At 57.8% G+C, this 57,671-nt stretch carries 52 protein-coding genes (1 of these 52 running past the window's edge); 32 read left to right on the top strand and 20 right to left on the bottom strand.

The genetic code is table 11. The annotated features are described in order from the left end of the window. Both COA55_RS08050 and COA55_RS08045 read right to left on the bottom strand, forming a co-directional pair. Positions 1 to 344: the 5' portion of an aspartyl/asparaginyl beta-hydroxylase domain-containing protein gene (locus tag COA55_RS08050; protein WP_290501382.1), read on the bottom strand. Its footprint begins 106 nt before the window's first position; only the first 344 of its 450 coding nucleotides appear in the window; it begins with the start codon at positions 342 to 344; its stop codon lies beyond the left edge, outside the window. A 138-nt stretch (positions 345 to 482) separates the two neighbouring features. Beyond that, complete coding sequence (locus COA55_RS08045) at positions 483 to 1,466, bottom strand: hypothetical protein (protein ID WP_290501381.1); 984 nt, start codon at positions 1,464 to 1,466, stop codon at positions 483 to 485. A gap of 232 nt (positions 1,467 to 1,698) precedes the next feature. Between COA55_RS08045 and rfbB the strand changes: the two genes are divergently transcribed. The 3 genes from rfbB to rffA are packed head-to-tail and all read left to right on the top strand — an operon-like array spanning position 1,699 to position 4,729. Then, positions 1,699 to 2,688, top strand: a complete 990-nt coding sequence (gene rfbB, locus COA55_RS08040) for a dTDP-glucose 4,6-dehydratase (RefSeq protein ID WP_063520652.1) — start codon at positions 1,699 to 1,701, stop codon at positions 2,686 to 2,688. After that, entirely contained in the window at positions 2,685 to 3,578 is an 894-nt protein-coding gene (gene rfbA / locus COA55_RS08035) for a glucose-1-phosphate thymidylyltransferase RfbA (protein WP_363969998.1), read from the top strand. The genes rfbB and rfbA overlap by 4 nt, the downstream gene beginning before the upstream one ends. Further along, entirely contained in the window at positions 3,575 to 4,729 is a 1,155-nt protein-coding gene (gene rffA / locus COA55_RS08030; protein ID WP_290501378.1) for a dTDP-4-amino-4,6-dideoxygalactose transaminase, read from the top strand. Before rfbA ends, rffA begins: the two co-directional genes overlap by 4 nt. Positions 4,730 to 4,756: 27 nt before the next feature. Here the strand turns inward: rffA and COA55_RS08025 are convergent, their stop codons facing one another. Together COA55_RS08025 and COA55_RS08020 are read right to left on the bottom strand one after the other, a co-directional pair. Then, entirely contained in the window at positions 4,757 to 6,289 is a 1,533-nt protein-coding gene (locus tag COA55_RS08025) for a hypothetical protein (RefSeq protein WP_290501376.1), read from the bottom strand. A 291-nt stretch (positions 6,290 to 6,580) separates the two neighbouring features. Then, entirely contained in the window at positions 6,581 to 7,399 is an 819-nt protein-coding gene (locus tag COA55_RS08020; RefSeq protein ID WP_063521704.1) for a pyruvate, water dikinase regulatory protein, read from the bottom strand. Between the two features lie 530 nt (positions 7,400 to 7,929). Here COA55_RS08020 and ppsA point away from each other — a divergent pair. Next, complete coding sequence (gene ppsA / locus COA55_RS08015) at positions 7,930 to 10,308, top strand: phosphoenolpyruvate synthase (protein WP_363969994.1); 2,379 nt, start codon at positions 7,930 to 7,932, stop codon at positions 10,306 to 10,308. 87 nt (positions 10,309 to 10,395) lie between these two features. Continuing rightward, complete coding sequence (locus COA55_RS08010; RefSeq protein WP_290501371.1) at positions 10,396 to 10,692, top strand: Rieske 2Fe-2S domain-containing protein; 297 nt, start codon at positions 10,396 to 10,398, stop codon at positions 10,690 to 10,692. Positions 10,693 to 10,842: 150 nt separating this feature from the next. Here the strand turns inward: COA55_RS08010 and COA55_RS08005 are convergent, their stop codons facing one another. After that, positions 10,843 to 11,487, bottom strand: coding sequence for a transglycosylase SLT domain-containing protein (locus tag COA55_RS08005; protein WP_231880797.1), 645 nt, complete (start codon positions 11,485 to 11,487; stop codon positions 10,843 to 10,845). Between the two features lie 301 nt (positions 11,488 to 11,788). Here COA55_RS08005 and COA55_RS08000 point away from each other — a divergent pair, with 301 nt between their 5' ends. Together COA55_RS08000 and gorA are read left to right on the top strand one after the other, a co-directional pair. Continuing rightward, a complete protein-coding gene (locus tag COA55_RS08000) occupies positions 11,789 to 13,363 on the top strand; it encodes an FMN-binding glutamate synthase family protein (protein WP_290501368.1) in 1,575 nt (524 codons plus the stop codon). An 88-nt stretch (positions 13,364 to 13,451) separates the two neighbouring features. Next, positions 13,452 to 14,816 carry a glutathione-disulfide reductase gene (gene gorA / locus COA55_RS07995; RefSeq protein ID WP_290501366.1) on the top strand — a complete coding sequence of 455 codons (1,365 nt, stop codon included), beginning with the start codon at positions 13,452 to 13,454 and terminating at the stop codon, positions 14,814 to 14,816. A gap of 125 nt (positions 14,817 to 14,941) precedes the next feature. Here gorA and COA55_RS07990 read toward each other — a convergent pair whose 3' ends face one another. Beyond that, a complete protein-coding gene (locus tag COA55_RS07990; protein ID WP_290501364.1) occupies positions 14,942 to 16,285 on the bottom strand; it encodes a cytochrome P450 in 1,344 nt (447 codons plus the stop codon). Positions 16,286 to 16,618: 333 nt separating this feature from the next. On the opposite strand from COA55_RS07990, the gene COA55_RS07985 reads away from it, so the two are divergent. The 5 genes from COA55_RS07985 (at position 16,619) to COA55_RS07965 (ending at position 20,181) form a co-directional block, all read left to right on the top strand. Beyond that, a complete protein-coding gene (locus COA55_RS07985) occupies positions 16,619 to 17,401 on the top strand; it encodes a ParA family protein (RefSeq protein WP_039925960.1) in 783 nt (260 codons plus the stop codon). Then, a complete protein-coding gene (locus tag COA55_RS07980; RefSeq protein ID WP_290501361.1) occupies positions 17,391 to 17,798 on the top strand; it encodes a DUF1232 domain-containing protein in 408 nt (135 codons plus the stop codon). Before COA55_RS07985 ends, COA55_RS07980 begins: the two co-directional genes overlap by 11 nt. Then, the gene (locus COA55_RS07975) at positions 17,791 to 18,381 is read left to right on the top strand and encodes a DUF805 domain-containing protein (protein WP_290501359.1); all 591 of its coding nucleotides are present in this window, start codon (positions 17,791 to 17,793) and stop codon (positions 18,379 to 18,381) included. The genes COA55_RS07980 and COA55_RS07975 overlap by 8 nt, the downstream gene beginning before the upstream one ends. Positions 18,382 to 18,517: 136 nt before the next feature. After that, positions 18,518 to 19,312, top strand: coding sequence for a hypothetical protein (locus COA55_RS07970; RefSeq protein WP_290501357.1), 795 nt, complete (start codon positions 18,518 to 18,520; stop codon positions 19,310 to 19,312). Positions 19,313 to 19,488: 176 nt separating this feature from the next. Next, a complete protein-coding gene (locus COA55_RS07965) occupies positions 19,489 to 20,181 on the top strand; it encodes a hypothetical protein (RefSeq protein WP_290501355.1) in 693 nt (230 codons plus the stop codon). 254 nt (positions 20,182 to 20,435) lie between these two features. On the opposite strand, the gene COA55_RS07960 is transcribed toward COA55_RS07965, so the two are convergent. Continuing rightward, positions 20,436 to 21,557 (bottom strand): alpha/beta fold hydrolase, encoded by a 1,122-nt coding sequence (locus tag COA55_RS07960; RefSeq protein ID WP_290501354.1) that lies wholly within the window; start codon positions 21,555 to 21,557, stop codon positions 20,436 to 20,438. A gap of 401 nt (positions 21,558 to 21,958) precedes the next feature. Between COA55_RS07960 and COA55_RS07955 the strand changes: the two genes are divergently transcribed. The 3 genes from COA55_RS07955 to COA55_RS07945 all read left to right on the top strand — a co-directional run bounded on the left by COA55_RS07955 (position 21,959) and on the right by COA55_RS07945 (position 24,116). Then, positions 21,959 to 22,429 carry a PaaI family thioesterase gene (locus tag COA55_RS07955; protein ID WP_363969984.1) on the top strand — a complete coding sequence of 157 codons (471 nt, stop codon included), beginning with the start codon at positions 21,959 to 21,961 and terminating at the stop codon, positions 22,427 to 22,429. Continuing rightward, positions 22,426 to 22,881 carry a PaaI family thioesterase gene (locus tag COA55_RS07950; RefSeq protein WP_290501352.1) on the top strand — a complete coding sequence of 152 codons (456 nt, stop codon included), beginning with the start codon at positions 22,426 to 22,428 and terminating at the stop codon, positions 22,879 to 22,881. The genes COA55_RS07955 and COA55_RS07950 overlap by 4 nt, the downstream gene beginning before the upstream one ends. Before the next feature lie 122 nt (positions 22,882 to 23,003). Beyond that, positions 23,004 to 24,116: a ferritin-like domain-containing protein gene (locus COA55_RS07945; protein ID WP_063521203.1), complete on the top strand. Its 1,113-nt coding sequence runs from the start codon at positions 23,004 to 23,006 to the stop codon at positions 24,114 to 24,116. On the opposite strand, the gene COA55_RS07940 is transcribed toward COA55_RS07945, so the two are convergent. Further along, positions 24,098 to 24,931, bottom strand: a complete 834-nt coding sequence (locus COA55_RS07940) for a patatin-like phospholipase family protein (RefSeq protein ID WP_290501349.1) — start codon at positions 24,929 to 24,931, stop codon at positions 24,098 to 24,100. The two genes, COA55_RS07945 and COA55_RS07940, sit on opposite strands and share 19 nt — an antisense overlap. Here COA55_RS07940 and COA55_RS07935 point away from each other — a divergent pair. Continuing rightward, positions 24,925 to 26,169, top strand: a complete 1,245-nt coding sequence (locus tag COA55_RS07935; RefSeq protein WP_290501347.1) for an MFS transporter — start codon at positions 24,925 to 24,927, stop codon at positions 26,167 to 26,169. The genes COA55_RS07940 and COA55_RS07935 overlap by 7 nt on opposite strands. Positions 26,170 to 26,174: 5 nt before the next feature. Here the strand turns inward: COA55_RS07935 and COA55_RS07930 are convergent, their stop codons facing one another. The 3 genes from COA55_RS07930 to COA55_RS07920 form a co-directional block, all read right to left on the bottom strand. Further along, positions 26,175 to 27,050, bottom strand: a complete 876-nt coding sequence (locus COA55_RS07930; protein WP_290501345.1) for a base excision DNA repair protein — start codon at positions 27,048 to 27,050, stop codon at positions 26,175 to 26,177. Continuing rightward, positions 27,047 to 28,135, bottom strand: a complete 1,089-nt coding sequence (gene ada, locus COA55_RS07925) for a bifunctional DNA-binding transcriptional regulator/O6-methylguanine-DNA methyltransferase Ada (RefSeq protein ID WP_290501343.1) — start codon at positions 28,133 to 28,135, stop codon at positions 27,047 to 27,049. Before ada ends, COA55_RS07930 begins: the two co-directional genes overlap by 4 nt. Before the next feature lie 207 nt (positions 28,136 to 28,342). Then, positions 28,343 to 29,008 carry an OmpA family protein gene (locus COA55_RS07920; RefSeq protein ID WP_290501341.1) on the bottom strand — a complete coding sequence of 222 codons (666 nt, stop codon included), beginning with the start codon at positions 29,006 to 29,008 and terminating at the stop codon, positions 28,343 to 28,345. Positions 29,009 to 29,147: 139 nt separating this feature from the next. On the opposite strand from COA55_RS07920, the gene COA55_RS07915 reads away from it, so the two are divergent. From COA55_RS07915 to COA55_RS07890, 6 genes are all read left to right on the top strand, one after another. After that, the gene (locus COA55_RS07915; RefSeq protein ID WP_290501339.1) at positions 29,148 to 29,966 is read left to right on the top strand and encodes a lysophospholipid acyltransferase family protein; all 819 of its coding nucleotides are present in this window, start codon (positions 29,148 to 29,150) and stop codon (positions 29,964 to 29,966) included. Between the two features lie 134 nt (positions 29,967 to 30,100). Next, positions 30,101 to 31,693 (top strand): FAD-binding oxidoreductase, encoded by a 1,593-nt coding sequence (locus COA55_RS07910; RefSeq protein ID WP_290501336.1) that lies wholly within the window; start codon positions 30,101 to 30,103, stop codon positions 31,691 to 31,693. 39 nt (positions 31,694 to 31,732) lie between these two features. After that, positions 31,733 to 33,292, top strand: coding sequence for a glycerol-3-phosphate dehydrogenase/oxidase (locus COA55_RS07905; protein WP_290501334.1), 1,560 nt, complete (start codon positions 31,733 to 31,735; stop codon positions 33,290 to 33,292). Further along, positions 33,292 to 34,854: an FGGY-family carbohydrate kinase gene (locus COA55_RS07900; RefSeq protein WP_290501408.1), complete on the top strand. Its 1,563-nt coding sequence runs from the start codon at positions 33,292 to 33,294 to the stop codon at positions 34,852 to 34,854. The genes COA55_RS07905 and COA55_RS07900 overlap by 1 nt, the downstream gene beginning before the upstream one ends. 61 nt (positions 34,855 to 34,915) lie before the next feature. Next, complete coding sequence (locus COA55_RS07895; protein ID WP_290501332.1) at positions 34,916 to 35,896, top strand: hypothetical protein; 981 nt, start codon at positions 34,916 to 34,918, stop codon at positions 35,894 to 35,896. Between the two features lie 4 nt (positions 35,897 to 35,900). Continuing rightward, positions 35,901 to 36,317, top strand: a complete 417-nt coding sequence (locus COA55_RS07890; RefSeq protein ID WP_290501330.1) for a MerR family transcriptional regulator — start codon at positions 35,901 to 35,903, stop codon at positions 36,315 to 36,317. A gap of 127 nt (positions 36,318 to 36,444) precedes the next feature. Here the strand turns inward: COA55_RS07890 and COA55_RS07885 are convergent, their stop codons facing one another. Then, positions 36,445 to 38,424 (bottom strand): sodium:proton antiporter, encoded by a 1,980-nt coding sequence (locus tag COA55_RS07885; RefSeq protein ID WP_290501328.1) that lies wholly within the window; start codon positions 38,422 to 38,424, stop codon positions 36,445 to 36,447. A gap of 444 nt (positions 38,425 to 38,868) precedes the next feature. Here COA55_RS07885 and COA55_RS07880 point away from each other — a divergent pair, with 444 nt between their 5' ends. After that, a complete protein-coding gene (locus COA55_RS07880; protein ID WP_063538025.1) occupies positions 38,869 to 40,050 on the top strand; it encodes a multidrug effflux MFS transporter in 1,182 nt (393 codons plus the stop codon). On the opposite strand, the gene COA55_RS07875 is transcribed toward COA55_RS07880, so the two are convergent. After that, positions 40,027 to 42,438 (bottom strand): ABC transporter permease, encoded by a 2,412-nt coding sequence (locus COA55_RS07875; RefSeq protein ID WP_290501325.1) that lies wholly within the window; start codon positions 42,436 to 42,438, stop codon positions 40,027 to 40,029. The genes COA55_RS07880 and COA55_RS07875 overlap by 24 nt on opposite strands. Beyond that, the gene (locus COA55_RS07870) at positions 42,431 to 43,108 is read right to left on the bottom strand and encodes an ABC transporter ATP-binding protein (RefSeq protein WP_290501406.1); all 678 of its coding nucleotides are present in this window, start codon (positions 43,106 to 43,108) and stop codon (positions 42,431 to 42,433) included. The genes COA55_RS07875 and COA55_RS07870 overlap by 8 nt, the downstream gene beginning before the upstream one ends. 1 nt (position 43,109) lies before the next feature. Between COA55_RS07870 and COA55_RS07865 the strand changes: the two genes are divergently transcribed. Continuing rightward, a complete protein-coding gene (locus tag COA55_RS07865) occupies positions 43,110 to 43,739 on the top strand; it encodes an arylesterase (RefSeq protein ID WP_290501323.1) in 630 nt (209 codons plus the stop codon). 20 nt (positions 43,740 to 43,759) lie between these two features. Next, positions 43,760 to 44,374 (top strand): DUF924 family protein, encoded by a 615-nt coding sequence (locus tag COA55_RS07860; protein ID WP_290501321.1) that lies wholly within the window; start codon positions 43,760 to 43,762, stop codon positions 44,372 to 44,374. Positions 44,375 to 44,400: 26 nt separating this feature from the next. Here COA55_RS07860 and COA55_RS07855 read toward each other — a convergent pair whose 3' ends face one another. The 3 genes from COA55_RS07855 to COA55_RS07845 all read right to left on the bottom strand — a co-directional run bounded on the left by COA55_RS07855 (position 44,401) and on the right by COA55_RS07845 (position 48,459). After that, positions 44,401 to 44,874 (bottom strand): DUF4442 domain-containing protein, encoded by a 474-nt coding sequence (locus COA55_RS07855; RefSeq protein WP_290501319.1) that lies wholly within the window; start codon positions 44,872 to 44,874, stop codon positions 44,401 to 44,403. Then, positions 44,867 to 47,467, bottom strand: a complete 2,601-nt coding sequence (locus COA55_RS07850) for a DUF349 domain-containing protein (RefSeq protein WP_290501317.1) — start codon at positions 47,465 to 47,467, stop codon at positions 44,867 to 44,869. Before COA55_RS07850 ends, COA55_RS07855 begins: the two co-directional genes overlap by 8 nt. Before the next feature lie 77 nt (positions 47,468 to 47,544). Further along, positions 47,545 to 48,459 (bottom strand): acyltransferase, encoded by a 915-nt coding sequence (locus tag COA55_RS07845; RefSeq protein WP_063520604.1) that lies wholly within the window; start codon positions 48,457 to 48,459, stop codon positions 47,545 to 47,547. Positions 48,460 to 48,602: 143 nt separating this feature from the next. Here COA55_RS07845 and COA55_RS07840 point away from each other — a divergent pair, with 143 nt between their 5' ends. Beyond that, entirely contained in the window at positions 48,603 to 49,703 is a 1,101-nt protein-coding gene (locus COA55_RS07840) for a hypothetical protein (RefSeq protein WP_290501314.1), read from the top strand. Positions 49,704 to 49,785: 82 nt separating this feature from the next. Here COA55_RS07840 and COA55_RS07835 read toward each other — a convergent pair whose 3' ends face one another. From COA55_RS07835 to COA55_RS07825, 3 genes are all read right to left on the bottom strand, one after another. Next, positions 49,786 to 50,448: a TIGR04211 family SH3 domain-containing protein gene (locus COA55_RS07835; RefSeq protein ID WP_290501313.1), complete on the bottom strand. Its 663-nt coding sequence runs from the start codon at positions 50,446 to 50,448 to the stop codon at positions 49,786 to 49,788. A gap of 147 nt (positions 50,449 to 50,595) precedes the next feature. Then, a complete protein-coding gene (locus COA55_RS07830) occupies positions 50,596 to 50,895 on the bottom strand; it encodes a YciI family protein (protein ID WP_290501312.1) in 300 nt (99 codons plus the stop codon). Positions 50,896 to 50,906: 11 nt separating this feature from the next. Continuing rightward, entirely contained in the window at positions 50,907 to 51,656 is a 750-nt protein-coding gene (locus COA55_RS07825) for a VC0807 family protein (protein WP_290501310.1), read from the bottom strand. A gap of 164 nt (positions 51,657 to 51,820) precedes the next feature. On the opposite strand from COA55_RS07825, the gene COA55_RS07820 reads away from it, so the two are divergent. From COA55_RS07820 to rluB, 6 genes are all read left to right on the top strand, one after another. Continuing rightward, entirely contained in the window at positions 51,821 to 52,675 is an 855-nt protein-coding gene (locus tag COA55_RS07820; protein ID WP_363970013.1) for a PHP domain-containing protein, read from the top strand. A gap of 96 nt (positions 52,676 to 52,771) precedes the next feature. Next, positions 52,772 to 53,395 (top strand): L-threonylcarbamoyladenylate synthase, encoded by a 624-nt coding sequence (locus tag COA55_RS07815; protein ID WP_063518829.1) that lies wholly within the window; start codon positions 52,772 to 52,774, stop codon positions 53,393 to 53,395. A 140-nt stretch (positions 53,396 to 53,535) separates the two neighbouring features. Further along, entirely contained in the window at positions 53,536 to 54,750 is a 1,215-nt protein-coding gene (locus tag COA55_RS07810; protein WP_197468417.1) for a tryptophan--tRNA ligase, read from the top strand. 12 nt (positions 54,751 to 54,762) lie between these two features. Then, positions 54,763 to 55,758 (top strand): ScpA family protein, encoded by a 996-nt coding sequence (locus COA55_RS07805; protein WP_290501307.1) that lies wholly within the window; start codon positions 54,763 to 54,765, stop codon positions 55,756 to 55,758. Between the two features lie 2 nt (positions 55,759 to 55,760). Then, complete coding sequence (gene scpB / locus COA55_RS07800; protein WP_290501305.1) at positions 55,761 to 56,714, top strand: SMC-Scp complex subunit ScpB; 954 nt, start codon at positions 55,761 to 55,763, stop codon at positions 56,712 to 56,714. Further along, entirely contained in the window at positions 56,707 to 57,549 is an 843-nt protein-coding gene (gene rluB, locus COA55_RS07795; protein ID WP_063518826.1) for a 23S rRNA pseudouridine(2605) synthase RluB, read from the top strand. Before scpB ends, rluB begins: the two co-directional genes overlap by 8 nt. Positions 57,550 to 57,671: the final 122 nt, after the last annotated feature.

The following is a 57,671-nucleotide window of genomic DNA, read 5'->3' as shown; positions in this document are numbered from 1 at the left end:
TTACGTAACTCTTTCTTATGACCGTTACATTGCATCTCGCAGCAACCGTTAATTAGGTCCTCCAGTAAGAGATGGTAGACAAAATGCTGCCTGGTGTGCGTGTGCTCTTTCAGAGTTGCATTAGGCCCAAGGACTGATATTGCAGCAAAAAAAACCCCGGGAACTTTATCAAGTAGAGACGTTGTTAAAGGTAAAAGATTCATCGCTTCTATTTCGGTTATAGTTTCCCCTTTTTTATAGATTACTAAGGCCGTATGATCCCCTTGGCGAACATTGTAGCCGGCTTGATCTTCGCGTAGTCCGTTCTCGAAGACCCAGTTTTTTAGATGTGTATCAATTCCCATTCCGGCATTCACGATTTCTTGTACGTACTGGCTTTCTTTGTATGCGCGCCTGAATTCGCAAGCAATTTTTTTATGCTGGCGTCTTATGGTTTGAAGAAAAGTGAATTGCGATGTAGGTATAAACATTTCGTCTTGGCGTCAGGATGGAAAAAAAAGTCTCAGGGCATATCGAGTTGAACTTGTGCCTGCATTCATTCTTTCAAGTACCCTTGTGGCCGCTCGATTGTTCAGCGATACACAGGTTTGAGCGCTCTTAAATTGGGATAATGAGCGTTCTGCCAAGCTGTAAATGATTGGATAGTAACACCCTGTTGCCTTTCGGGATGAAAGGTATATCCCGTTGCCCATTATTTGAGCGCTTATGCCCGCGTAGCTCAGATCATGTCGTTCAATCGCACCGCAGGCTTGTACACGGCAACCTTTTTCCATGACCAAGGCGATTCTTCCTCGTTCGGTATTGTTAAGGATTTTTTCAAGCCATATCTCGTAAAGCCTAGTGGTTTTGGCTTCTGGTAGCGAAATATCGCGGGAGAAGCGACTCTCGAAATATACCCCGGCCATTAGTGCCAAGCACTGCGATCTGTCGTCTTCTCTATACTCGCGAACCAATGACAAGAATTTAGGTGGCTTGATGCCTTTGAGGGATCTCCAGCGGTACTCGCGTTTGATATCCAGAATCTCCGCTCCTAGGCCGAGCAAGGCATTCAGGCATAAGTAGTCGTCGATATCCACCTCGCATGAGGTGTGCAGTATGGAGGTTTCCTGCCTCATCTTATTGATGGTGTCGCGGAGTAAATTGCTCAGGGCCGATGGGGGGCACGTCGGGGCTGCAGCCAAGCTCATTCTCGCCATGGGTAGGCCAAAGTGTTGGGTATCCCAGTCTAGAGGTTTGATAGCGCAAGCGGCGATAACGCCATTTTGGTCATTGATCGTGGAGCAAACACCATCAGCTTTGACAGTCGACATCAATTCATATCGGAACAGACGTTGGTGGTCTTCTTGGCAAAGCTGTGGATGGCCACGATAGCGGGTGTAAATGGCTAGGGGGGTTAGATCAAGCGCCTGAATCTGGTTTGCCTGATGGAACTCTGTGGTTCTAGTTGGCCGCAACGAGGCTTTCATGTTTCTTATCCTGATGCTCTTGGTGGCTCTCGATCATGGTCATATGCAGTGGTTATCATTATTAGATTTTTGATAACCCATTGTTATGTTTTGAGTGCGTATATGTCCGCTACACCTTTTGGGCTAGTCTATCCTGTTTGAATCGCGATGGCAGCAGGAGGGATCATGGATACTTCGAGGATCTTGGTAGTCTTTGCGGCAATGGAATTTCTCTAGGACGTCGGTAGTCAGAATGAAGTCTCTGCTTGTTACAGGGGGCTGTGGTTTCATCGGCAGCGCCTTTATCCGCTGGGCCTTGGCCAATACCAAGGCTACTATCGTCAATCTCGATGCTCTCACCTATGCCGCTCAGCCTCAAGCACTGGCTTGCGTGGAAGGCGATGGGGGTTATTACTTTGTCAAAGGTGACATAAACAATGCTGATTTGGTGTCGAAATTGCTGGAGGAACACCAGCCTTGTGCATTGATCAACTTTGCAGCGGAATCCCATGTGGACCGTTCCATCACAGCCCCTATGGAGTTCTCGCGCACTAATATCCAGGGCACCCTGACCTTGCTCGAAGCTTGCCGCAGCTGGCTTCAAGTGCGAGCTGGTTCGCGCCCGTTTCGTTTTCTGCAAGTATCCACTGATGAGGTGTACGGTGACTTAGGGCCTAAAGGGGCGGCAGCACAGGAAGGTGATCCCTGGCATCCCGGCTCACCCTATGCGGCGAGTAAGGCTGCAGCGGATCATCTAGTGGACGCCTGGGTGCACACCTATGGCTTTCCTGCCCTGATTTCCCATGCCAGCAATAATTATGGCCCTTGGCAGTATCCAGAGAAGCTGATCCCGCGGGTGATACAGTGCGCATTGGCAGGCGATACAATCCCGCTGTATGGAAGCGGGGAACAGGTGCGTGACTGGTTACATGTTGACGATCACGTTAAGGCATTATGGTGTTTGCTGGAGCAGGGTAAGCTGGGAGAGCACTACAATATTGGTGCAGACTGTCAGCTGACGAACCTATGTCTGGTGAATGCCATTTGTGCACATCTCGATGGCTTGAGGCCGGCTTCAGCTCCGGCTGGAGGCCATGCATCACTGATTCGTCATGTGGCAGACCGCGCCGGCCATGACTGGCGTTATGCCTTGAATAGCAGCAAGATGCAGGCTTTGGGCTGGCGCCCGCAGGTGTCGTTTGAGCAAGGGCTGCGTGATACGGTGGCATTTTATTTACCATGACAATGCAATTTAGGGAAAACCGCAAAGGGATCCTTCTGGCTGGAGGGGCAGGGTCCCGACTCCACCCTGCAACCCTTGGTGTATCCAAACATTTGCTGCCTGTCTATGACAAGCCGATGGCTTATTACCCTATGTCGGCATTGATGCTGGCTGGGATCAGGGATGTGTTGATTGTTACTACCCCGGAGGATTCCGGCAACTATCAACGACTATTCGGTGATGGCAGTCACTTGGGGATGCGCTTCGAGTACGCGCAGCAGGCTAAACCCGGTGGGATTGCGGAGGTTTTTGAGATTGCTGCTGAATTCATTGGCGATTCCCCTGTGTGTCTCGTTCTAGGTGACAATATTTTCTATGGGCAGGGCTTCACTCCGCAGTTACAGGCGGTTGCTGCTCGGCAGCGGGGGGCGACACTGTTCGCTTACCCGGTGAAAGAGCCTGAGCGATTTGGTGTTGTTTCACTGGGAGCGGCAGGCCAGGTCTTACGATTGGAGGAAAAACCGGCGGAGGCTTTCTCTAATCTGGCAGTGACTGGGCTTTATTTTTTCGATAACGATGTTTTGGATCTTGCCAAAGAAGTCCGGCCGTCCTCGCGTGGCGAGAAAGAGATTGTGGATGTGCTCAAGGCTTATCAGGCACAAGGAACTCTCCAGGCGGAAGTGCTGGGGCGGGGTTTTGTCTGGCTGGATGCGGGGACTCCTGAGTCTTTACTGGAAGCCGGGACGCTGGTTCAGGCCATCGAGCAACGTCAAGGGCTCAAGATCGCATGTCTCGAAGAAATCGCATGGTGTTCCGGTTGGATTACCTCTGAGAAGCTCGAAAAGCTTATCTGGCAACTCGGTAAGACGGAATACAGTGGATACCTTATAAGCCTGCTGCAGACAAAGTGACGAATATCGTTATGTATGTTCCTTTTAATCGCCCTTTAGTGCTTGGCTGTGAAAGCGATGCTATTGCTCAGGCGCTAGCTTACGGGGAGCTTGCAGGAGGCGGTAGGTATACCAAACGCTGTGAGGCTTGGTTGTCCCGCCATGCCAATACCAGTTCAAGCCTACTCACCCCATCGTGCACCCATGCGCTGGAGATGGCTGCTCTACTTGTTGATATCCAGCCAGGGGATGAGGTTATCATGCCGTCCTGGACTTTTGTCAGCACTGCTAATGCCTTCGTGTTACGGGGAGCTACCCCCGTTTTTGTCGATGTTCGCCTGGACACCTGTAACCTTGATGAGCGCCTCATAGAGCAGGCAATAACCCCAAAAACCAAGGGGATTGTGCCTGTTCACTATGCGGGCGTGAGCTGTGAGATGGATGCAATCATGGCTATTGCTGAGCGCTATGGTCTGTGGGTAATTGAAGACGCGGCTCAAGCGATGATGGCAACCTATAAAGAAAGGCCATTGGGCGGGATCGGGCATCTAGGCGCGTACAGCTTTCACGCGACCAAGAATTACACCAGTGGAGGGGAGGGGGGGGCTTTGCTGATTAGTCGTGCTGAGCTCACTGATCGAGCAAGCATAATCCGGGAGAAAGGCACAAACCGAGAGGCGTTTTCTCGTGGGGCAGTGGATCGTTATTGCTGGTTAGATATAGGCAGTAGCTATTTGCCGAGTGAAGTTCAGTCTGCTGCTTTGTCTGCCCAGTTAAGTCAGGCTGAGAAGGTCAACAGGCGCCGAGTAATGCTCTGGGAGCGCTATTTTCAAGAGTTAGAAGGTGTGTGCTTTCGTCATGGAATCTATCTTCCTGCCGTTCCAGAAGGCTGTCAGCACAATGGGCACCTATTTTATCTACGGTGTGATAACAAAGCTGTCCGGGATACGCTCCTAAGCCAACTTTTAGGCCTTGGCATCATGGCTCAGACTCACTATGAACCATTACACCTTTCTCCGGGAGGACGGAAATTTGGTCGGGTGAGTGGTGATCATCCGCATACGATAAAGGTCAGTAATGGGCTGCTCAGGCTGCCTCTCCACTATGCGCTAGCCGAAGCGGAGCAAGCGTACGTGATAGAGAGCCTGATCGAATTGATCAAGTGTTTTTAATCGCGTGCTGAAGCGTGTTCAGCGTTCTCATCTGTTGATTTCGTTATAAACGCGGTTACTCATCATCTTGTCCCGGTCGACCGCTTTTTGATTGAAAGGGTCAACCTTCCACAATACTGACTGAACAAAGGTTCTATGCTCGTAGAGGGCAATGAGTGCACCCAGTGATTCTGGGTCGATATTGTCGAGCGCTATGATGGTTGAAGGCGTCCCAGGGATGCGGCGGCTCGATTGTTCCCGCGTATCCTCGAACGCAAATTGTTTTGCAGTGGCGTAACAGAGTTTGTTGCAGGTTTCATGTCGGCTGTTTATTTGCCTTTGAAACTTTTCGGATGGAAGAGTTGGGGGGGCTTTACTGAGTATGAACTCACAGCAGCAGGAGTCACTGCCATTGTGGATGTACTCATGCAGACTATGTCGGGCATCCAGTCCGGATTCTCCCAGCACCATGCCGGCGGTCCTCAGCTTTTCTGATTCTGCAGATGAGGATTTTCCGCAACTTTCAAGCTCCAGCTGGCTTGCAAAGCGTGGCAGGAGGTTCAGGCGGCTGTCATAGGGGAGAAGAATTCGGTTCTGAATACTCAGGAAGTTGCGGTTCCAGACATCAACTAGTGCCATCAGAACGGGGATGTTTTCTTCTAGCCGTGCGGTTCTGAAATGATGATCTACAGTCTCGGCCCCTTTCAGCATTTTTTTGTAGAAGTTGGCCCCTTTTGTTAGCAATACAGGAAATGAAAACGCAGAGCAGCTGGAAAACCTTCCTCCGACCCAGTCCCAGACGCGTAACTGGTTTTTTTGCGGAATTCCTGCCTCGGTCATCCTGTCTGGGGAGGATGATATACCGATAAAGTGTTTGCTCAGATCTGAGCCTTGCCCGAGCCGCTCGATCAGCCAGTCACGAGCAAGTTGAAAGTTGGCATGCGTGTCCACTGTGGCGAAAGATTTTGAGGCAAAAATAAACAGTGTTTGCTCAGGAGGGAGCTCACTGAAAAGTCGATAGAGCTGCATTCCATCGAGTGTTGACGCGAAATCGACCTTAATGGAGTCGCTCTCCCGCCATAAGGCGTGATGAGTAAATTGTGCGACTGTTGATGGCCCGCCACTGGCCAGATACACAATGTTGGTTATTGATAGGCCTGTTGACCCTCTCCATTGGCCTGTATTGATATCACTGGCCAATTTCGACATCCGGGAAATTTCGAGGCGTATTTCGTCAATCTCGTTTTGAAACTGCTGGGCATCGTTGTGTTGCCGCAGTAGCCAGTGCCCTCCTGGCTTTGATGCCGAAATGGAGTCTCGACTAAACAGCTTGTGAATCTCGGCACCTACCGCCTCTAGTTCTGCCAGCTGGGCCAGTAACCCCAGGGTTTGAGAGTTCAGCCTCTGCAAGCTCATATCTAATTGTAATGGTCCGAGCTTCCAGCAAAGTGCGCTCTCGCGTTGAGAATCCGCACTATGCAGCTGCAAAAGGCTCAGGCGGCCCATCTCTTTTGCATGCTTGGCAAGAGCGCTGTAAAGGGCGTCCTTATCGGACTTCTTGTGTAATGGCTTATGCTTCACTGTAGTGTCTGTAGCAAGGACGAAGGAAGTTAGTCTACCGTTGCGGGGGGGGATTTGCCTATAAGGTCTCCGATTCCCCTGTTGTTGGGCGCCTAATTAATAGGCAGAGTGGGCAAGGGAGCGGAAGCTAGCTATAGTTCTTGTTGTCTCTGGGCTTCATGCCCACGCGCCGAGGGGGGGGGCATGAAGCAGGGGCGGCAAGGTGGGTTCGAGCAAGGCTGCATGAAGGCTATTCCCCGGTCTGGATTCGCTGTGGGAGTTCGCTTGCAAGCAAGCTCCTACGGCTGCACATCACTGCAGCCGCCGCTTCAACCCCTTCATCGCCAACACCCGCGTACTGATTTCCTCAATAGATAGCTCTGTCGCGTCCAGATACGGGATGTTGTGCTTGTTGTACATGGCTTCCAGGGCCCGTAATTCCATGTCGCATTGGCGCGGGGACGCGTATTTACTGCCGGCTTTGCGTTCGCTGCGAATGGCGCTGAGGCGGTCGGCGTCGATGGTGAGTCCGAAGAGTTTGTGTTTGTGCTCCATCAGGGCCTTGGGCAGGCGCAGGTCGTCGAAGTCGTCTTCGGTGAGCGGGTAGTTGGCGGTGAATAGCCCGAACTGCAATGCCAGGTAGAGGCAGGTGGGGGTCTTGCCGGAGCGGGAGACGCCAATGAGGATAATATCGGCCTGGTCGTAGTGCCGGGTGCGGGCGCCATCATCGTTATCCAGCGCAAAATGCACAGCGTTGATACGGATTCGATAGGATTCGGCGTCGCGGATGGCGTGGCTCTGGTTGATTTTGTGATTGGAGCGTACCCCAAGCTCGTCTTCCAGCGGACGAAGAAAAGCGCCGAACAGGTCGAGAATCAGGGCGTCACAGCTATGCAGGATGGCGCGATGGTCGGTGTTGACCAGTGTCGAGAAGACTACCGGCTTGGCGCCATCCTCCTCTGCGGCCTTGTTAATGCGGGCCACGGCTTCACGGGTTTGCTCATCGGATTGCACGAAAGGCAGGGTGATCTGCACAAATTCGATATCCCCGAACTGGCTCAGCATGCTGTGACCAAGGGTTTCTGCGGTAATCCCGGTGCCATCAGAAAGGTAGAAAGCGCTTCGTTTCATTGGGTCTGCCCGTTTTTTTTGCGGTAGGAGCGGGGCTTGAGCCGCGAACAGTCTTGGCGGGGTGGGGCTCCAACCATTCGCGGCTCAAGCGCCGCTCCTACGGGTAAGTCATTGTTTTGAATGGAGCCAGTCTAGACGCTGTATCGCTGTGCGACCAGTGCTATCTGCATGGATTGGCCGATCTGTCAGAGGGTTTGTGGCGCCATGCGTTGTCCGTACAAGACGCAGGCATTACACTGCGCCCGATAAATCTTGGCTGGCATTAATACCTCTTTAATTTCAATTAGATAGCGATAATTCGCGGCGCGTGGTGCGAGGGCGGGTGGTGTGTTACCGAAAGTGATACCCAAATACCGGCCAAATCTGAAAGAGGGGGCAGGCAAACTGTTTCGGTTTTGAGTAGAATGTCGGCTCGATTTGATCCGGCACCTTGTGCAGCGCACTTATTATGGCGCTATTTATGGCGCTTTCGGCACAAGGTGTGCCGACCTGCTTTGGCCAACAAACCAACCGGTAATACGTAAAAGGAGATGACCTTGGCGGAATATGTAGTCTGGTTTCAGGACCTGGGTAAAGATGACGTTGAGCACGTAGGTGGCAAGAACGCATCCCTGGGTGAAATGATCAGCAATCTGTCGGCAGCGGGTGTCTCCGTTCCCGGCGGCTTTGCTACTACCGCTGAAGCCTTCCGTGAATTCCTTGAGCACAACAATCTGACCCAGAAAATCAACGAAGCGCTGTCTGCGCTGGACGTTGAAGATGTAGTCGCGCTGGCCAAGACCGGTGAAGAGATTCGTCGATGGGTGGTTGAGGCTCCGTTCCAGCCCGCGCTGGACAAGGCTATCCGTGATGCGTATGCCCAGATTGGCGAAGGCAACGCAGACCTGCCGGTGGCGGTGCGTTCTTCAGCGACGGCAGAAGATCTGCCCGATGCGTCTTTCGCTGGCCAGCAGGAAACCTTCCTGAATATTCGTGGCGTGGACAGCGTCATGATCGCGGTCAAAGAAGTGTTCGCTTCCCTGTTTAACGACCGCGCCATCAGTTACCGCGTCCACCAGGGCTTTGACCACAAGCTGGTCGCCCTGTCTGCCGGTGTGCAGCGCATGGTGCGCTCCGAGACGGGCGCTGCGGGCGTGATGTTCTCCATGGATACCGAATCCGGCTTCAAGGACGTGGTATTCATCACCGCTTCCTATGGTTTGGGCGAGATGGTCGTGCAGGGTGCGGTTAACCCGGATGAGTTCTACGTCCACAAGAAAACCCTGCTGAACAAGAAGCCTGCTGTACTGCGCCGCAATCTGGGCAGCAAGATGCAGAAAATGATCTACGGCGCTGAAGGTAGCGCGGGCAAGTCCGTTGAAATCGTGGACGTGGACAAAGATGAACGCATCCGCTATTGCCTGACTGACGCACAGGTCGAGAATCTGTCCCGCCAGGCGATTGAAATTGAAAAGCACTACGGCATGCCCATGGATATCGAATGGGCGCTGGATGGCGACGATGGCAAGCTGTACATCGTTCAGGCCCGTCCGGAAACCGTGAAAAGCCGTTCCGACGTGAACGTGATGGAACGCTACTTGCTCAAGCAAACCGGCAAAGTACTGGTGGAAGGGCGTTCCATCGGCCAGCGGATTGGCGCCGGTAAAGTACGCATTGTGACCAATATCAAGGAAATGGATAAGGTCCAGCCCGGCGATGTACTGGTGACGGACATGACCGACCCGGATTGGGAGCCGGTGATGAAGCGTGCCGCGGCCATTATTACCAACCGTGGCGGTCGTACCTGTCACGCGGCCATTATTGCCCGTGAACTGGGTGTGCCGGCCATCGTGGGTTGTGGCGATGCCACTGAACTGCTCAAGGATGGTCAGGAAGTCACGGCCTCTTGCGCAGAAGGCGATACCGGCAAGATCTACGAAGGTCAGCTGGAGTTTGATATTCAGCGCAATTCCATCGAGTCCATGCCCAAGCTGCCGTTCAAGATCATGATGAACGTGGGCAACCCGGACCGGGCCTTTGATTTCGCCGGCCTGCCAAATCAGGGCGTGGGCCTGGCCCGCCTGGAGTTCATCATCAACCGTATGATCGGTGTGCACCCCAAGGCACTGCTGAACTACGATTCCATGCCCCAGGACGTCAAGCAGAACGTGGACAAGCGGACAGCCGGTTATGGCGACCCGGTGGACTTCTACGTGGAGAAGCTGGTCGAAGGCGTTTCTACCCTGGCGGCAGCGTTCCACCCGGAAAAAGTGATTGTGCGTTTGTCGGATTTCAAGTCCAACGAATACGCCAACCTGATCGGCGGTAAGCTGTATGAGCCTGAGGAAGAGAACCCGATGCTGGGCTTCCGTGGTGCCAGCCGTTACATCAGCGAAAATTTCCGCGACTGTTTCGAGCTCGAATGCCGCGCCATGAAGAAAGTCCGTGACGAAATGGGCTTTACCAACGTGGAACTCATGGTGCCGTTCGTTCGCACCGTGGGCGAAGCGGAGCAGGTGATTGAGCTGCTCGCGAAGAATGGTCTCAAGCGCGGCGAAAATGGCCTGCGTGTGATCATGATGTGCGAGCTGCCGACCAACGCCTTGCTGGCGGATGAGTTCCTGCAGCACTTCGATGGCTTCTCCATCGGCTCCAACGACCTGACTCAGCTGACGCTGGGCCTGGATCGCGATTCCGGCATCGTCAGCCACCTGTTTGATGAGCGTGACCCGGCGGTGAAAAAGCTGCTGAAGATGGCCATCGATGCCTGTAATGAACAGGGCAAGTACATCGGGATCTGTGGGCAGGGCCCGTCGGATCACCCGGACCTGGCCAAGTGGCTGATGGAGCAGGGCATCTCTTCCGTTTCCCTTAACCCGGATTCGGTGCTGGATACCTGGTTCTATCTGGCGGAGAAGCACGGCAACTAATGTCTGCTTGACCGATCCGCTGCTTCGCAGCACAGTAAAAAGCCCGCTTCTGCGGGCTTTTTACGTTACGGAAACCGGTGAGGGCACATGTTTCATCGACTTATCCGCATCATGGATCTTTACGACGGTCTGCGGCTGCCTGTTACGGTGGGGCGCAAGGAGTTGCTGCTGATCCATGAAGACGGTCGCACCTGGCTGATGCAGCGCCGCTGCCCCCACGCGGACTTTCCGCTCGATCGCTGTACCGTGATGAATGAGCAATTGCGTTGCCCGGGGCATGGGCTGACGTTTTCGCTGCGCAGCGGTAAATGCCAGACATCAAGCTATCAGCTCGAGCAGTTTCGGATTGGTTACGACGGGCAGTGGCTGGGTGTGGAAATTTGATGAACGTTGGGTTTGTTGTCTGATTACGCCTTTCAGGTTAATCAGACCTACCCGATAACCTGGGAGCGCCGAGTCTTGTAGGTTGCATTAGCCTGAAAGGCGTAATCCAACACTGGTGTTGACGGGCCCTGAGTAAAGGGGCGGGACGGCTTACCGTGACGCGAACACCGTTTCTTCCTCTCCAAGTTCGGCCACGAACTGGTGTGCATAGCGCTGGCGCAGTTGCTTCACTTTCTTCACGTAAGCCTGGGTCTCCTTGAAAGGCGGAATGCCGCCATAGCGGCGAACATTGCCTTCACCGGCATTGTAGGCGGCCAGAATATGGTCGAGATCGGAGAATTTGTTTTTCAGGTAGGCGATGAACTGGGTGCCGCCGGTAATATTAGCGCGGGGATCAAAGGGGTTGCTGACTTTCAGGTAGGCCGCAGTTTCGGGCATCAGCTGCATAAGCCCCTGGGCGCCAACCCGGGAAATAGCGTTGTGGTTGAACAGGGACTCGGCGTGGATAACGGCTTTGACTAGCGCCGGGTCCACACGGAAGCGGGTGGCTGCCTGGGTAATGATGGTGTCGTACTGGTCACGCTGGGCGTTGGAAAGGGCGCGCGGGGTGTAGCTCCAGCCCTTGCGAACGGAGAGCAGGGTATATTGTTGCCCCACCTGTTCCTGAGCCTGGTCGGTGAACAGGATGGTGCCATCCGCAGAGCGGTATTTGTAGATATTGTCTGCCTGTGCCGTCGCACTGAAGCCCAGCATGCAGCCAGCTGCAAAGACCCCGGACAGCCAGGATTTAGTCAATAAAACCCGCATTGAACCCCGTACCCCTTTTCTGGTGCCTCAAGGCGCTTGTTGGGCACCCCGAACACCGTTAGTTTGTTGTTCTTCCGTCGATCTGGCTTATTGCCAAGCGTTACCCCCATGATAACGCCATTCTTTTTTCTTTCTGGCCAGCACCAGACGAATTGACCACACTGGCCGCCAAGCGTAACAAAATCGACGGACGAACATCATACTATTGCGCCGGGGGTGGCCCAAGTGCGCTGGCGCACATTTCCGCTTTAAGCCACCCGATGGTGAATACTGCAAGCGAGGAGAGCGAATGTTTCCCGAGTATCTGGAGCCCTGGTTGAACAGCACCATTGCCTGGCTGGAGCTGGGTTTTCTGCTGCTGGTATTGCTGCTAACGCTGGTCGCTGTCGGGTTATGGCTACAGGACCGTTTTTTTCAGAAGCGTCACGCTATTCGCCGTAATTACCCGCTAATCGGCCGGTTTCGCTACTTTTTCGAGACTCTTGGTGAGTTTTTCCGCCAGTATTTCTTTGCCATGGACCGCGAAGAGCTGCCCTTCAATCGGGCACAGCGTGCCTGGGTTTACCGTGCGGCAAAGGATCTCAGCAATACCATGGCGTTTGGCTCTACAAAGCAGATTGGCGCCGGGCGCGTCATTTTCATGAATTGTCCGTACCCGACACTGGAAAAAGACGCAGCCAAGACCTTGCCGCTGATGATTGGCCCATACTGTGAGCAGCCCTATGCGGCCCACAGTTTCTTCAATGTGTCGGGTATGAGCTTTGGTGCATTGTCCCGTCCAGCGGTGCAGGCGCTGTCCCAGGGCGCGGCCATTGCCAATTGCTGGATGAACACCGGTGAAGGGGGATTGTCTCCCTACCACCTGGAAGGGGGCTGTGATGTGGTCTTTCAGGTGGGCACCGCCCGTTACGGTGTGCGCGATGCGGAAGGCAACCTGAACGACGAGCGCCTGGCGGCAATCGCGGCGCGGCCACAAGTGAAAATGATCGAAATCAAACTCAGCCAGGGCGCCAAACCTGGCAAGGGCGGTATTCTGCCCGCCGCCAAAGTGACTCAGGAAATTGCTGACATTCGCGGCATTCCGGCGGGCCAGGCATCTATTAGCCCCAACGGCCAGCCGGATGTACATAGTGCGGATGATTTGCTGGACCTGATCGCCCATGTACGTGAGGTGAGCGGCAAGCCCACTGGTATCAAGTGTGTGCTCGGTGCCTGGGCGTGGGTGGAGGACCTGTTTCTGGCCATTCATGCGCGCGGCCTGGAATCAGCGCCGGACTTCATCACTATCGATAGCGGTGATGGCGGCACCGGAGCGGCGCCCATGTCACTGATGGATGATGTGGGCTTGTATCTGGCGGAATCCCTGCCTTTGCTGGTGGATCTGCGTGATGGCTACGGCCTCACAGACCGTATCCGCATTATTGCGTCAGGCAAGCTGATCACCCCGAGCATGGTGGCTTGGGCAATAGCAGTGGGGGCGGATTTCTGCGTGTCGGCCCGGGGCTATATGTTCGCCCTGGGGTGTATTCAGGCGCTGCAGTGCAACCGCAATACCTGCCCCACCGGCGTCACCACGCATAATCCGCGATTGCAGCGGGGGCTGGTGCCGGCGGAAAAATCCCGGCGCGTGGCGCACTTCCACAACAACCTGGTGAAGGAAGTGGAAACCATTGCCCATTCCTGCGGTGTGGCTGAACCACGCCAATTACGCCGCTACCATGCACGCATGCTGAGCAGTAATGGTGAGTCTGTCCCGCTTGACCGGTTGTGGCCGCAGGTAGAGCCCGGCATCTATCTGCGTGAAGGGCGGCCCAGTGAGAAACAGCCTTTTGTGCGCTGGCAGGGCATTGGAACTGGCCCGTAATGGCGGGCACCTATAAGCGCTATCGAATGGCTGCGTTTGTGCTAATCGCTGCAGCCTTCACAATGAACAAAACACAGAGGAGTTTTCAGTGACCACGGAATTTGATCTTGTTGTAATTGGTGCCGGTTCTGGCGGGGTGCGCGCCGCGCGCATGGCTGCTTCCCATGGCGCCAGCGTTGCGATTATCGAAGAACGCTTTTTCGGTGGCACCTGTGTGAATGTGGGCTGCGTGCCCAAGAAGCTGTTTTCGTACGGCAGCCATTTCCCCCAGGAATTCGCGCTGGCTGAAGATTATGGCTACACCGTGACAGGCTGGGAGTTTGACTGGCCCACACTGCGTGATAACAAAAGCCGGGAAATCAGCCGGTTGAACGGTATTTACCAGCGGATTCTGAATCAGGCCGGGGTGACGATTTTTGAAGGTCACGGGCAGGTATTGGGTGGCGGCAAGGTCTCTGTGGGTGAAATCGTGTTGACGGCCCGGCATATTCTGGTGGCAGTGGGTGGCAAGCCCTTTGTGCCGGAGCTTCCCGGTCGTGAGCATGTGCGCATTTCCGATGATTTGTTCTATCTGGACACCCTTCCCAGGCGTGTTGCCGTGGTGGGTGGTGGTTACATCGCCACAGAGTTTGCGGGCATCCTGCACGGCCTGGGCTGTGAGGTGACGCAGGTCTACCGTGGTGATCTGTTTCTGCGCGGGTTCGACCAGGACATTCGTGAGTTTATCGCCGAGCAGATGACGGAGCAGGGCGTAACACTGAAATTCAATGCGGACGTTGCCAGTATTGAGGCGATCAACGGCGAAAAACACGTTACCTATCAAGGCGGCGAGCAGGCGGTATTTGATGAAGTGTTCTACGCCACCGGGCGCATCCCCAAGCTGGATGGTTTGTTTGCTGAGGGTGCTGCGCCGGCCATGACCGAGGGCGGTGCTATCAAGGTGGATGATGGCTTTGCTACCAGCGTTGACGGTCTCTATGCGCTTGGCGATGTGATTGATCGGGTGCAATTAACACCGGTGGCACTGGCGGAGGGCATGTGGCTGGCGGCGAAACTCTATGGGGAGCACAAGCCTGAAGCCGCCATGGATTACCACAACATTGCCACTGCCGTATTCAGCCACCCCAATATTGGCACGGTGGGCCTGACGGAAGAACAGGCGTTGGCCCGCGTGCCGGCGGTGCGGGTATATAAAAGTGCGTTCCGGCCCATGCGTTATACCCTGGGGGACAAGCAGGAGCGTTCACTGATCAAGCTGATTGTGGACGATGCCTCCGACAAGGTGCTGGGCCTGCATATGGCCGGTGAAGACTCAGCCGAGATTACGCAGGGGTTTGCGGTGGCTATCAAGATGGGCGCCACCAAGGCCGACTTTGATGCCACCGTGGGGATTCATCCAACCGCGGCGGAAGAACTGGTAACCCTGCGCCAGGGGGTATTGATCACCGCTTGATGGCAATCGGTATTGAGTGACGAGTATCGAGTTACGAGAAGCGAAGTTCACAAAAAACGGTCATTTCAGCGAGATTGTTTTCTGCTTTCGCAACTCGCAACTCGCAACTCGCAACTCCATGCTCATCAGAGTTTTGCCAGTTTCACCGGCAAACCATCGGCGGGCACCGGCAGGCTGCTGGTGTCCACCGGCATTTCGTAGTCCTCCGGCACCGACCATCGATAGTTGAGCAAAACCTGGTGTAGAACCGCTTTCACTTGCAGGTCGGCAAAGTGCAGGCCGATGCACTTGTGGGCACCACCGCCAAAAGGCATCCAGGCATAGGGATGCACCTTGTCTTCGCGCCGTTCGGCACTGAACCGTTCCGGGTCGAAGCGCTCCGGGTCTGGCCAGTACTCCTCCATATAATGGGTGAAGTAGGGCACCACGTTGATAAAGCTGCCGGCGGGTATAAAGAAACCCTCATATTCCACATCTTTGACTGTTTTGCGGGGGAGGGAAGGTACCGGTGAGCACAACCGCAAGGCTTCCTTCATGGCCATGCCGATACCTTCCAGCCTGGGCAGATCGTCATATTCCAGATCCCGCTTGTTCAGGGCGCGACTTTCTTCGCGTAGCCGCTCCTGCCACTCGGGATTCTTGGCGAGATAATAAAAGAGGGTGGAGAGAGTGATCGTGGTGGTGTCGTGGGCGGCCATCATCAGGAAGATCATATGGTTGATCACGTCATCGTCGCTGAACCGGTCGCCGTCTTCAGTGCTGGCATGACAGAGCGCGCTGAACAGGTCCGATTCCTGGCTGGCGCGCTTGGCAGGTAATTCGTTGCGGAAAAACGCTTCCAGAACCCGTCGCCCCTTGAGCCCTTTGGACCAGCGCAAACCCGGTACGCTGGTACGTATGATGGCCGTGCCGGCGCGAACGGTATCCACGAAAGCCTTGTTGATAGAATCTGCCTCCGGCCCCAGCTCATAGCCCATGAATACATCCGTGGCCAGATCCAGAGTGAGCTGCTTTACCTCCTCAAGTACCTTGAATTGATCAATACGCTCCCAATCTGCGATCCCGCTGGCGATGTGTGGCCCCATGCGGTCGAGATAGCCTTTCAGCACGTCCTTGTTAAAGGCTTGCTGCATGATCTTGCGATGCCAGCGATGCTCTTCGAAATCCAGCAACATGATACCGCGATGGAAAAAGCGGCCGATAAAATAATCCCAGCCATCATGATTGGAAAACAGGTCGCCGCGGTTGAGCATGACGAACTGGTTGGCGTCGGGGCCGAGCATCTGGATCATGCGCAAGCCAAATACGCTGCTCCAGGATACCGGGCCATAGGTGTCATAGCGTTTACGCATTAATCCAATCGGGTCGCGCATGAAAGCCAGGGTGTGGCCGATAAGGGGCAATCCCGCATCACCAGGGATGGCCTTGAGGGAGCTTGTCCGTGGCGGGGCGCAGAATGGCTGAGACATATAAAGCACCTGAAAAATAGCTGTGAACGGCGCAGGTGAAGCGCCGAAATGAAACATTGTGTTTACTTTTAGCTCGCTTGCTGGCGCTCAGCAAGGGGAAGTAAATAGATTTCGCGTCCACGTTTAATTTGGGTGTTTTTTAATCGAATCGTAACGTGCGTCTGATCGGCCACGCTTTGCCGATTTCGCTCAGCGGTTATTCACCAGGTTATCCACAGTTTCTGTGGACAGTCTGAGTAGCAGTTTATGCCCGTCACTTTGGCACTGTGAGTGGCTTTGCAGGCTGTGTATGATTCGGCAACGCCAATACTTGCTGTTTAAGGAGAACAAGGAATGCGTAGAGTGGTGTTCAATCAGAAAGGGGGCGTGGGGAAGTCCAGTATCACAGTCAATCTGGCGGCTATCAGCGCGTCGGAAGGCAAGCGCACCCTGGTTGTCGATCTGGATCCACAGTGCAACGCCAGCCAGTATTTGCTGGGCATGCCGGCGTACAGTAACGGGCACGGGCCAAAACCCAACATCGGCACTTTTTTTGCTCAGACCCTGTCGTTTCGGCTGAAAGAAAAAGATCCGCGTGACTATGTGCATGCCACCCCGTTTGAGAACCTGTTTGTGTTGCCGTCCGATGGCGAGCTGGGGGAAATCGAGCATATGCTTGAGTCCAAGCACAAGATCTACAAACTGCGTGGTTTGCTGAAGGCGCTGGCGAAAGACTTTGACGAGATTTTTGTGGATACCCCACCGGCGTATAACTTCTACACCTTGTCATCGTTGATTGCGGCAGACCGGGTGCTGATCCCGTTTGATTGCGATGCGTTTTCCCGCAAGGCGTTGTACACACTGCTGGAAAATATTCAGGAAGCCCGGGAAGACCACAATGATGACCTGCAGGTGGAAGGCATTGTGGTGAATCAATACCAGCCTCGAGCGCGGTTGCCGCAGGAGTTGGTGGCGTCTCTCGAAGAAGAGGGGTTGCCGATTCTTGCCAACAAACTCTCCAGCAGTGTAGTGATGCGTGAATCCCACGAAAAAGCGACGCCACTGGTCAATATGCAGCCACGGCACAAGCTCACCGATGAGTACCGTGCGCTGTTCAGGGAAATCAGTGCCGGTTAATCCGTTCCGGGTCGAGGCCCGGCGTCGGGCGGGGCGGATCCTTCGTTCTGCCACGGCCACCCGCTGGCTGGTCCAGGCGGTTTTTAATCGCTCGGACCGGTTCAAGGCTCGGCTGGGAGATGCCTTTGCCGACCTGATCTTGCTGGCGTCATTGCTACGGGATTGGGTAACCGGGCGATACCGAACGGTTCCCTGGGGTACCTTGCTAACGATCACTGGCGCGCTGGTTTATTTTTTGATGCCGCTGGATGCTATCCCTGACCCGATTGTGGCGTTGGGTCTGCTGGATGATATTGCAGTGATATCGCGCACACTTAAGCTGACCCGCACGGATCTGGACCGCTACCAACAGTGGCGCAATGTGCAGGGTGAGGTCGGGGGAGAAAACAATGAATGACGGCTACGGGGCTGAATCACTCAAGCCTGGTTATCAGGGTAAGGGCATGATTGTTTATGAGCCTCTCTCCGTGCTCAGCCTGCGGCAACGGCTTGGTCGCCTGCGGTTTGCGTGTTACCAGTTTGGCGCTGCGCTGCTGTCGGGCTTGCTGATGGTCCTTTTCCTGTTGTTGTCCGCCGAACTGTTGCCGCAGTGGGTGGGTTGGGGCGTCGTTGCAGTGGTGTCGCTGGCGTTGCTGGTTTACCAAATTGGACTTCTGGTGCGTCGTTTGCACGATATGGAAAAAAGTGGCTGGTGGGTCATCCTGGCGTTTGTGCCGTTGGTCAATTTGCCATTCCAGCTTTATCTCTATCTTGGTGATGGCAGCAGCATGATGAACCGTTTCGGAACGCCGAACCCTCCGGTTAGCACCGTGGTTATGCTGGTGGGCGGTTTGTGTTGGTTTATCAATGTGTTAGTGCTTTTATCCATGATGGTCTTGTTGGTGTTGGGTTGGTTTCTGCCCGACCTTCTGGCGCCTTATCTCGCCCAGCTTCCTCAGGGGTGGGCGCAGCCGGTACAGCAGGCGCTTAACGCTCGATAACTATTAGTCGCAGGCTCCTATTTTTGCTACCTTTTATGCTATTGTCTTGTGATCCAGGTCCGGGGAGAGCGGACTTGGCGATATAAATAAAGCCATAACCAGTAACAACAATAATAGCGATTATTAGGGAGTAGCTATGAGAAAGCGTCTTCTGGGGTGTCTCATTGCGATGGTGTTGCTGCCAATGCAGGGATTTGCGTCAATCAGCAATGCGGAACTCGAAGATTTTGAACTGGCGTTGTGGAAAGTCCGCGCTGATTTCCACATGTTGACCGTCATGGTCGGCAGCAAAACCTATATTTCCAATCTTGATGAGGCTATTGACCAGGCTCAGTCCGGGATTGATTCGTTACGCCGTGATGCAGAAGGTAGCGAGGAGCGCTCTCTGGTTGCTGACCTTGAAAAGAGCTGGGGTATTTTCAAAGCTGCTGCAGAAAGCAACACCATGGCCGAGCAGGGGTTCACCAACGCTTACACCATCCAGGATGTGAACGAGTTGCCAGTGGAGATGTCCCTGCGCATGGAATCGTTCACAGGCACCACCGACGGCAAATACGATGATATTCGCGAGCTTTCCGCTTACCTTCAGCGCATGACCTCAGAATACCTGAATATCGCTGCAGACCCGGCAGGGGGGATGGCGTCGGGCTCGGATGAAGGTCGTATTGAATTCAAGGATGCCGTGCCCGAATTTGAGCGGATGCTGGCAGCGGCGAAAAAGAACCATGCCGATGATGAAGCCATTAGCCGCGCCTTGAATCAGGTGGGCGTCAAGTGGATGTTTATTCGTGAATCCATGGTCAAGTTTTATGAAAATGCGGTGTCTTATCTGATTTATCGGTACACCAACCAGATGGTGGACACCATGAGTCAGGCAATCAGTCTGGCGTCCACGGATGTAGAAAAGCCCAGCTTCGGGCCGGTTGAATAAGGCGGAGCCCGTGTGGCTCTTTCTACTGACCCTCGCATGTGTGCGGGGGTTTTTTGATGGTGGCTTGTGTTAAGCCGCTCTTGTTTACATGAATGGGGGAGTTTGGGGTGAATAAAGGGATTCGACATGGCCTGATTGCGACGCTGCTATTGGTGTCAACAGGGGCTCAGGCAGCAATGTCCGCCACGGAATTGGCACTGGTTCAGGCAGATGCATGGCGTGTTCGTATGGGGTTTCATCTGCTTTCGATTCGTGGGGACAACCCGGAAGATCGTGTAGCGCTGAAAGCCTTGTTGGCGGATGGCGAGCAACATGTGGATGCGCTGAAGGCGCAAGCCGCTGCCGGTGAGAAAGACACTGCAACGCAACTCAATGCGTCCTGGGAAGCACTCAGTGCACGCGCCCTGGATAATCCGCTGGCCTCACTGGGCTATGCGGATTACGGCGCCATGAGTGAAATCAATACCACCACGCTGGCGGTGGATACGCTGGCTCGAGAGGCTGATGTGGCGGGCGATGCAACCTACCTGGATATCGCTCAGTTATCCGTGGCGATGCAGCGTCTGGCTAGTGAATATGCCGCCCTGGCAGCGTTTCCCTCAGCGGGTTTGAAAACCGGCACGGGCCTGCAATCCATGGACTTTGGCGCGGAAGCCCGGGCCATCGACGAGTTGCTGGCCAGCCTGAAAGGCAAATATGCGGGGGATCAGCAGGCGCGTGATGTGCTGGCGTTTATCGATCAACGCTGGGCGTTCGTGCGCAAGTCGATTCCCGGTATGGATGACCCGAACACGCAGAAAATTCCTTATCTGTTCTACCGCTATGCCACGCAAATGGCGGAACGGGTGAGTGAGCTGGCCCAGCCATAGAGTGGGTTCATCACGGAATTGAGTGATCAGCCTGCCTCGGAGCTTGTCGCATTATCTCTCCCTGACAGCCGCTGGACGCCGGATGCCCCTGACTACGCCTCAAAAGGGATACCACAATAACGACAGCCTCTCAGGCTATGGGGTTTACGTCAGGCATCCGGCGTCGAGCTTTTGGCAAATGGCAAAGCGCCGGATTATTCGCTCTAATCCGCGAAGAGCCATAAAACGGTCCGGCTTTCGGCCAGGCGGCGCGGCTACTGCGAGCGCGCCACCAGCCAGTCAGCGCTGATGCGCCAGGCGTGGGAGGGGGCTTTTGAACCTGAAAAGACCCCCGCATGGCCACCCGGCACTTCCTCGAAGCGTTTCTCTTTGCTGCCGACAAGATGCATCACATCCCGTGCTGCGCGCAGGCTGACAATGTTGTCGGTGATGCCGGCAAAGGAAAGCAGGTCCTGCTGAATGGATGAAAAATCCACACTGCGCCCGCCGATCCGGATTTTCCCTCTGGCCAGGCTGTTGGCCAGAATCATCTTCTCGATCACCTCACGGACCACCGCACCGGGGTAATCCACCATATCGTTGAACCACTGGCCCATGGTCATGTACTCAGTCACGTATTCACGGTCACCAAGATTACGGATCAGATCCATGTAAGCCTGGACCACGCCGGGGGGATTGGTCATCTTGAATCCCAGCGTCAGCAGGTTGGCGGGAATGTGAAATAGCTTGTCGCTGAGCGGCTCCAGACGAATCTGGAACCAGTCGTGGATCTGCATGGCGGGAATGGCGGCCAGGCCCAGCGCCTTGCCGAACGGTCCACTCTTGTGAAAGTTCACCGGGCTGGCAATGGTGATCAGGCTGCGGACAGGTGCGTCATGGTGGCCGCCCAGATACATCAGGCAAAGCAGCCCGCCCATGCAATAGCCCATCATGTTGATGGTTTCGGTTTCCGCATGAGCCTTTACGGCATCCACCGCAGAGGGAAGCCACCGGTTTACATAGGTGTCCAGGTCCAGGCTGCGATTGGCGTTGGACGGTTTCCCCCAGTCCACCAGATATACATCGTAGCCGCGGGCCATCAGGTAAAGGACCATGGAGCGGTTGGGCATCAAGTCGTAGGTCCAGCAATGAATGCCCAGCGCAGGCACCAGCAGCAGGGGGATGCGGTGTTTGTCGGCGGAAACCGGCAGGACGTCGTCGTTAAGCGGGATTTCTGTCACCGGTGGCAGGCTGTAATGGCGTACAGCCATGATGCCATCACGATAAATTTCATCCCACGGGCATTTATCCACCTGGATAAAGCGTTGTGGGTGGCGCCTGCGTTCAACAATGTGGCCAACGGCCCGCAGGCTGTTCTTTAATCGTGATGTAGCCATTCAAAACGACTCCTGAAATGGGGGAGAAGCCTAGGGAACCTCTGAATAACTCCTTGCGTACTCAGCGTGACCTGAAGCGTGCAGCTGTTGCGCCTTGTCTCGACAGACAGGGTGGTTCCCTTTCTTAGAGAAAAGGCGCAGCAGATGTGCGCTTCAGGCCGCGCCCTCCGGGTCTTTCAGGCTGGCCCGCACTCGTTGTTGCGCTTTTTCGACAGGCAACCAGCATGCCATCAAAATCGCGCCTAGATTGCGAGCCAGTCTGAAAGACTGAGCATGCAAGGAGTTATTCAAAGGTTCCCTAGCAGAGAGCAAGGCCGTTTCTATGGTAAAACGGTAACACTTGCAGATTAGCCGCCAGCGGTTAATCTTGCCCCCGATATCAGCTGGAGACATTGGCCGCCGTGACAGAAAAAACACTTCCGTATACACGCCAGGACATATGCAATCGCTTCCTGGATTCCGTCCGCCACTCTGTTGTGCTTGGGCTTGAGGTTGTCAGCGCTACTGAAGAGTGCGTCCGGGTCCGAATGCCCTGGCGAGACGATCTGGTCGGCAACCCGGAGACCGGAGTCATGCACGGTGGGGCCATTTTCGCAATGATGGACCAGGCTGGGGGCATGGCAATCACTTGCCGAACTTTCCCCACGTTCGAGATTACTCCGACCATCGATTTTCGCGTGGATCATCTGCGTAGCCCGGGGAAAGGGCGGGCTGTGGTGTGTGAGGCCCGCTGCTATCGGCTCACTACCCACGTGGCCTTTGTCAGTGTCACCACCTGGGAAGAAGAGGGGGACGAGGAGCCCATTGCCACCGGGTTGGCAACCTATACGCGGCTAAAAATTGACAAGGCAGGCACGGTGGTAGGCCAATGAAAGCACTGAAAACGCTGATCGAAGAATGCCGTAGCGGCAAGGCAGACTATCAGGCCCTGATCGACCGGGTACCGTATGCCCGGTTCCTGGGCATTCAGGTAATTGCCCAGGGGGACGAACTGACTTTTGTGCTGCCCAAGCACGACAATGTGGTCGGCAACCCGACCTTGCCAGCGCTGCACGGCGGGGCGGTGGCCGGTTTTATGGAGCAGGCGGCGATCATCTTCATCCTGCTGCAAATGGGTGAGCCCAAAGTGCCGAAAACCATCGATTTCACCATCGATTATCTGCGCGCGGGGTTGTTTCGCGACACCTTCGCCGAATGCAGCGTGACTCGTCTTGGCCGGCGTATCGCCAACGTGCACATCAGTGCCTGGCAAAAAAACCGCCAGGAGCCGATTACCATTGCCCGAGCTCACTTCCTGCTTTCTGACGATGGCAGCACCGATTAAGCCGATCTTGATCCATTGTATTTAGGCGCCACGGACGGCGCTAATTGTCATATCACGACATTGCTCCCTTCCCGGCATCCGCCTAGCGTTGAGTCATGACTTAGCGCTACCAGGGATTTCCCATGAAAATAACTAAAGTCAGCACGCCGCCTGCCCATGTCAGTATCTATGAAAACTGGGATGGCCCAGGTCATGAGGATATTGAAGACAAACTGACCACACAGCACGTTGAAGATGTGGTGGAAATATTCCAGACCCCGCTTACCGGGCATTACAACTGGGACTACTCCTCCGCCGACGGGCGGATCCGCAAATTGTACAAATTGGGAAAAGAACTCAACTGGAATGCGGATATGGATGTGGATTGGTCGCAGGATTTCCCCAAATCCGAGGTGCCACTGGACCAGTCCTTCAACCCCTTTAACGGCTGGTCCACCTTTGAGTCGCTCAGCGATGAGGAAAAGCTCCGTTTCGGCTGGCACAACCTGGCCTGGATGCTGGCCCAGTTTGTACACGGGGAGCAGGGGGCATTGCTGGTGGCGTCCCAATTGGCCAGTTGCGCACCCACCTACGACGCCAAACTCTACGCGGCCAGCCAGACCTTTGATGAAGCGCGCCATGTGGAGGTTTTCACCCGTTACCTGCAGGAAAAGATCGGCATTCTTTACCCGGTGAACCCCAACCTGAAATCCTTGCTGGACAAAATCCTGTCTGATCCGCGCTGGGATCTGAAGTTTATTGGCATGCAGATCATCATCGAAGGGCTGGCGCTGGCCGCGTTTAATACCCTGAAACTGACCGCCCAAGACCCCCTGCTGAAGCAGATTATTCACCTGGTTATTCGCGATGAAGCACGGCACGTTACCTTTGGTGTCAATTACTTGGAGGACTTTGTTGAGACTCTGTCTGAAGAGGAGAAAGAGGAGCGCGCCCACTTCGCCTTCGAGGCCTGCGTGGTCATGCGGGAGCGCCTAATCAGCACGGAAGTGTTCGAGCACTTTGGCTGGGATGTGAACGAAGCCCGAGAGCAGGTTTTGTCATCCTCCATCATGGCGCAATTCCGCAATCTGCTGTTTACCCGGATCATGCCTAACCTCAAACGCATTGGTCTGCTCACCGATTCCGTGAGACCACGGTTTGAGGAGCTGGGCATCCTGCAGTTTGAAAACCTGGTGGACGATGGGCAGATCGACTGGGCAGAGCTTTCCAAGCCTCTTTACGACGAGGCGTCCTGAACCGATTCGATGATCAATGCATCAGCCACTGGCCGGGCCAATGCCCGGCCGGTGGCGTTATAGGCCTGGCGCATGGCCAGGCGGCCCTGTTCCAGCTTGCCGGGGCCGGAGCGGACCAGGCCGTCAATGGCAAGGGCGACCAGATTCGGTCGCGTGGGGTGATGCAGCGCCATGCTGTTACGGCCACGCCAGGGAGAGCGTGACTGCAAATGGTGATAAAGTACCCGCTCTCCGGGGAAGGTGGCAGCCAGCCCGTGGCGGTCGGCAATGCCGCCGTCCCAATAGTAGCGCCCGCCAATCCGGGCGGGCTGGAAGAGCAGGGGGACGGCACAGGACGCGTATACCGCTTCCACCAGATCCCCCTGTTGCAACACCTGCGTGCGCCGGCTTTTTCCCTGCCAGGCGGATACCGCCAGCGGGGTTCGGGACTCTTCCACGCGCTGAGTGGGTAGCAGGCCCGCCAGCATCCGTCGAAAAGCCTGACCGGATAACAAACCCAGCCCGGGGGATGGGTCCCAGAAGTGTGACCGATCCAGGCTGAGCAGCGTGTCTTCGATGGCATTGATGCTGGCGCCGGAGGCTATGCAAGCCGCCACCAGAGCGCCAGCGCTGGAGCCACAGAAACGGGCGGGCGACAGGCCATGGTCAAGCAGGGCACGCAGCGTGCCGAAATGGGCAAAAAAACCGAAAAACCCGGATGACATGGCGAGGGTGAACGGCGCCTCTGCCAGCCAGTCCGCCAGTAACGCCTGATGAGATGCGCCCCCTGGCGGTGCGTGATCCGCTACCCCTTGAACCGGAATATGTAATGCCACAGCTTGACCCTTCCACCAAAATCGCCGGCAAGACTACCTCGCGAGCCTTCAGTCACACAATGTTGTTGGCGGCAGTAGCGGTAACCGCACTGGGCCAGACCCTGGTTTTTACCCTGCTGCCATCACTGGGGCGTGCCACCGGCATGACGGAAATGCAGGTGGGGCTGATCATCAGTTGCTCGTCACTGGTGTTTGCTTTGGCAAGCCCGGTGTGGGGCACCTTGAGTGAGTCGCTGGGCCGCAAACGAGTGATGGTAATCGGTCTATCCGGTTATTCGCTGGGTACGCTGTCATTTGCCGTGGTGTTTGATCTGGGACTTCGCGGTGCCCTGGTGGGAGTCGGTCTGGTGGCGGCTCTGGTCCTGAGCCGCATGCTGCAGGCCGCCATCATGGCGGCAACTCCGGCGGCGGCCGCTGCGTATACCGCTGACATCACCACCCCGGAGCAACGCACCCAGGGGATGGGCCGCATCGGTGCTGCCAACAATATCGGCACCGTCGTGGGGCCGGTGTCCGGCGGCATGCTCGCTGCCGTTGCGTTGGTGTTCCCGCTTTATGGGGTGGCGGCACTGACCGCGCTAATGGCGATCAGCGTGGCCTTGTGGTTGCCGCCGTCGCCGCACCAGCCAACCGCGCGCACCGTACCGCTGCGTTCCGTTTTGCGCCATGGATTGGCCGCCTATGCGGACCCGCGCTTGCGCGATCTGCTGTTGACCGGAGTCATGCTGTTTATGAGCTTTGCGCTGATTCAGCAAACCCTGGGTTTTCTGTTTCAGGATCAGTTCCAGATGAGCCCGACCGAAGCGGCAAGGGCGCTGGGGCTGACCATGATGATGGCGGCGCTGACGTCGCTGTCAGGGCAGCTGATCGTGGTGCAATGGCTGAAGGCGCCCGCAACCCTGCTGATCGCCCTGGCCGTGCCCAGCATCGGCGCGGGTGCCGTTATTCTCTGGTTGGCCAATACGGAGGCCTGGATGAGTGGGGCGGTGCTGCTGGTCGGGCTGGGCCTGGGGTTTGGCATGCCTGCGGTCATGTCCCTGGCCAGCCTGAGGGTGCCCACGCAAGAGCAGGGCCGGGTGGCTGGCCTGGCCAGCGCCTGTCCGGCGCTGGGGTTTATTGTCGGGCCACTGGTTGGGACCGGCCTGTACACGCTGGATCAGCGTTGGCCCTATTTGCTGGTGATCACGTTGCTGTTGCCCATGTCGATGCTGGCCTGGCGGCTTGCCCGCAAGGCTTGAGACGTTCAGGCTTGCACCTGTAACGACTGCCACAGGTGCGCCGCCACCAGTGCCCGCCATGGAGTGAATTCGGCCAGCCAATCCCGGGTGGCCTTCGCTGCTGGGCGCTCATTCCAGGCCAGCAACTGTTGCAGCGCTTTCTGCACCGCCACATCCCCGTGCAGGCTGCCATCCAGGTAGCCATATCCCCGTAGCAGCGTGTAATTCACACTCCATGGCCCCAGGCCGCGAATACCCAGCAAGGCGTGCTCCAGGTTTAGTGCGTCAGCGTTTGAGTGCAATGCGTCGGGAAGCAGGCAGTGATCACAGCAGCGCTGCGACACCGTCAACAGTGTCTGCGCCTTGCTGGCTGAAAATCCAACGCTGCGCAGCGCGTTGCTATCCAGCTGGCTCACCGCAACGGCATCGGGGTAGCAGTGCAGGCCATTAATCACCTCTTGACCTGCCAGCTGAATAAACCGTCGACGAATGGCAGTGGCAGCGCTGACGCTGATCTGTTGTCCGATGATGGCCCAGCTCAATGCCTCGAACGGGGTCGCCGATTGCGGGACACGCAGGCCCCGCTGTTGCTGCACCAGGTGGCCGAGTGCGGTCGGCTCCGCCATCGCCTTCTCGAAGGCCTCTACCGGTTGGTCCAGGCCCAGCATGGCGCGAGTGTGTCGGGATAATGCCGTGCGGGTGAGCGACTTGGCCGTGGCGCGGACCTGGCCAGGCTGGCTGAAGTCCAGGGTGAACACGCAGGGGCGACCGTCGATGGTAGCGGCTTTGTGGAGTACATAGGCCTCCACCCGCTCGGAAATGGCGTGCCGATCACGGCCATGGAAATCAAGAAAGGCAGCCACACCAAAGCGTGCGGGTAGCGCGAGCGAAAGGCTGCTCACGCCTGTTCTTGTCCTTGTTCGCGGCCGAGCAGGGCGGCCTTGCGCTCAACCCCCCAGCGGTAACCGGACAGGCCGCCATCGGCGCGCACAATACGGTGGCAGGGCACCAGCACCGCCAGCCGGTTACTGGCGCATGCCCGCGCCACGGCGCGGGCCGCGGTGGGCCGGCCAAGCTTTTCTGCCAGCGCCTGGTAGGAGAGGGTTTGCCCTGCCGGAATCGATCTCAGCATCGCCCAAACTTGCTCCTGAAAGGCGGTGCCCCGGATATCCAGGGGCAGGGCATCCGGCATCGAAGCCTGTGTGCCGAGAGGCTGGTCGATCAGCGTAATCACCATGGCAACACGCTGATCGAATGCGTTATTGCCGGGTAATATCTCTGCACCGCTAAATTCCTGTTGGAAATCGCGCAGCAGGGCATCCGGGTCATCGCCCATGGCGACGGCACAGATTCCATTTTTGCTTTCGGCCACCAGCACAGCGCCCAGCGAGCTGTCCGCAATGGCGACACGCAACGCCAGGCCTTTACCGGCTTTGCGGTACTGCCCCGGTTTCATGCCCAGTGTTTGCCCGGAGGAGCTGTGGAGATGGCTGCTGGAATCAAAACCGGCGCGATGGGCGGCGTGGGTCAGCGGCTGGTCGTCACGCAGTTGTTGGCGAACTCGGCGGCGGCGGACCGCAACACCATATTGATGCGGGGAGATTCCGGTGATGGCCTTGAACTGGCGTTGCAAGTGGAAGGGAGTCCAGCCGGATTGCGCGGATAATTGTGCCAGTGTGGGTTTGCGCTCCGCCATGTCGATGGCGCGGCACAGGGCAATCACCGTGGTCGTGGCGGGCGACGGGGCGTTCCCCTGCGGATGACAGCGACGGCAAGGGCGATAACCGTCTTGCAAGGCGGCCTTGTCGTTATCGAAAAGGCGAATGTTTTCAGTGCGTGGGCGGCGCGATGGGCACGTGGGCAGGCAGAAAATACCGGTTGTGACGACCCCATACACAAAGGGATCACCAGGAATGCACCGATGTTCATTGATGGCGCGTTGCCGTTGCTGGTCTGCATTCATGGTTGTGCGTTGGCCTGTTCGCATGGGTCCTGTCCCGTAGTTCTGAAGGGAAGTATGAAGGGAAGTATGAAGGGAAATGAAGCTGACGGGGAGCATGGAGGAGGGGCGACAAACGCACATTCGAAATATTGCGGTTGTATTCGAAAAAACACAGGTGCTGAAAATAGAGGGGATGACGTAAAACAATGGCGGCGAGCCTGGCCCGCCGCCTTGCGGGAATCACTACGCTGCTTACTTGGTGTAAGGCAGCAGCGTCAGTTCCACGCGACGGTTCTGTTCCCGGCCGCTGGCCGTACTGTTGCTGGCAATGGGCTGGGTTTCACCAAAGCCCACGGTGTCCAGACGAACCTGTTCAACCCCGAAGCCAGACAGCTTGTTGGATACCGCCTGGGCCCGTTGCTGGGACAGCAGCAGGTTGTAGCGATCGCCGCCAGTGCTGTCTGTGTGCCCGGCCACCTGGATCATGGTGGATTTGTATTCGTTAAGCACTTCGGCTACTGCATCCAGCACCGGATCGAAAGAGGATTTCACGTTGGTGCTGTCGGTGGCAAAGGTCAGGTTGCCCGGCATGTTGAGAATGATGTTTTCGCCATCACGGGTAACGGAAACCCCGGCACCTTCGAGTTTCTGACGCAGCTTGGCTTCCTGAACGTCCATGTAATAGCCCACACCACCACCGGTAACCGCACCGATGCCGGCCCCGGCCAGAGCGCGTTCTTTACGCTCTTTGGCGCTGTCAGACGTGGCGATACCGATCAAGGCGCCGGCGACCGCACCAATGGCCGCACCGGATGTGGCTTTGGAGGTTTGTTTTTCACCCGTGTAGGGGTTAACTGTGCTGCAGCCCGTAACGGCAATCGCACTCGCCAGCGCAAGTGACCCGGCAAATCGTTTCATGAAAGCTCCTTGGGGTTCGATAACATATTGGTTTTTTTACTGGTTTAGGCCTGAATGAACCATAGCGGTAGTGTAAAAGCTGGTAAAGTGCCGACGTCACGACTGCACCCAATTTGATCAAATCGTTACAGGATATCGCTTGGCCATTCAGGATTTTTCACCGCCATCGCTGGCGACAATGGACCGGTTGCTGGCTGTGTCCCGGCGCTATTTCGCTCCCAGGCTATTTGGTGCCGATAATGTGGACCCACAGCGCCCGGCGCTGTTTGTGGGTAATCATGGCCTGTACGGCCTGATTGATTCCCCGCTTTTCGTGCTGGAGTTGTACCGGGAAACCGGCGTTTTCCCCAGAGCCCTTGGAGATCGGTTGCATTTCCGCGTGCCGGGCTGGGGGCCATTGCTCAAACGCTGGGGGGCGGTGGAAGGCAACCCCGACAATTGCACGCAACTGATGCAGGCCGGGCAGCCGGTACTGGTCTTTCCCGGTGGAGCGCGGGAGGTGGCCATGCGCAAGGATGAAGTGCACAAGCTGGTGTGGAAGAAACGCACCGGGTTTGCGCGCATGGCCATCGAACACGGTTACGACATTATCCCGTTTGCCTCTGCAGGCTGCGACGAAGCCTACCGCGTGCTGATCGACGGTAACGATTTTCAGCAATCCTGGCTCGGCCGCACTTTGCTGAAGCGCCCACGGCTCGACAAGCTGTTACGCGGTGGCGACATGTTCATGCCATTGAGTCGGGGCGTGGGACCCACCCTGATTCCCAAGCCGGAGCCCCTCTGGTTCCAGATCGGGGCGCCAATCTCAACCGCTCCCTGGGCCGGCAAACAGGGCGAGACGGACGCCTGCTGGGCGGTGCGTGAAACCGTCGCGGCGTCGATTCACGGTATGCTCGAGTCCCTGAATCAGGAGCGCGCAGCCGCACGTCAGCAAGGCTGGCGCCGTTGGTTGCTGTAACCCGTCCGCAGCCTTGGCTTTGCACGTAACGCCCAAATCACGCCTTTGTCACAAATAGTCCATCCAGTGTCCTGCCACGCCAGTGAAAGCGCGGCGAGTCAGGGCTACTATGAGTGAAAATAAGGAGTGTATGCATGCGACGCTGGAATGGCTGGGGTGACAGCAATAATCACTATCCGTTAAAACCGTCCGGGTTGGCCTTTATTCAGGCGCGCCTGGGCCGTGCCGAACCGCTACCCGACGCGGAAATGGCGGCAGTGATTGCCCAAGTGCCGGCGTCCCGGCTGCCGGAACACCCAGGGGTCAAGACCGATGCGGAAACCCGGCTGCGTCACGCGCGCGGGCAAAGCCTGCCCGACTGGCTGGCCATGCGCTCCGGTGAGTTCGAGCGATTCCCGGATGGGGTTGCCTCGCCTTCCAGCAGCGAAGAAGTTCGCGCACTGCTCGATTGGGCGCTGGCCCAGGGCATTACCGTGATTCCCTATGGCGGTGGCACGTCCGTGGCAGGACATATCAATCCCCCCGATGGCGATGCACCGGTTCTGACCTTGAGCCTGGCGGCCATGGACCAGCTGATGGATCTGGATATGCAAAGCCAGATCGCCACGTTTGGCGCTGGCACACCCGGCCCCAAGGTGGAGCAACAGCTCCGTGAGCGGGGCTACATGCTGGGGCATTTCCCCCAGTCCTGGGAGCTGTCCACCATTGGCGGCTGGGTGGCAAGCCGTTCCAGCGGCCAGCAATCCATGCGTTATGGCCGCATCGAGCAGATGTTTGCCGGTGGTCGAATGGAAACGCCCAAAGGCACATTGACGATTCCTACCATTCCGGCCTCATCAGCCGGGCCTGACCTGCGGGAAATTATCCTCGGCTCGGAAGGGCGCATGGGGGTGATCACCGAAGTCAAAGTACGGGTCACGCCGTTGCCGGAAACGGAAACGTTTCAGGTGGCGTTCGCCCCGGATTGGGATACCGGCAAAGAGCTGGTGCGGCAGATGACCCAGGCGAAGATACCGCTTTCCATGCTGCGTCTGTCCAATGCGGAAGAAACCCGCACGCACCTGATGTTGGCCGGCCACGAAAAGCTGGTCGGTATTTTGCATCGTTACCTGAATGTGCGTGGCTGTGGTGACGGCAAGTGCATGATTACCTTCGGTGTCACCGGCGACAAGGCGCAGGCGCGCCATGTGCTCGGCCAGGCTCGCAAGCGGATCCGTCAAGCTGGCGGCGTCATGGTGGGTACCCTGCTGGGAAAAAAGTGGGAAGAGTCCCGTTTCCGCTCTCCGTACCTGCGCCACGGGCTGTGGGAACACGGCTATGTGGTCGATACCTTTGAAACTGCAGTGGACTGGAATCGGGTGACCCCGGCCATGGTGGCCATGGAGCAGGCGGTACGTGACAACGCCGGTGACGGCGAGCAGGTGCATGTTTTTACGCACCTGTCACATTTGTACTCGCAGGGTTCCAGTATTTATACCACCTATGTATTCCGCTGCTCGGACAGCTACCAAGCCACACTGGCTCGCTGGCGGGTACTGAAGCAGGCAGCCAGTGAAGCCATTGTGGCGAACGGTGGCACCATCAGTCACCAGCATGGTGTAGGTCGTGACCACGCGCCCTGGTTGCACCATGAAAAAGGCGAGCAGGGAATGGCGGTACTGAACCGTCTGGTTGATCACTTCGACCCCCAGCATCACCTGAATCCCGGCTGCTTGATCGACGACTGATACCGGCACGATTCGCTTACGACCAACAGGAAAAACTCTATGCTCGGCCAACGCCGCACGCTGACTGAACTCGCCGCCCCCGCCCAGGGCAAGCCGCAATGGGACCTGATCGTTATCGGTGGCGGCATCACGGGTGCCGGTGTCATGCTGGAGGCGGCCCGTCGCGGGCAGCGGGTGCTGCTACTGGAGCAAACCGATTTCGCCTGGGGCACCTCCAGCCGTTCCTCCAAAATGGTGCACGGCGGCCTGCGCTACATCGCCCAGGGCGATGTGGCGCTGACACGCCACTCACTGCTGGAACGTGAACGTTTGCTCAATGAGTTGCCGGGGCTGGTGGAGCGGGCCACGTACCTTTTCCCGTTACGCAAGGGCGTATTCCCCGGGCGCTGGCCCATGAAGGCGGTGTTGTGGCTGTACGATTTCCTGGCCGGTATTCGCGACCACCGTTACCTGAACAAGGCACAGCTGTTAAAGCGGGTGCCCGGGTTGCAGGATCAGGATCTCACCGGGGCCATGTGTTATACCGATGCTCTCACTGACGATTGTCGCCTGGTCATGCGCACGCTGCTGGAAGGGGCGCGCCATGGCGGGGTAGCACAAAATTACGCGCGTGTTGTTCAGGCCGAACAGAGCGGGAAAGGTGAACAGGGCTTCTCTGTTACCGTTGAAGACCGGGTCAGTGGTGAGCTGTCCACGCTCAAGGCTGCTGCGGTGGTGAGCGCTACCGGAGCCTGGGCAGACCGTTTTTCCGGCGCTGAGGCCAGGGTGCGGCCATTGCGTGGCAGCCACCTGTTTATCGACCCGGCGGTATTACCGGTCAACGATTGCCTTACGGTGATGCACCCCGATGATGGTCGGCCGGTGTTTGTGTTCCCCTGGGAAGGGGTGACCTGTGTGGGCACCACGGACCTGGACCACCCCCAGGACATGGATATTGAAGCTGCGGCCAGTGATCGGGAAGTGGTCTACCTGCTCAAGCTGATCAATACCCAGTTCCCCGGCCGCAACGTCACCCGTGATCACATCTATTCGACCATCGCCGGGGTGCGCCCGGTTATCGCCTCAGGCAAGGGCGTGGATCCGTCCAAGGAGCGCCGGGATCATGCGGTGTGGGGTGAAAATGGCATTGTCACCGTCAGCGGCGGCAAGCTCACCACCTTTCGGTTGATTGCACTGGATGCGCTGTTGGCCACCGGTTTGATCGACGCTAAAGAGCACCGGCGCAGCCAGAAAAGCAAAGCGCGGGGGTTTGAGCCCATCGAGAATGCCCCCGAGGCCGTGGAGGCGTTTCTGCATGCGGACCAGGCGAACCCCGCCTTTATTGCGTGGATCCTGGCCCATGAATCGGTGGTGCATCTGGATGATCTGATGTTGCGCCGCACCCGCCTCGGGCTGGTCAAGCCCGCCGCAGGGATCGCGGTGCTGGCGACATTACGTGCGCAAATCCAACAGGCCCTGGGCTGGGATGACAGCCGCTGGGACAAGGAGCTGATCCGCTACCGGCAGATTCATCAGCGCTACTATGGCGTGCCCACAGCTGCTGGTGCCGCTGCTGAGCCGAACGTTTCGGCCGAGATCCGGGAGAAGCAGGCAGGATGATGGATGAGCCGCTGGTACTGGCGCTGGATCAGGGCACACAAAGCGTGCGTGCCATGTTATTCAATCGCGACGGCGAGTTGATCGCCCGTTACCAGCAGCATATCGAGCCTTATTTCTCCCTCGAACCGGGTCAGGCAGAACAACATGCCGGCTATTTCTGGGAGCAGCTCGGACTCGCTTGCCAGGGATTATGGGAGCAGCACGGCGCACTCAAACATCAGGTGAAAGCGGTGGCTCTGACCACCCAGCGCGCTTCGGTGGTGTGTCTTGATGAACACCAGCAACCGATACGCCCGGCGATTATCTGGCTGGACCAGCGCCGCACGGATTCCATTCCCCGGCTGCCATGGTGGCTGGCCGCCCCGGTGACAGTGATGGGGCAGGGGGAAACCCTGCGCCAGTTCCAGGCCAAGGCCGAGTGCAACTGGTTGGCGGTGGACGAACCTGTGCTATGGCAGAAAACCCGGTATTTTTTGCTGCTGTCCGGCTACCTGACCTATCAGCTTACCGGGCAGCTGCGGGACTGTACCGCGTCCCAGGTGGGCTACATTCCTTTCGATTATAAAAGGCGCTGCTGGGCAGCGGCCCATGACCTTAAATGGCAGGCGTTGCGGGTGCGCCGTGAACAGTTACCGGAACTGGTAGAGCCGGGCAAACCACTGGGGGCGATCACCGAGCAGGCCAGCCTGGCCACAGGCATCCCCGCAGGGCTGCCCCTGATTGCCTGCGGCGCGGACAAAGCCTGCGAAGTGTTGGGTGCCGGCGCGTTCACCCCGGAAATTGGCAACCTCAGTTACGGCACCACCGCCACGTTCAACACCTGCAACGCGCGCTACGTGGAGCCAATCACCTTTGTCCCGGCCTACGGCGCCGCCGTGCCCGACCGCTATAATTCCGAAATCATCGTTCAGCGCGGTTACTGGATGGTGAACTGGTTCAAGCGTGAATTCGGGCAACAGGAAGTGCAGCAGGCCGAAACGCTGGGCGTGGCACCGGAAACGCTCTTTGAGGCCTTGCTGGAAGAGTCTTCGCCGGGCGCCATGGGGTTGATGCTGCAGCCGTTCTGGAACCCGGGCGTGCGCATTCCCGGTCCAGAGGCCAAGGGGGCCATTATCGGGTTTGGCGATGTACACACCCGCGCCCACCTGTACCGGGCGATTATCGAGGGCATCGCCTATGCCCTGCGTGAGGGAAAAGAGCGGCTGGAAAAGCGTAACCGCATTCCGGTCACCTCCCTGCGCGTGTCTGGTGGTGGCTCGCAAAGCGATGCGATCATGCAGATCACCGCGAACATCTTCAATTTGCCTGCAGTCAGGCCCCACACCACGGAAACCTCCGGTTTGGGGGCTGCGATCAATGCGGCCGTTGCTTTGGGGCTGCACCCGGACTATCCCTCTGCGGTGGCCGCCATGACACGCCCGGGTGATACCTTCCTGCCAGAGGCGGCCCCGGCACGTCACTACGACGCCCTGTACCGGGACGTCTACCGCAAGTTATATCCTCGGCTGGCGCCGTTATACCGTTCCATTCGCCGCATTACCGGCTATCCGGCTCGGGTTTAATCACGCCCGCGCTGTCCTCTGTGGTAGGGTCTTCCCTCCATTGTCTTCACGGTTTGTGTCCATGTTCCGCTGGTGCTCAACGCTGTCTCTGCTTGCCTCTTTGCTGGCGCTGCCTTCGGCTGTGCACAGTGACGATAACAGCAACACCCTGAGCCAATTGCGGGCCGATCTATCACAGGGCCAGCTGGGGGCGCTGTTACAGCGCCAGGATATCGTGCCGTTGCCGGCGTCGACCATCAAACCCTGGGTGCAGGCGCAGCCCATCGACCGTTTTGCCATTACCGGATTCAATGAAAGCGACAGCCGTTTTGCGGCGCGGGTACGGCTGCATTTTCCTGATGGCGCCATCAGTTTCCTCCGCCTGGAAGGGGCTCCGGCTAACCCCTACACATTAACCGACTGGTACGATTACAGTTCCGGGATGCGGCTAACCGCGCTACTGGAAGAAGGCCGCTGGCTGCAAAGTGAAGCAGGCAAGGCGTTTCTGGAAGCGCTCGGTGAGTCACCGAATCAGGCGCGTGTAGCCAACCTGGCGCAAGGGCGTCCTGCGGCGCTGAAATTGTGGCTGACCCAGTGTCTGGGCAAGCCCTGCGAGCGCATTGCTGTGGAACATCAGCTTGAATCCGAACAGCCGATGGTCTGGTTGCTGCGCCGGGCAATTGCGAGTGGCGGCATGGACCAGTACCAGCAACAGCACGATACGTTGCTGACAGCGCTGGGTGACGATCCTTACCTGTGGTGGCTGGAAGGGCAGTATGCGCTGGAATACCAGCAGTGTGCCTGGCTGGCCTCGCCATTACGCGAGGCCTGGCTGCGCCATCAGGAGGTGCTGGTTCTGGCGGATGTGGCTCTGCAGTGCACGCTGAACCACACCCCGGAGAAAACCGCCTTTGGCACGGCGCTGACTCGACAACTGCCTGTGGCTACGATCATGGATTCGGTAACTGCGTTTTTTGCAGCCCATAACCGCTCGGTACCAGAAAATTGGCGGCGGTGGGGCCAGACCTATTTATCACCCATCCCGCCGTCTGATCAGGAGTAACGCCATGCGTGTATCGGAACTGGCAAAAAAGGCGAACACCACAGCAGAAACCGTGCGCCATTACACGGATATCGGTTTGCTGTCACCGAGTCGCGACAGCCATAACGGCTACCGTTATTACGGGGCAGAGGATTTACGCTTGTTGCGGTTTGCCCTGAAAGCCCGGTCTCTGGGGTTCACTCTGGGCGATATTCAGTCACTGACTCAGGCCTCCCGCGAAGGGGAAACACCTTGTGGCCAGGTCCGCACCCTGATTGAAAGCCGGCTAACGCAGGTAGAAGCTCGAATCGCCGAACTGCAGGCGTTGAGTGCTCGTATGCGTGATGCGATGAATGAATGGCAGGGTGCGCCGGACTGCCGGCTGGATGATGGCCGGGTATGTGGTCTGATTGATTCCTTTGTGGGTAACGAAGCAGAGTAGGGCAGCGCTGGCTGAACCGTTGAGCCTTTCGTTTAGAAACTTATCCAGCACAAGGAGCAGGAGGAGCGGAGAAGAGCACCTGCAGCCATCATCAGTATTGGCTACAGGTGCTCACCAGCGAAGCGGGCTAGGCGCTCGATTTTTTCTGCGAACTCCCTTTCTTCTTGTCGGCGATGGCCGAACCGGACTTGTCCTTGTCCGATTTGTTGTCAGTGTTGGTCTCTTTTTCCTCGCCTTTGCCATCCGCCTTGTTCTCCGCTGCCGCTTTCTCGGCGGCGGCTTCAGCGCGGGCTTCGGCTTTCTTTTCTTCCTTGGCGGCGTCTTCTTTCACCAGGCCAAGAATATGCCAGCCGGCCTTCGGGTCAGGCTGCTCTTCCGCGGAGAAAACATGAATTCGCTCGCGGGCATCAATGGCAAATAGCGGCCAGACCTGGCGCCCCGGTGCCTCCTTGTAGGCCTGAAAACTGAACTCTTCGGTAATGCGTGTTTTGCGGATTTCAGCGCCCTGGCTGAGCAGGCTGGCCAGGCGGGCATAGGTCATCTCCGGCGCAAAAAGGGTGGCGCCACGGTGTTCTGGCGCCACTTCGTGCTTCACTTCCTTTTCCGTTTTCTGGGTGGGCAGGCTGAAAATGTTCTGTTCGCCGAATTCCAGCCGGTAGCGCATGGTCGCCATGGTATTAAGCTCACGGCGAGGGCTGAGGCCCAGCAGCTTGCCATAGCCCACCAGATCCAGATATTGATCCGCGTGTTGAGATACCGGGTTGCCGTAAAAGGTGCCCAGCCCTTCCATCCTCGCCGAACGAATGGACTCCCAGCTGGAATCGGTGACCACCACCGGGTACTGGTTTTTCTGCAAGGCCGCACCAATGGCCCGGGCCACCGGGTTGGCGCCGATGATCAGGAAGCCGCGTGCGGCAGGTTCCGCCACTTTCAGCAGGCGGGCCAGAGGCCGAGCCGTGAGGCTCTGCAACGCTACCGTGCCGATAATCACCATAAAGGTGAGCGGCACCAGCTTTTCGGCCCCGGAAACGCCATTTTGCTGCAAGCGTTCGGCAAACAGGGCGGAGATCGCCGCGGCAACAATACCGCGCGGAGCAATCCAGGCGAGCAGGGACTTTTCTCGCCAGTTTAGCGATGAGCCCAGTGTGGAAACCCATACCGACAGGGGGCGGGCAACGAATTGAATGATCGCCAGTACCGCCAGAGCCGTGAGCCCAAGCTGGCTCAGCTCGCTCATTTCCAGTCGTGCCGCGAGCACAATAAAGAGGCCGGAAATGAGCATGACCGACAGATTTTCCTTGAAATGGAGAATGTCGTCGGTGCGTACTCCTTTGCGGTTGGCCAGCACGATACCGGTGGCGGTAACGGCTACCAGCCCGGATTCTTCACTCAGCCCGTTGGCCAGAACGAATTCGCCAATGATCGAGGACAGCACCAGAAAACTGCGCAGGTATTCAGGAATCAGGTGGCGGCGCAGCAGCTCGGCGAGCCCAAACGCCACAACGCAACCGATGGCGGCACCCACACCGATGGTCTGGAAGAACAGCCAGAGTGTATGCAGCACCGCGCCGTCCTGTCCGCTTGCCACTACCAGTTCATAGGCCAGTACCGCGAAAATTGCGCCCAGCGGGTCGATCACAATCCCTTCCCAGCGAAGCAGGCGCGACACACTGCTCACGGGCCGCACGCTGCGCAGCAGGGGAACAATCACGGTGGGGCCGGTCACCACAACAAGGGCACCGAACAACAAGGCCAGGCCCAGCGGCAGCTTCAGCACCCACCAGGCAGAGACCGTCACGATGCTCCAGGTGACCAGTGCGCCCCAGGTGACCAGCCGCCGCACGGTTTTTTCCAGGCCGCGAATCTCATCGAAGCGCAGCGTCATCGCGCCTTCGAACAGAATAATGGATACCGCCAGTGAAACACCGGGAAGCAGCAGGTCGCCAAACAGCTCCTTGGGTTGCAGTACGTCAAAGAACGGGCCAAGGGCAAGGCCGGTAAGCAACAAGGGCAGGATGGCGGGGAGCTTGATTCTCCAAGCCAGCCACTGGCAGGCAAACGCAGCCACGGTGATGATGGCTAGCTGGAAAGGGACACTTAAATCCATGAAGTTCCTAGGTGATGAAACGGATCCACATCTGGCGGGCACTTATCCATTGGCCGGCGAGATGGGCATTGCGGTAGCCACGGGCAGGGCAATACGATTGCGGTCATGCTGCCACGAGCCAAGCCGCATTATGCATGATTGCGGGTGGCGGTAAACGCGTGTTCGGGCATCAAGCGCCGGGCTGCTTACCCGTGAGCCGGCTAATAGTCACAGCCCCTCAGCCCTGTCGCAACCTGTTTTTACCTGCAAACATTGAACCTGATTCATAAATCGACTGAAAGGGTTAGGGCATTGCGGTACCATTGCGTGCGATTGCGCTCTTGAGGCTGAGTTTGCGGGGCATTGCTGAACCGCTCCGGCATATCCGTCTTTACCCCGCATCATTCTCAATCTGGGCTCCCAAGGGGCGCAAAACGTGCACCGGGCCCGGCATCAGGATACTTCATGCAAAACCTTTCTCCCGGCCGCCTGGCATTCTTGCTCGCCACCCTGGTGGCACTGGGGCCTTTGGCCATTGACACCTACCTCCCGGCATTGCTGGCCATGTCCGGGCATTTCGCCGTTGAAATCCATGCGGTGGAGGTGTCGGTCAGTGTCTATGTACTGGGGGTGGCTGCGGGCCAGTGGCTGGGCGGGCCGCTGTCGGATCAGTTTGGCCGCAAACCGGTGGCCTATGTGGGGCTGACCCTGTTTATTCTTGGCTGCCTGAGCATTCCGCTGTCTTCGAATATCGAGATGCTGTACATGCTGCGCTTTCTACAGGCGCTGGGTGGTGGTGCCACGGTGGTCATTGCGGCGGCCTCAGTACGAGATCATTTTACCGGCAAGGAAGCGGCCAAGGTGATGACCACCATCGGCCTGGTGATGCTGGTGGCCCCCCTGGTGGCGCCGGCAGTGGGGGCTTTGCTGCTCAAGTTGTTTGGCTGGCAAAGCATTTTCTACATGCTGGCGATATACGGATTCATGCTCTTTGGCATTGTGCGTTTCCTGCTGCCCACCGTGGCGGTGAAACCGGGTACCGAGCCGCTACGCCAGCGCATGTTCCTTGCCTACGGCCGGGTGTTGAGTAACCGCCAGGCCATGGGCTTTATTCTGGCCAATGGCCTGGCGTTTGCCGCCATGTTTACCTTTATTACCGATGCTGCCTTTCTTTACATGGAGTATTTCAGAATCACTCCAGAGCAGTTCCCCCTGTATTTTGGCGCCAATGTGGTGACCATGCTCGGCATGAACCGGTTAAACGTTTTGCTGCTGCGCCGTTACAGCAGTGCATCAATCATGCAGGTGGCACTGGCGTTACAGGTGGCGGCCTGTCTAACCTTGCTGGGTTTAACCCTGGCCGGTTTGCTGACGCTGTGGCTGGTGGTGCCGCTGATCATGGTTGCTGCAGGAATGGTCGCGTTGATCATGCCCAACGGCATCGCCAGCTTCCTGGATTTGTTCGATCGCGACAGTGGTGCGGCCACCGGGCTGAATGGCGCGCTGCAATTTCTGTTGGCAGGTGTTATCGGTACGGTGCTGGGCATGCTCCACGATGGCAGCACGTTACCCATGACCGCCTTGATGGCCGCCAGTAGCGTGGCGGCCTGGGTGGCATTCTCTCTATTGGCCCGCCGACAGCCCTGAGCCTTTGGGCATCAGCGGTGGTGCCAGCAGGGCGGCCAGCGTTACCAACCCGGCAACACCCCACGGCAGTAACAGCCAGCCACTCAACGGCAACTGGCTGTCGAACAGGCGAGTGCCGAGCGGTATCAGGGCGGCCAGGTGGATCAGATTGGCCAGCAATGCGGCCCCACCGAACAGATAGAAGGCTTGCAGTGCCGCGGTTTTACGCAGCAAGGCGCGGCGGCCCCCAATCACGATCAGCAACCGGTTGTCCCGGCGCAGGGCGTCTGTCATCGCCAGCAGGGCCGCCATCAGCACCAGCAGGGCAGCGAGTAACAGCAGTACACCCACCACAAAGGCCGCACGGCTAGCCTGGCCGATGATGTCCTGCAGCGTGGCCAGGATGGCATTTACGTCCAGCAAGCTGATTTGCGGGAATTGCTGGACCAGATCGCCCAGCTCTGCCTGCTGATCTGCGGGCAGGAAAAAGCTGGTGATCCAGGTGCGGCCCTGCGTCTTCAGCGTGTCGGGCGAGAAGATGAAATAAAAATTGGGAGCAAAGCTTTCCCAATCCACCTCACGCAGCCCCACCACGGTGGCACTGATGGTCGGCCCGGCGCCGGTGAACGTGAGCGAATCCCCGAGTTGTAGTCCCAACGAATCCGCCAGTTTGCTTTCCACGGTGACTTCATTGGCGCCGCTGGCCCAGCGCCCTTCAGTGAGAATGTTGCTGTCCGGCAGGGTATCGGCTTCGGTGAGTGACAGGTCCCGGTTCAGGGCGCGTTCAGCCCGATCCTCTTCCTTGGTAACGGCGCTGCGAACGGGCTCGTCGTTAATGGCGGTGAGCCGGGCTCGAACCACCGGATAGAGCGGCTGGGATTCACTGTTGTGCGCGCCAAGCCAGTCATTGAAGGCGTCCAGATCCTGATCAAACAGATTGATCACAAAATAGTTGGGCGCCTGTTCCGGGAGTGTGGCCCGCCAGTCACTCAGCAATTCCCGCCCGGTTTGCACCGACATGGAAAGCACGGTCAGGGAAATGATCAGGGCCGCCAGCAAGGGCAGGGTGGTCGCCTTGCGGCGGCTCAACCGGCGCAGGGCCAGCCGCGCAGGCAGGCTCAGGCGCGTACTGAAACGATCCAGTAACTGCACCAGTGGCCACAGAATCATTGGTAGTCCCAGCGAGACTGCCAGGGTGAGCAGCAATAGCGGCCACAGCGCCGCCAGCGAACCGGTCATGATGGCAGCCAGGGGAATAGGCGTGGCAATGGCGATGAGCAAAACCCGCCGCCCCAGCCGGGTCGGCGCCTCACGGCCACTGAGTAGTGCGGTGGCGGGCAGCGACAGGCTCACCCACAGCGTGGGTGCGGCAAATCCGAGCCAGAGCAGCACCGGACCCAGCAGCCCCCAGATCACCGGCGCCATGAAAAACTGTTCCGCACCGAGCAACGCGGAGAGCTGCCGGCCCACCAGTACGGCAAGCGCGACACCGGCAATGATCGGCAGCAGCAGCGCAAGCACATCACCACCCAGTAACCGCCGGACGATTTGCCGTTGTCGAGCGCCTACGGTTTTCATCACGGCACACAATGTTTGTTGCTGGCGCGCACGATGGCTGGCGGTGAGATAAATGGCGGCGGCACACAGCAGCACCACCAGCATCACCGCCAGTTGCGACCACAGAAACATTTGCTCCACCGGGCCACGGCTACGCAGATCTGTGGTTGCCACGGTTTCGATGGACTGGTCCGGGCGCAGGTTATCGCCAAGCTGTTCATCCAGGGCTGCACGTTGCTCACCATTGGCGGCCACCAGCAGGTGGTGCCGGTAGCGACTTCCCGGGCCGAGCACGCCGGTACTTTCCAGGTCCGACAGGTGCATAAGGGTACGAGGGTTCATGCTGTAGAAGCCGGCCTGTTGATCTGGCTCCTGCACCAGCACCTTGTCGATCAGAAAGCTGCGCTCACCAAGGGTAATGAATTCCCCGGTTTTCAGCCCCAGCCGGTCCAACGCCTGGCCAGCCAGCCAGACGGTTCCTGGCGTGGGGCCATGGTCCACGGGGTAAGGCTCGCTAAAGCGGGAGTCGCTGACCGACAGCTCACCATAAAGCGGGTAACCGTCGGACAGTGCGCGAATGCTGGCCAGCAAAAACTGATCTTCATTGATCAGTACGCTGGCAAAACCGGTTGCTTCAGCATGGGGTAAATCGGCAACGACCTGTTGCTGGTTCTCTTCGGGGTAACGGGAACCTTCCAGAATCCAGTCTGCCCCCAGTGCCACGGCGGTTCGCTGATTGAACCGCTGATCCACGCTGTCACGCAGAATCAGCATGGCAGTCATGGCAAAGGCCGCCACCAGCAGGGCCAGGGCCTGAACCCGAAATGCGGGGGATCGCCAGGGTTTAAACACTGAGGCGGCCCTCCGTCAGAGAGACCGATCGCTGGCAGCGACCGGCCAGCTGCGGGTCATGGGTGACTAGCACCAGCGCGGTTTTTTGCTCCGCATTCAGCGTAAACAGTAGATCGGCCACATGCTCACCGTTAGCGAAATCCAGGCTGCCGGTGGGTTCATCGGCAAACAGCAAGGCCGGCGACACAACAAAGGCCCGCGCCAGGGCAACGCGCTGCTGCTCGCCACCGGAAAGCTGTACCGGGAAGTGATGTTGCCGGTGGGCCAGGCCCACCTGATCCAGCCAGTGCATGGCCAGCTCACGGCGCTTTTCGCGGTTGAGAATTTCCAGCGGCAGCATGACATTTTCCAGCGCGGTGAGGTCATTGATCAGCTGAAAATGCTGGAACACGAAGCCGCACTGTTCGCCACGCAGTCGTGCCCGCTCGTCCTCGTCAGCCTGGCTGAACGAGGCACCATTGAGTTTCACGTCACCAGCCGTGGGCACATCAAGACCCGCCAACAAGGAGAGCAGGGTGGACTTGCCTGACCCGGAAGGGCCTGTGATCGCCAGGCTGTCACCGGCATTCACCTCAAGCGTGATATCCTGCAGCAAATCAAGCCCGCCTTCTGGGCCCTGAACGCGCTTACTGACATTGTGGGCAAGCAAAACGGGAGACGCTGTATTCATCATGGCAAGATATCTTCTACTGATTCAGTTGTTGTGCGTGACGGCATCGTCGGTTCACGCCAGCGGTGTCTTGATACTGGGCGATAGTATCAGTGCTGCCTACGGTATTGAAAAGTCGGCGGGCTGGGTTGCTCTTATGGACCAGCAACTGCAGGAAAGGTGCCCGGATTATCCCGTCATCAATGCATCGGTTAGCGGTGAAACCACCGCCGGCGGCAAAACGCGATTGCCGGCACTGTTGTCACGTCACCAGCCGGATCTGGTGGTGATTGAGCTGGGGGGTAACGATGGTTTGCGTGGTTTGTCGCCCATGGCCATTGCGAGGAACCTGGAGCAAATGGTCGTGCTTTCGCGGGAAGCGGGAGCCACCGCGGTGCTGTTGGGCATGCGCATTCCCCCCAATTACGGCCAGCAGTACACTGCCTTGTTTGAACAGCAATTCAAGGACGTTGCGCAATCCACCAGCACGCCCTGGGTGCCCTTTTTTCTGGATGGCGTGATTGAGCAGGGTTGGGTGCAGGATGATGGCATTCACCCCACCGTTGATGCTCAGCCGCTGTTGCTGGAAAGCGCCTTGTCAGTGATTGAGCCGCAACTGCCTGTGCAGTGCCAAGGCAAGAGTGATCAGTAAATACAACCGAGCGAGCCCCGATGTTTGATTTAGGCCCATCATGGCAGGAAATACTGGATTACTGGTTTAAGGATGGCCTGGAGCATGGCTGGCCATCGGGCAACATGAGCAAGCGATGGTTTGCCGCTACGGCTGGAGACGATGCGGAAATTGCACACCGCTTTGGTGCGTTGGTGGATGCGGCCCTGCAGCAGGAACTGGTGGACTGGGAAAGAACCCCCCTGGGGCGACTGGCGCTGATTCTGTTGCTGGACCAGTTCACCCGCAATATCTACCGCGGCCAGGCCCAGGCTTTCAATGGTGATCATCGGGCCGCCACGCTGGCCATTGAGGGGCTGTCACGGCAGATGCACAGCAAGCTGCCGCTGTGCGGGCAGGTTTTCTTTGTGATGCCGCTAATGCATGCCGAAGACGAAGATCTGCAGCAGCAATGCCTTTGCGCACTGGAGGCTATCAGGGCTAATGCGCCCCAGGCACTGGCCAGCCATGTGGACAGTTCGCTGAAATCCGCGCGGGAGCATCTGCAAATCGTTCAGCAATTTGGTCGCTTTCCGCACCGCAACCGCGCGCTGGGGCGGGACAGCACGGCTGAGGAGCTCAGCTTTCTGGAAAACAGCTCCGGTTTCGGGCAGTAAAACCGGTGCTCCGGTAGAGAAAGGCGCTACGCGGGTTTACGGCGGATGTAGAGCGTCTTGTTGACCACCGCCACGCGGTTTCCATCGCCATCCACGATTTCAACCGGCCAGCACGGCAGGTATTTTTCTCCCCCATCGGTGTTCGCGCGGATATCGTTGATCATGGCATCGGTGAGCTGAAAATGGGCGAAGACCCGGCCCTTGCCGGGCCGGACAAATTCGATATCCGCTGCCTTGTCCCAGACCACATAATCGCGCCCAAGCACGGTCATCACCATCAGCATGTAGAACGGGTCCACCATGGAATAGAGGCTGCCGCCGAAATGGGTTCCTACATAGTTCCGGTTGTACCAGTGCAGCCCCATGGAGACATTCAGTTCGCGGAAGTCGTCTGCCAGGTAGTCCACACGAACACCGGCGCCCAGGTAGGGCCCGTACAGGTTCAGAAACCATTGCAGGCCTTTGGGTGAGCGCGTGAATCGCGAGAGCAGATTACGCATTGCCGGGTTCGAGAACGGCAATGGCGCTGTCCAGGCGCGCTTTCACTGCGGCAGGCACCGGTGTTTGGTGCTGTTTGAGAAGCCGCTGCATTTCCTCGCGGGCGTCAAACTGTTGCTGCTTCATGACACTGGGTAGTTGCTCTAGCTGCCATTGCAAGCGGCGCTGGCGCTCCGGTTCCGGGCTGGGCACACCGGCCAGGGCCTCAAAGGCCACGGCCAGGGTAAGAGCGGAGTCAGTATTCGCACCACTTTCTGGTTGGTCAGCGGATTCGACACTTTCCGTCAGGGCCACAACGGCGTCACGGAGCTGCTGCCACTGCTGCCAACGACTGAGTTGCTGAAGTCGCTCGCTGGCGCGCCGCTTCAGTTGCTGTGCTTTGCGAACCAGCGGCTGGGGCTGATTGCCATCCAGGTGCTCGTCCACGGCTGCAGCCGCGCTGCGTAGACTGTTCGCTGTGTCAGCGCTAAACGGTTGCGTCAGTGATGCCTCAAGCGCATCAATGTGCGTGGTCAGCATCTGGCTCGCTTGCTCCTGTTGCTCGCGCCGGGCGGCAATATCCCGGTTGCGGGCATCGAACAGGGCATCCATGGTTTTGCGAAACGGTTTTTGCCATGTGCGGTGCTGGCCGGGCGGTAACCAGGCGGATTGCCGCCAGCGTTTCTGGATGGCTTGCGCTTCGCGTGTGGCGTGCTGGGCATCGTCCAGTTCCAGCAATGCACGGGCCTGGTCCAGCAATTGTTTTCGCTCGCTCTCGGCTTTTTCAATGTAACGATTCAGCTGCTCGTCGAGCTGGGTGAGCAGGGAGGAAAACCGTTTCTGCACATCCCGGGCGTCGGTGAACCGGATCGGGTGCAGGGTTTTCCAGTCTTTCGGGGCCTGCTGGCGAATTTGCCAGACACCATGCCAATCAGCGGTTTCCCAGTTCTGAGCGGTGACAAAGTCTTCCAGTTGCTGACACAGTGTCCGGCGCTTTTCCAAATTACCTGCCTTGATGGCGTCCAGTTCGGCAAAGTGCGCATGGCAGGGCTGGTAGGCCTGGTCGGATGCCTCTTTAAAACGCGTCCACAACGCCTGATCCTCGCCCTGGTCCGAACTCATCAGCGCGCGCCATTCATCATGGAGCGCCTGAATGGCGGTGGCCAGTTCCGGGGCATCCATGGTGGTGTCTTTAAGCGCTTCCATGCGTTCGCATAACGCCACTTTCTTCGGTTCAGCAGCAAAACGGTGCCAGTCCTGCAACTCTGCACGGCGCGGAGCGAGCTTGGTGAGCTCTGCGTCCAACCCGGTGTCTCCGTCGCTTTCGATGATCGACTGGGCTTTGTGCCAGAGCCGATTGGCATGGCGCAGATTGCCCTGGCGCAGCTCTCGCTTCAGGGCGACCAGCAAGCCGCGATGGGGCTGTGAGGCTGGTGCCGGGCGGTTCTGTGTGGACGTTTGCGCATCGGAGGTTTCGGCTTCCCGTTTACGCAGCGCCAACAATGCAGAGGGAGGCTGATATTCCCCTGGCCAACGGTCGGCCAGCTCGGCGAGTGTGGCCGGTGAGTCTGCTGCATTGATATCGGCGGCCAGGGTAAGCAGCTGTTGAAATGCGGTTACCAGGTCAGTGAAAGCCAGCCGGTCTTCATCCTGGGCCTGCGATTGCTCATCGGCGCTGTCCCAGCGGCGTTGTTGGGTGGCTAATGCGGAGCGCATTTCGCCTAGCTGATGATCCCAGGTTTCCGGGGTCGCCTGGCTCAACAGCTGATACAGGCTGTGCGCTGCCGCTTCGCGCTCAGCTTTTGCGGTCTCTGCCAGTGCCTGTTGCCGGGTTTGCTCTTGCAATTCGGTGAGCTGCGTGCGGCACTGGTGAAGGGCTTGCTGAACGCGGGAAGCCAAATCCGGGGTCGCCTGTCGTGTCAGTTGCTGCCACTGTTTTTCAAGCTGTTCCAGCTGCGGCCCATACAGGGCGTCCACACGACGGCGAGCATGCTGTTCAAGCCGATCGGCGAGGTGGTAGACCTTGGCGGTTTCCCGTTCACTCTGTTGCTGTTGTTGCTGGAGCGCCCGGGCCTGGTCGCGCGCCAGGCGAGTGACGCGCTTGTCTCGACCCTCCTTGCCTAAACGCTTCAGCAGCGAAAGGGAGGCGATGTTCTGCACAGAGGCAACACGAAGTGCTTCGGTGGGAGCATCCAGAGCCAGCTGATATAGCACGCCTTCATCCTTGAGCTGCTCAATGGCTGCCATGCGGCTGTGCATGTCCGGGCTGTGGCTGGCCACATGGGCAAGCACGTTTTCATTGCCGGTGAGCCGAATCAGGCGCAGGCGGGTGTCGCTGTTGGGGGCATCATCGGTAGTGCCTGCCAGCAGGGCCATGATGCGCATGGAGGCGGCCTCGCGAACGGAGGGCGCTTCGTCACGTTGGTGCACTTCATCCAGGGCCGCAAAATCGGTGAGTCGGCCGGTGGCGGCGGCGCGCACCAGGGCGCTGGCATCACCGCGCGCCAGCTGATTCAGCAGGCTCGCGTCATCACAGAGGTCCAGTTGCTCAACGGCTTTGAGACGAATATCGGGGTTGGCGTGTTGCCAGCGGGGTTTCAGAAATCGGCCAAACATAACAAGGTTCCAAATGCGTCCGCACGCAACACTCTCCACGCTTGCATGCGGGTGAACGAAACCCCATTGGCAGAAAATTAGCGTGTGGCGTGTTGCGCGTTGCGTGTTGCGTTCTTTTTGTCCAGCAATGCATCCTTGTCCGCCCAGAGTTCGCCAATCCATTGCTGAAAACGGGCGCGGAACTCCGCGTCGTCTTCGTAGTTGCCCTCTGAGGCCCAGGCGGGAATAACCCGTTGCTGCACAACAACTTCCACCTCGCCCATGGCGCCACCAAGAAAGGCCATCAGCGAGCGAGGTGTGCCCGGGGGATAGATAATGGTCACATCAAGCAGATTTCGCAAATGCCCGGACATGGCGTTAAGGGTAAAGGCAGCGCCACCGGCCTTGGGTTTGAGCAGGTGGCGATATGGCGAGCCTTGTTTGGCGTGCTTTTGCGCGTCAAAGCGGGTGCCTTCAAAGAAATTCATCACCGAGGTGGGGAAGTAGGCGAATTTCTCACAGGCTTTGCGGGTGGTTTCCAGGTCTTTGCCTTTCAGTGAGGGGGTCTTTTCCAGTTCGGCTTTGCTGTAACGCTTCATGAATGGGAAATCCAGGGCCCACCAGGCCAGCCCCAGCAGGGGAACCTTGATCAGTTCCTGCTTCAGGAAAAACTTGAGAAAAGGGATGCGGCGATTGGAAATGCGCTGCAGTACCAGAATGTCCGCCCAGGACTGGTGGTTGCAGGTCACCAGGTACCATTGATCCTTGCTCAGCGTGTCCATGCCACTGATGCGCCATTTGATCTGGCTGGCCAGGGCAATAATGGCGTTGTTGTTGCCAATCCAGGTTTCCGCAATGACCACCAGGATTCGTGACAGGATGACTTGTGCCTTCTCAAATCGAAGCACCAGTCGCAGCAGGGCGAAAGCGTAAAGTGGAAGGCAGAGAAGCAGGGTGTTGATCAGCATGCCTGTCAGGGCGAGTGTGGCCCGGATCTTGTGCCAAATGGTCATAGCGCGATTCATTCAGTCAACGTAAACGGGCATGCTACCCAAAGGTAAACGCCTTGTCCCGTGTCCGTTTCGGTCAAATGGCCGTTTGTCACTGCAGGATTCCGCAAATGATTCCATGCAGTTATGCTGCAGCAATGCGGACTATGGAAAGATGTTGGTTGCCCCTGTTGCTGGTGCTTTTGGCATTCGGGCTGCCATTGCCGGGTTATGCCCAGGATGGTCCGGAGGGATCCTGGCAAGACAAGCCGGAGGAGGCTGCCGCTTCCGTTCAGGAGGAGCAGGGGACCCCAGAATCACCCTCTGACGGCCCCTCAAGGGCCTTTCATCCGAACCCGTGCGGCCACCTTTCCGGGGAGGCTGGCTGGGTCGACAGAACCCACGACTGGATGTCGCGCACCGTATGCGGGCCAACACGCTGGGTCGATGGTTTTTTTATCGGCCCCAACGAAATTGATACTGAAGAGCCTGGCACACAGCTGCGGATCATTGGCGCAAGCCGCTGGCAAGACGATGATGATGACGGCAGCGAGGTAAAAATCCGCGCCCGGGTAGAGCTGCCCAACGCCCAGGAGCGCCTGAGTCTGCTTTTCCAGAATGATGACGACACCAGTGGTGAGCTGCGCAATGATCTGGATAGTCGGCCAGAAGAGGTGGGGGACGACTCGGGCGGGTTCCGCACTGCCCTGCGGTGGGTAACCAGGATGCCGGATAGAATGAATCTGGATCTGGATGCGGGGCTGCGCTCTGAATTCACTACCTTCGTTCGCGCGCGTTATCGCTGGTACACGCCGTTGCCGGGAGGAAAAACCTATTTCCGGTTTACCCAGAAAGGCTACTGGGAAGATCCGGAAGGCTTCGGCATCAACTCCCTGTTTGAGCTGGACCGGCCGCTAACGCAGGCTTCCACGATTCGCTTCAGCAGTGAATATGAATTGACGGAAGAAAATAACGAGATGAACCGTGATTGGTACTTCAATCAGACGGTGAGCCTCTATACCCGCCTGGGCAAGCAATCCGGCATCGGCTACTCGGTAGGGTTTGATGGCTATACGGATCCCATTGCAGCGATTGAAACCTGGCGCACCAGTGTGCGCTTTCGACGTAGCGTCTGGCGCCCCTGGTTCTTCTATGAAATCGAACCGTATGTATTCTGGCCTCGTTCACTGGGCTACGAGGGCATTACTGGCATTGTGCTAAGGGTGGAGGTGCAGGCAGGTTTGCCCGTGTGGGAATACCCGGAATAGGCGTTAACGCGGGGCGAGAGAACGGCTTTTCACTGGGGCGGGAGCGAGACGACGGCCCGGGTTGCCCCGGGCCGCATCCGGACTAGTTTGCCCAGCCGCTTCGCTGGCGACGGCCAGAGCGTGAACGCATCAGCACACCGGCAATCAGGCCGACAATCAGAATGCCCACGCCAGTGATCCACTGCTGGGACGTATTGTTGCTGCGCAGCATCACGTTCTCACCCTTGACCTGATCCAGCTCGGAGCGCAACAGGCTCAATTCTTCATTGAGGCGACGGTTAGCCTGGTCCAGACGAATGGGATCAGATGCCACTTCCTGAAGCTGCTCGAGTTCGTTGCTGCGTGAACTCAGGGAGTTTTTCAGCTCGTTGGATTGCTCCGACAGGGCATCCCGCTCGCCCTTGATCTCGGCGAGCTGGGTGCGCAGCTTCGCCACTTCTGCCTTGGCTTGCTCGCTGGCCTGGGTGGCGCGTTCAAGACGAATTTCAGCAGTAGGGCTCTGGCTCAGGTATTGCTTGCCGATGTAGCCCTCGGTATCGCCGTAGCGAATCTTTGCCCAGTCGCCCTCGAAGCCCAAAAACTCGATACGTGTACCGCTTTTGATCCCGCGGTGAAGGATGCGTCCGCTGGGATTGGCGGCGGCACGAATGGGTACATAAATACTGTCATCCACCCAGGCCGCAGCGGCGAGGGCGTTGCTGGATGCGCTCAGCAATGCCAGTACACAGAATAATCTAGCGAGCATCAGTCACTCCTTGAGGTCAGGCCGCGCAGTCTAAAGAAGTCATGCGGGTAGCGGCGCTACCATAGTCACATTTCGCCGCGCAGGCCGTGGTGTCTTTGTAAAAAATAGCAAATTGCCATGACTGCCCATTTGTTGCGGCTGTAGCTTTCAGGGCAGTACGCGCTTGAAGGGCTTTACCGTAACGCTGGCGTACACGCCGGCATCCATATACGGATCCGCATCCGCCCAGGCCTGGGCAGCGTCCAGGGAATCAAATTCCGCAATGACCAATGAGCCGGTAAAGCCCGCTGGGCCCGGGTCTTCACTGTCGATAGCCGGGTGTGGCCCTGCCACTTGCAGGCGCCCTTGATCACGGAGGGCTTCCAGCCGCGCCAGGTGCGCGGGGCGAGCCTGTTTGCGTGACGGCAAGGAGTCAGGGACATCTTCACTGATGATCGCGTACAGCATGGTTTCGCTCTTTATTCAGGTTTGCGGTGGTGTGCGGCCATGATGTCTTCCAGGTCTAGCCCGGTCAGCTTGCCGATGCGGCGAAACAGGAAGAGCATGGCAAGAATCAGCACAATCATGGAGGGCAAGACAATAACCGGGTAGCTCAGAGCTGTCATCTTGCCCAGTTCGGCATTGAATGCCTCGCTGCCCGGCGGGCTGGTCAAAATTATTTTGGCCAGCACGTAGTTGAGCACAGAGGACAGGAAAAAGGAGGCCGCCACCATCCAGGAAGCCTGCTTGAGGGTCAGCTCGAAGGCGCGGAGGTTGTTGTTGTCTTCCAGTTTGGCGGCAATCCTGTCGGTATCCAGCACCTTGTCGTTGTAAATGAAAGTCTTTACCAGCGGCCAGCGGGTGCGCAGGGATACCATCGTTGCAATGCCCAGCAAGGCCGGAATGGCAGCCTCTTTCATGGCGATATACTTGGCGTCCAGCTCCATCAGACTGATGCCGCCGGTAAGCATAATGCTGACGATGCCCAAGCCAGAGAAGAAATTGGCCTTGCCGTTCTGCAGGAAATCGCGCAGGCCGTAGAGCAAGGGGAAGGCCAGCGCCACCACAATGGCCCACTTGGTGCCCAGCCAGTCATCCCCGGAGAGTTTGGCCAGGATCAGGGCCGGAATCGCGATATTGATCAGCAGGTTGGCCAACAGGCTTTCTTGCTTTGGTGGCGTGGCGCTGGCTGGCTTGCCGTTCTGTTCCGGGATGTTGCTTTCGCTCATTCGAGATTCCGTTTGATCAGTTTATGGCAGCCGGAGGGCGTTAAAGATGCCGGTGAAGGGCTCAAAAATGCTACCCTGCGCCTTGATTCCCGTCGTCAGCCGTCGCAGTGGGCGCCTGTGACGCATGGGAGTCACGGCAGACACATCGAGAACCTTGAGAGGATCTGGCTATTTCTTGCAACCACACAATCGACCTGCACAGTCACAGTACAGCGTCGGACGGTATTCTAAGCCCTGCAGCGCTGGTGTCGAGGGCTGCGGACTATGGCGTAACCTGTCTGGCCCTGACTGACCACGATACCCTGGCCGGGTTGCCTGAAGCCCATGAGGCTGCCCGTCAGCACGACATCAGCCTGGTAAATGGTATCGAACTGTCTGTGCGTCACGAAAACCGGGAATATCATGTGCTTGGATTGTGGCTGGATACCGGTTGTGGTCAGTTACAGCAAAGGGTCGCAGCCCAGCAGGAGGCACGGGTAAATCGTGCCCGGGAGATCGGTCGCCGTCTGGATCGCGCAGCCACACTGGCCAACAGTTATGAGCGCACCTGTGAACTGGCGGGCACCGATGCGCCAGGGCGCCCTTTGTTTGCCCGTTTTCTTGAAGAAGCGGGCAGGGTGCGCAACCACCGGCATGCCTTCAACCGCTATCTGAAGCAGGGGCAATCCGCTTTTGTGGCGACGCCCTGGTGCGCCCTGAAAGAGGCCGTTGCCGATATTCATGCTGCCGGCGGCACCGCGGTACTGGCTCATCCGCAGGCCTACGGGATGACGCGCAAGAAACTGCGCCAGTTTCTTGCCCATTTCAAGGAAGCCGGCGGCGACGGCCTGGAAGTGGCCATGCCCGGGCTCTCCCCGCAACAGACCGCGTTGCTGGATGAATGCTGGCAACACTTTGATCTGCAGGTGTCCGCCGGATCGGATTTCCATTCGCCGGAGCAGAAATGGCTGGCGCTTGGGCGATTGCCGCCGGTGCCCAAAGGCGCCAGGCCGGTGTGGGAAGGGAGGCTAACCAGCTGACAATCGATAGTGGACAGTTGGCAGCTAAAACAATAGGTTGCGTCAATGTTTTGACGTTATCTGTCAATTATTAATTATCAACTACCAACTGAAGTTATGACCGACGTTATCTACATCCATCCCGAAACACCCCAGCCCCGCCTGATTAGACAGGCCGTGGACGTCATTCGTAACGGTGGGCTGATTGCCTACCCCACGGATACCACCTACGCGCTGGGATGTGGCATTGGTGAAAAGGCCGCTCTGGATCGCCTGATTCGCCTGCGCCAACTGGACAAAAAGCACGAATTTACGCTGCTCTGCCACGACCTCTCTGCGCTGGCCGTGTATGCCAAGGTGGACAACCCGGATTACCGCCTGCTCAAGGCGCACACCCCAGGACCCTATACCTTCATTTTACAGGGCACCACCGAAGTGCCACGCCGGCTGATGCACCCCAAAAAGCGCACCATCGGTATTCGTGTCCCTGACCATGCCATCTGTCAGGCGCTGCTGGCCGAGCACGGTGAACCGATAATGACGTCGACTTGCCACCTGCCCAATGACGAGTTTCCGCTCACCGACCCGCAGGACGTGCGCGATTTTCTGGAAAATCACGTGGACCTGGTGATCGACGGGGGCTTTTGCGGCACCCTGGAAACCACCGTCATCTCCCTGTCTGAAGGGGAGGGACCGGTGGTGGTGCGTGAAGGCGCAGGTCCAGTCGACGCCATCTATTAGTCAAATTGCAGGGATTTGCTCAGGGTTTGACCAGACACTGACAAGTCGCTGTCCCTCACGGCGCGGTTCGCCGTATAATCGCGGGCTTTCCCCGCAGCGTTCCCCCTGGAATGCCACCTACAGGGTATAAGGAGTTGGCTTTGAGTTCCGTGGTTCCCTCCCAGCGAGTTGTTTCCGGCATGCGCGCCACTGGCCGCCTGCATCTGGGGCACTACCATGGCGTGCTGAAAAATTGGGCGCGTCTGCAGCATGAGTTTGAGTGTTTCTTCTTTGTCGCAGACTGGCACGGACTCACCACTGAATACGAAAACCCGCACAAGATTGAGCAGCATGTCTGGGACCTGGTGATCGACTGGCTTGCCGCCGGAGTCAATCCGGGTTCGGCCACGCTGTTTATCCAGAGCCAGGTGCCAGAGCACGCCGAGCTGCATCTGCTGCTGTCGATGATGACACCGCTGTCCTGGCTGGAACGGGTGCCTACCTATAAAGATCAGCAGGAAAAGCTGCGCGAGAAAGATCTGAGCACCTACGGCTTTCTGGGTTACCCGCTGCTGCAGTCTGCCGATATTCTCGCTTATCGGGCCGGTCAAGTGCCGGTGGGGGCGGATCAGGTAGCGCACGTGGAGCTGACCCGGGAAGTCGCCCGTCGCTTCAACCATCTGTATGGCCGCGAACCGGGCTTTGAAGAAGCCGTGGACGCTGCCATCAAGAAGATGGGCAAGAAGCAATCCAAGATTTACCTGAACCACCGTCGCCAGTATCAGGAGCAAGGCGACGAAGCGGCGCTGGAAACAGCGCGGGCGCTGGTGGACGGGCAACAAAATATTACCCTGGGTGACAAAGAGCGCCTGCTGGGCGACCTGGAGGGTGGGGGCAAGGTCATTTTGCCTGAGCCTCAGTCGCTACTCACACAAGCCTCCAAAATGCCCGGGCTGGATGGTCAGAAAATGTCCAAATCCTACGGCAACTTCATCAGCATGCGTGAAGAGCCCGCGGATGTGGACAACAAGATTCGCCGTATGCCCACAGACCCGGCCCGGGTCCGCCGCACCGACGCCGGCAACCCGGATAACTGCCCGGTATGGCAGTTTCATATGGTGTACTCTGACGACACTACCCGGCAGTGGGTGCGCGAAGGCTGCACCAGTGCCGGCATCGGCTGTCTGGATTGCAAGAAGCCGATCATCGAAGCGGTTCAGGAAGAGTTGGAGCCCATTCGCAAACGCGCCGAAGAGCACCTGCGCAACCCGGACCTGGTCCGTACCATTGTGGCGGAAGGGTGCGAGGAAGCACGCGAAGCCGCCCGCGCCACACTGGAAGAAGTGCGCGCAGCCATGGGCCTGAATTACCGCTAGGCGGAGCAGAGCATGACGGAAACGGTAGAGCACACGGCAGAAGATCCGGCACCCAAGCAGCCAGCAGGCCTGCTCGGGCCTCTGCACCCGAGCCAGTCGGAAATGCCGTTTGGTCTGGTGTATGGCAAGGCCATTACCAAGCTACCTGATGATCTCTACATTCCGCCGGATGCCCTGGAAGTCTTCCTTGAGGCCTTTGAAGGGCCGCTGGATCTGCTCCTCTACCTGATCAAGCGCCAGAATCTCGACATCCTCGATATTCCGGTGGCCACCATCACGGTCCAGTACATGGAGTACGTGGAGCTGATGAAGGCCATGAACTTCGAGTTAGCGGCGGAATACCTGGTCATGGCGGCCATGCTCAGCGAAATTAAATCGCGCATGCTGCTGCCTCGACCCAAGGAAGACGAAGAAGAGGACGGGGAAGACCCCCGCGCCGAGCTGATTCGTCGCCTGCAGGAATACGAGCGTTTCAAGAAAGCGGCGGAAGATATCGATGAACTGCCGCGTCTGGAGCGAGACGTCTTTCCTGCCGAAGCCAAGCGCCCGGAATTCACCCGTGAGAAAGCGCAGCCGGATGTGGATATGCGCGAGTTACTGCTGGCACTGAAAGAAGTCATGCATCGTGCGGACATGTTTGAAAGCCACCAGGTATCACGGGAAAAGCTGTCCACCCGCGAGCGCATGGCCAGCGTGCTGGACAAGCTGAAAGGGCGCGAATTCGTGCCTTTTATCGAGTTGTTCAACCCGGAAGAGGGCAAGCTCGGGGTCGTGGTTACGTTCCTGGCCACACTGGAGCTAGTGAAAGGGTCACTGATCGAACTGGTTCAGACCGAAGCCTTTGCGCCTATTCACGTGAAGGCGAAAACGCTGGTATTGGAAGAGTCAGATCTTTTAGCGGGGCTCGAGCTCGAGGATGAGCCCGATGCCCAACCGGATGCCTATGAAAGCGACACCGGCTCTCTCGATGCGGTGGATGACGAAGCTCACGATGGAACCAAGGGGTAAGCGTGGACGCTGAGCAAATAAAAAGAATCATTGAAGCCGCCATTCTTGTAGCCGAAGGGCCGCTGGACCGTGACGGCATGCTGGCCTTGTTCGATGAAGAAGATCGACCCAGCAAGCAGGATTTGTCCAAATACCTTGAGCAGTTGGCTGACGAATACGAAGGTCGGGGCATTTTCCTCAAGGAAGTGGCGTCGGGCTTTCGCTTTCAGGCACGCTCGGAGCTGGGCTCCTGGGTGAGCCGCTTGTGGCAGGAAAAGCCACCCCGGTATAGCCGGGCGATTCTCGAGACCCTGGCCTTGATTGCCTATCGTCAGCCGATTACCCGTGGTGAGATCGAAGAAATTCGTGGCGTTTCGGTAAGCTCCCATATCGTCAAAAGCCTGCTGGAGCGAAACTGGGTTCGAGTTGTCGGGCACCGTGACGTGCCGGGCCGCCCGGCCATGTTCGCCACCACCAAACAGTTTCTGGACTACTTTGATCTAAAGAGCCTGGAAGACTTGCCGTCGCTGGCCGAGATTCGCGACCTGGACAAGCTGAATGAGGAGCTGGCCCTGACCGATGTGCCGCCCAGCAGAGCGGGTGAGGGCGATGCTGACGAAGCCTCCGAAGGTGACGTGGATGATGATGGCTTTGGCGAACATGAAGTGCGCCTGCCGGGTGATCAGGGGAGCATCCCCGGTTTCGAGCCGGAACCGGAAATCGACGACTCTACACAAATGAGCATGGACAAGGTCGATTCCGTACTGGCCAGCTTTGAACAGGAATTCCGCCGTAAACCCGGCGACAAGAATGACGCTGAGCCCGCCCCAGGTGGCAATGACGCGGTGGCGGATGATGCCTCCACTGAGCCGGACGGCGCTGCAAACGATAGTGATGATGTCGCGGTAGATGATGCTTCTGATCAGGAGCAGGAACCGAGCGACAGCGCAGAGGAAAGCCGAACGCCCCATGAGTGAGAAATTACAGAAAGTCCTGGCCCGTGCCGGGCTGGGCTCCCGCCGGGAGCTTGAAACCTGGATCAGCGACGGTCGCGTCTCGGTCAATGGGACTGTAGCGACCTTGGGTGACCGGGTTGGCAGTGAAGATACCCTACGTGTAGATGGCAGGATAATTAAAGTGAAGGCCGAAGAAGACACCGTTCAGCGGGTCATTATGTACCACAAGCCCCCCGGAGAAGTGTGCTCGCGCAACGACCCGGAAGGGCGCCCGACGGTGTTCGATAACCTGCCGCGCCTGCAAGGCATGCGTTGGGTGCAAGTCGGCCGGCTGGATATCAATACCACTGGCATGATGCTGTTCACCACCGACGGTGAACTGGCCCACCGCCTGATGCATCCCTCCAACGGCTTTGTGCGCGAATATGCGGTGCGGGTTCGGGGCGGCATGACCCCGGAAAAGCGCCAGGCCATGCTTGATGGTGTGTTGCTGGAGGATGGTGTTTCCAAATTCGATAGCATCGAGGATGCCGGTGGCGCAGAAGAAGGCGCCAACCACTGGTACAAGGCCACGCTGACCGGGGGCAAGTACCGGGAAGTGCGTCGCCTGTTTCAGTCCCAGGACCTGGAAGTGGCTCGCCTGATGCGGATCCGCTTTGGTGACCTGACGCTACCTCCGCAGTTGCGTCAGGGGCGCTGGATGGAGCTGGAGCCGGAGCAAATGAAAGCGCTGATCGACAAGGTGGAACTCAAGGGCAAGAAGTACACGGGGCTTTACGGCCGTGCTCGCCTGCGCCACCAGCGCAGCGGCAGCAAGCCACCGCGCAAGGCCCGCCGCGGGCCGTATCGCCGCTAGGGAACCTCTGAAAAACTCCTTGTGTACTCAGTCTTTCAGGCTGGTTCGCAATCTAGGCGCGCTTTTGAAGGTGTATGTCCATCCATCGAAAAAGCGCAACAACGAGTGCGGGCCAGCCTGAA

Source organism: Alcanivorax sp., assembly GCF_002733835.1.
In the GTDB taxonomy this organism is placed as follows: domain Bacteria; phylum Pseudomonadota; class Gammaproteobacteria; order Pseudomonadales; family Alcanivoracaceae; genus Alcanivorax.
Note: the sequence above shows the minus strand (reverse complement) of the source record. Positions and strands in the feature narration are given on the sequence as shown.

Coding starts and splice junctions, on each gene's coding strand:
- COA55_RS07895 (WP_290501332.1), top strand. CDS start 34,916: ATGTTCCGCTGGTGCTCAACGCTGTCTCTGCTTGCCTCTTTGCTGGCG.
- COA55_RS07855 (WP_290501319.1), bottom strand. CDS start 44,874: ATGCGTAATCTGCTCTCGCGATTCACGCGCTCACCCAAAGGCCTGCAA.
- COA55_RS07840 (WP_290501314.1), top strand. CDS start 48,603: ATGGAAAGATGTTGGTTGCCCCTGTTGCTGGTGCTTTTGGCATTCGGG.
- ppsA (WP_363969994.1), top strand. CDS start 7,930: ATGACCTTGGCGGAATATGTAGTCTGGTTTCAGGACCTGGGTAAAGAT.
- rfbA (WP_363969998.1), top strand. CDS start 2,685: ATGACAATGCAATTTAGGGAAAACCGCAAAGGGATCCTTCTGGCTGGA.
- COA55_RS07960 (WP_290501354.1), bottom strand. CDS start 21,557: ATGGCTACATCACGATTAAAGAACAGCCTGCGGGCCGTTGGCCACATT.
- COA55_RS08010 (WP_290501371.1), top strand. CDS start 10,396: ATGTTTCATCGACTTATCCGCATCATGGATCTTTACGACGGTCTGCGG.
- COA55_RS07965 (WP_290501355.1), top strand. CDS start 19,489: ATGTCCGCCACGGAATTGGCACTGGTTCAGGCAGATGCATGGCGTGTT.
- COA55_RS07890 (WP_290501330.1), top strand. CDS start 35,901: ATGCGTGTATCGGAACTGGCAAAAAAGGCGAACACCACAGCAGAAACC.
- COA55_RS07850 (WP_290501317.1), bottom strand. CDS start 47,467: ATGTTTGGCCGATTTCTGAAACCCCGCTGGCAACACGCCAACCCCGAT.
- COA55_RS07860 (WP_290501321.1), top strand. CDS start 43,760: ATGTTTGATTTAGGCCCATCATGGCAGGAAATACTGGATTACTGGTTT.
- COA55_RS07950 (WP_290501352.1), top strand. CDS start 22,426: ATGAAAGCACTGAAAACGCTGATCGAAGAATGCCGTAGCGGCAAGGCA.
- COA55_RS07845 (WP_063520604.1), bottom strand. CDS start 48,459: ATGACCATTTGGCACAAGATCCGGGCCACACTCGCCCTGACAGGCATG.
- COA55_RS07835 (WP_290501313.1), bottom strand. CDS start 50,448: ATGCTCGCTAGATTATTCTGTGTACTGGCATTGCTGAGCGCATCCAGC.
- COA55_RS07975 (WP_290501359.1), top strand. CDS start 17,791: ATGAATGACGGCTACGGGGCTGAATCACTCAAGCCTGGTTATCAGGGT.
- COA55_RS07970 (WP_290501357.1), top strand. CDS start 18,518: ATGAGAAAGCGTCTTCTGGGGTGTCTCATTGCGATGGTGTTGCTGCCA.
- rfbB (WP_063520652.1), top strand. CDS start 1,699: ATGAAGTCTCTGCTTGTTACAGGGGGCTGTGGTTTCATCGGCAGCGCC.
- COA55_RS07920 (WP_290501341.1), bottom strand. CDS start 29,008: ATGAAACGATTTGCCGGGTCACTTGCGCTGGCGAGTGCGATTGCCGTT.
- COA55_RS07870 (WP_290501406.1), bottom strand. CDS start 43,108: ATGAATACAGCGTCTCCCGTTTTGCTTGCCCACAATGTCAGTAAGCGC.
- ada (WP_290501343.1), bottom strand. CDS start 28,135: ATGCGAACAGGCCAACGCACAACCATGAATGCAGACCAGCAACGGCAA.
- COA55_RS07945 (WP_063521203.1), top strand. CDS start 23,004: ATGAAAATAACTAAAGTCAGCACGCCGCCTGCCCATGTCAGTATCTAT.
- COA55_RS08000 (WP_290501368.1), top strand. CDS start 11,789: ATGTTTCCCGAGTATCTGGAGCCCTGGTTGAACAGCACCATTGCCTGG.
- COA55_RS07905 (WP_290501334.1), top strand. CDS start 31,733: ATGCTCGGCCAACGCCGCACGCTGACTGAACTCGCCGCCCCCGCCCAG.
- COA55_RS08045 (WP_290501381.1), bottom strand. CDS start 1,466: ATGAAAGCCTCGTTGCGGCCAACTAGAACCACAGAGTTCCATCAGGCA.
- COA55_RS07865 (WP_290501323.1), top strand. CDS start 43,110: ATGGCAAGATATCTTCTACTGATTCAGTTGTTGTGCGTGACGGCATCG.
- COA55_RS07910 (WP_290501336.1), top strand. CDS start 30,101: ATGCGACGCTGGAATGGCTGGGGTGACAGCAATAATCACTATCCGTTA.
- COA55_RS07900 (WP_290501408.1), top strand. CDS start 33,292: ATGGATGAGCCGCTGGTACTGGCGCTGGATCAGGGCACACAAAGCGTG.
- COA55_RS07805 (WP_290501307.1), top strand. CDS start 54,763: ATGACGGAAACGGTAGAGCACACGGCAGAAGATCCGGCACCCAAGCAG.
- rluB (WP_063518826.1), top strand. CDS start 56,707: ATGAGTGAGAAATTACAGAAAGTCCTGGCCCGTGCCGGGCTGGGCTCC.
- COA55_RS07990 (WP_290501364.1), bottom strand. CDS start 16,285: ATGTCTCAGCCATTCTGCGCCCCGCCACGGACAAGCTCCCTCAAGGCC.
- COA55_RS08020 (WP_063521704.1), bottom strand. CDS start 7,399: ATGAAACGAAGCGCTTTCTACCTTTCTGATGGCACCGGGATTACCGCA.
- COA55_RS07885 (WP_290501328.1), bottom strand. CDS start 38,424: ATGGATTTAAGTGTCCCTTTCCAGCTAGCCATCATCACCGTGGCTGCG.
- COA55_RS07825 (WP_290501310.1), bottom strand. CDS start 51,656: ATGAGCGAAAGCAACATCCCGGAACAGAACGGCAAGCCAGCCAGCGCC.
- COA55_RS07935 (WP_290501347.1), top strand. CDS start 24,925: ATGCCACAGCTTGACCCTTCCACCAAAATCGCCGGCAAGACTACCTCG.
- COA55_RS07815 (WP_063518829.1), top strand. CDS start 52,772: ATGACCGACGTTATCTACATCCATCCCGAAACACCCCAGCCCCGCCTG.
- COA55_RS07880 (WP_063538025.1), top strand. CDS start 38,869: ATGCAAAACCTTTCTCCCGGCCGCCTGGCATTCTTGCTCGCCACCCTG.
- COA55_RS07985 (WP_039925960.1), top strand. CDS start 16,619: ATGCGTAGAGTGGTGTTCAATCAGAAAGGGGGCGTGGGGAAGTCCAGT.
- COA55_RS07830 (WP_290501312.1), bottom strand. CDS start 50,895: ATGCTGTACGCGATCATCAGTGAAGATGTCCCTGACTCCTTGCCGTCA.